The sequence below is a fragment of the Nitrospirillum viridazoti CBAmc genome, assembly GCF_000730165.1.
GTDB classification, from domain to species: domain Bacteria; phylum Pseudomonadota; class Alphaproteobacteria; order Azospirillales; family Azospirillaceae; genus Nitrospirillum; species Nitrospirillum viridazoti.
Genome location: NZ_CP022110.1, coordinates 2,579,134 through 2,620,000, shown reverse-complemented (window position 1 = coordinate 2,620,000; position 40,867 = coordinate 2,579,134). Strand labels below are relative to the sequence as shown.

Below are 40,867 nucleotides of genomic sequence, written 5' to 3'. Positions count from 1 at the left end.
CGCCGGGTGGGGAGGTGGCGGAACCTGGCCACCCTCTCTATGTTCTTCACGCCCACATCGCCAACCGGAGGGTCGTGCATGCATTTGAATTTGCTCGCCTTGGATATTCCCGCGCTTGATACCGTGGACCAGAAGACCCAGGCGTTCCTGGTCAGCCTCAACGCCCTCATCCCCTGGATCGTGACCAACGGTGTCAGCCTGCTGGCGGCCATCCTGATCCTGCTCATCGGCCTGTGGCTGTCGGGCAAGGTCAGCCGCATCGTCACGGCTGTCCTGGGTCGCACCCCCCAGTTCGACGCCATGTTGCGCGGCTTCTTCGCCAGCCTGGCACGCTACGCCGTGCTGACGCTGACCGTGCTGGCGGTGCTGGCCCAGTTCGGCATCCAGACGGCCAGCCTGGTCGCCGTCATTGGCGCCGCCGGCCTCGCCATCGGCCTGGCGCTGCAGGGTACCCTGTCCAGCCTGGCGGCCGGCGTCATGCTGCTGATCTTCCGGCCCTTCAAGATCGGCGATAAGGTGCAGGTCGGTGGCGCCACCGGTACCGTGCGCGACCTGTCGCTGTTCTGGACCGAACTGATTTCCGACGACCAGATCCAGATCATCATCCCCAACAACAGCGTGTGGGGCCAAGCGCTGCGCAATATGAGCGTCCATCCCACCACCGTCCATGCCGGCGAGCTGCGCTTCCGTATTCCGGAAACCAGCGACCTGGATGGCGTGGCCGAGGCGGTGCGCCTTATCGTGGCCGCCGACCCGCGCATCCAGCCCAATCCCACCGTTCTGTTCGACCGCACCGGTGACACCCGCGCGCTGGACGTGGTGGTGGGCTTCTCCACCGCCGACGACATCGTGCCCGCCGTGAAGAGCGACCTTATCCGCGCCGTCCACGCGACGGCGCTGCCCACCGAACCCCAAGCGGGCCCCTCTGCTGCGTGATCTGAAGGAGCCATGGCGGAAAACGACAGCCGTCCGGTGAGCTACCGGGCGGCTGTCGTGCTATGGGGACGCCACATCTCTGGCATGGTCTTCGCGACTCGCATGGCGGCCGAGCGACTGACACCGTTGTCTATCATCTCGCAGGTGCCATATTTTAGTTCGCAGTTGCAGCATGCGCTGCCGCCCGTCGTCATCCGAGGTCCGCCATGTCCCGCTCTATCGCTGCCCACTCCATCCTGTTTTCCGCCGTCGTCGCCGGGGCCGTGGGCCTGGCGACCGTGGCCCGCTCTGAGACCCTGTCCGCCGACACGGCTCTGAAGGCCAAGTTCGACGCCGTCGACGTCAACCTCTACTACCACCCTACCAAGGCCGGGTATCAGGTGGTGGTGACCGCCGGTACCCAGGATCCGGCCAGCACTGTCCGTTTCATGTCCACCCTGGCCCCAGACCAGGAGACCGTCGTGTCCGTGCCGCGCGGCGCCGGCCAGCAGGCCCTGGAGCTGCGCCTGCGCCGCATCGGCGACCAGCTGGAGCTGGTGCGCCCGGTGTCGTGATCCGGCCGATATCCGTCCATTCGCATCCGTCAAAAGCCCGTGGCTCCGGCCACGGGCTTTTTTGTCGTGGTGCGCCAGGCATGGCGCGAGGTGCGTAAGCACCGAGAGCCGGGTTGGTAACCGGCTTGTGACTTGGAGGTGGAAGTCCTCTACGGGCCCTGGTGATGGGAACCGTTAGCCGAACAGCAAGGGCGTCACCGCGAGGTGGGGTCCGAAGGAAGCTGTAAGCAAAGTGCCGGCCTGACGAACAGGAATCGCATGAGGCGTCCGCACCTGGGCGAGGGAGCCATTAAGCCCGAAGCCCGATATCACCCGGAAGGTGCTGGCGTATATGCGGCGGGTATATGGCATGAAGGTCACGCGTCTTACCCTGGGAGGTCTGCCGCCCTGCCCCTGGCGACAGGTGTGCTACCGGCGTCGTGAGGCGCCGGGATGGGGTGGCAGAAGTCAGCAGAAGCCGTAGTAGCCGGCGCACCGGGCTGGTGAAGGGCAGAACATGGAGTGCCGGAAGGAGGCCTGGCTTTCGATGGTGACAGGAGACGCGGCCAGCGGGTCTGGGAAGACCCGCATCCCCCCTGAAGGTAGCGGCCGGCAGCCGCGAGGATACGGGCGGGATGCGTCAAGCGCCACGGCAGGTCGGTCCCTCCAACCGGAGGCGGAGGAGCGTTTGCTGGAGGAAGTTCTCAGCCGTGAGAATATGAGGCGGGCCTACGACCGGGTGATGGCGAACCAGGGCGCCGCGGGCATCGATGGGATGCCGGTCGGGGCGCTGAAGCCGTACCTGGTGGAGCATTGGGCGCGCCTCAAGGAAGAGCTGCTGGCGGGCCGGTACCTGCCGTCGCCGGTGCGCGGGGTTGAGATCCCCAAGCCCGGTGGCGGCGTCCGGCTGTTGGGTATCCCGACAGTCGTGGACCGGCTGATCCAGCAGGCGTTGCATCAGGTGCTGATGCCGCTGTTCGATCCGGACTTCTCCGGGTCCTCCTACGGGTTCCGTCCCGGACGGAGCACCCACCAGGCGGTGCGGGCCGCGCGGTCGCACATGGCGGCCGGGCTGCGCTGGGTGGTGGACCTGGACCTTGAAAAGTTCTTCGACCGTGTGAACCACGATGTGCTGATGGCCCGCGTGGCGCGCAAGGTGAGGGACCGACGGGTGCTGCGGCTGATCCGCCGCTACCTGCGGGCCGGATTGATGCTGGGCGGGGTGACGGCGGCGCGTGGCGAGGGAACGCCCCAGGGAGGGCCCTTGTCGCCGTTGTTGTCGAACATCCTGCTCGACGACCTGGACCGGGAACTGGAGCGCCGGGGCCACGCGTTCTGCCGATATGCTGACGACTGCAACATCTATGTGCGGTCCCGGCGTGCCGGCGAACGGGTCATGGCCTCGATCACCCGGTTCCTATCCGAGCGGCTGCGGCTGACGGTCAACCGCGCCAAGAGCGCGGTGGCCCGCCCCTGGGACCGGGCGTTCCTGGGCTATAGTGTGACGGTCCACAAACAGCCGCGCCTCAAGGTGGCGGCCAAGGGCGTGGACCGGTTGCGCGACAAGCTCAGGGGCCTGTTCCGGGCCGGACGCGGACGTTCCCTGGCCTACACCATCGAGACCCTCGCCCCCATCCTGCGCGGCTGGACGGCCTACTTCCGGCTGGCCGAGGTGAAGGGCACCTTCGAGGACCTTGATGGATGGCTGCGGCGCAAACTGCGCTGTATCCTTTGGCGCCAATGGAAACGCCCGCGCACCCGGGCCACAAACCTGATGCGGCGAGGATTGGATGAGGCCCGCGCATGGGCGTCCGCCTGCAATGGACGCGGCCCCTGGTGGAATGCTGGGGCCAGCCACATGAACGACGCCTACCGGAAATCCTTCTTCGACACTCTCGGCCTGCCATCCCTCATGGCAACCCATCAACGCCTAAACCACGCTTCATGAACCGCCGTATACGGAACCGTACGTACGGTGGTGTGGGAGGGGGGAGGTACGAGCCTCCCTCCTACCCGATGGCAAAGGCCTATGCCCCCAGCATCTCGCGGACCTTGGCGCCCAGGGCCTCCAGCGTGAAGGGCTTGGGCAGGATGTCCATGCCAGGCTGCAGGAAGCCGGCGCGGGCCGTGGCGTTCTCGGCATAGCCGGTGATGAACAGCACCTTCAGCCGGGGACGGAACTGTCGGGCGATTTCCGCCAACTGGCGGCCGTTCATGTTGGGCAGGCCCACGTCGGTCACCAGCAGGTCGATGGCGCGCCGGGATTCCAGGTGGGGGATGGCGCCCCGCGCGTCCGCCGCCTCGATATGGCGGTATCCCAGGTCCTCCAACACGTCGATGACCAGCATGCGTACCGTGCTGTCATCCTCCACCACCAGCACCGTCTCCCCCAGCCCGGGTGGGGCGGCGGGCTCGGGCGCTGGCGCCTCCGTCTCTTCCGGCGGGGCCCGGCGCAAGGTCAGGGTGACGGTGGTGCCCTGACCGACCTCGCTGTCGATATGGACATGACCACCGGACTGGCGGGCATAGCCGTAGATCATCGACAGACCCAGGCCCGTGCCCTGGCCGATGGGCTTGGTGGTGAAGAAGGGATCGAAGGCCTTTTCCCGCACCGAGGGCACCATGCCCGTGCCCGTGTCCGACACCTGGACCACGACATAATCGCCGGCGGTGCGCTTCTCCGCCCCGTCGCTGCTCTCCCCCAGGGTCTGGTTGGCGGTGGTGATGGTCAGATGGCCCCCGCCCGGCATGGCGTCACGGGCGTTCAGCGCCAGGTTCAGCAGCGCGCTTTCGAACTGATTGGCGTCGGTCAGCGCTGGCCACAGGCTGGGGGCCAACCGCGTTTCCAGGGTAATGTCCGATCCCAATGTGCGACGCAACACGTCGGCGAAATTGACGACCAGGGCGTTCACGTCCTGGGGCCGGGTATCCAGCGACTGCCGTCGGGCGAAGGCCAGCAGGCGATGAGTCAGGGCCGCGGCCCGCTGCACCGCCGTCGACGCCGCGTCCAGATAGCGGTCCAGCCCCTGAGGGCGCCCCGCGTCCACCCGCCGGCGGATCAGCTCCACGGCGCCCGAGATGCCCATGAGCATGTTGTTGAAGTCGTGGGCGATGCCCCCCGTCAGCTGACCCAGCGCCTCCATCTTCTGCGCCTGACGCAGCTGTTCCTCGGCGGCATGGCGGGCGGTCACGTCCATGGCCTCCGGCACGATGGCGATGACCTTTCCCGCCCCGTCGAGCACCGGCCGCAATGAGAAGTCGAAGATGTGCCGGCCGGCGGGCAGATTGATGATGACTTCCCGGCGCACGGTGCGTCCCGCCCGCACCAGGGGTAGGGCAGTGCGCACCAGATCGGGCATGCCCGGCGTGGCGGTGAACCACGGTGTCTCCCAGAAGAGCTTGCCCACCACGTCCTCCCGCCGCGCCCGGATGCCGGCCAGCGAGGTGGGGTTGGCGTCCAGCACGATGCCCTCGGGCGACAGCAGGCCCTGATGCTGGTAGCTGGTGTTGAAGACGGAGCGTAGCCGCGCCTCCGACCGCTCCAGGGCCTGGGCTTGCTCCCGCTCCCGCGTCACATCGCGGCCGGCGGCATAGATCAGCCCGCCCTCCGGTGCCGCCACCCAGCCGATCCAACGATAGCTGCCATCGCGATGGCGGCAACGGGCCTCGACATTGTTCAGCGCCTCCCTTGAGGCGTGGGCCAGGGCCTTGGCCTTCAATTCCCGATCATCCGGATGCGTCAGGTCCAGATAGTGCTTGCCGATCAGCTCCTCGGGCTCCCAGCCCAGGATGGTGCGCCAGGCGGGGTTGGCGGCGCGGAAGACGCCCTCGGGGCTGACGACCAGCAGCAGGTCCTGGGCATTGTTCCAGGCGCTGTCCCGCTCCCGCGTGCGCTCCGCCACTTGGCGTTCCAAGGTTTCGTTCATATGGGCCAAGGCCTCGGTGGCGGCCTTCTGGTCCTCGATATCGGTGGTGGTGCCCAGCCAGCGCAGGATGGCGCCGCCCTCGTCCCGGATGGGGACCGCGCGCGCCAGGTGCCAGCGATAGACACCGTCGGCCCGGCGCAGGCGGAACTCCGCCGTGTAGGTCCCGCCCGCCTTCACGGCGGCGGCCCAGCCTCCGGCGGCCCGGGCCAGGTCGTCCGGATGGGTCACCCAGGTCCACGCCTGGCCGTCCAGGGCGCCGGTGGGGGCGCCGGTATAGGCATAGGCGTGCGGGTTGAACCAGTCGAGGTTTCCCTCCGGTGTGGCTGTCCACACCAGCGCGGGCATGGCCTCCGCCAATGTGCGGAACTGGGCCTCGCTGTCGCGCAGGCGCTGCAGGGCCAGCACGCGGTCCGTCGTCTCATCGACGATGCAGACCACGCCCTCCACCTCTCCCGCCTCGTTGCGCGCGGGGGAGTAGGAGATGTCGAAATAGACGGTCTCGATATAGCCCTTGCGCTCGATGCGGAAGGGGCGGTCCTTGGCCACCACCGTTTCGCCATCGCGCGCCTGTCGCAGCAGCGGCTCCAGATCGTCCCACAACTCCGTCCAGTACTCACGGGCGGGGCGGCCCAGGGCGTGGGGGTGCTTGTTGCCAATGGTGGGGGCGTAGGCGGCGTTGTAGAGGGCCACGAACTCCGGCCCCCAGAACATCACGATCTGGGCCTGGGCCGGCAGGATCAGGCTGACGGCCCCCTTCAGGGTGGGCGACCAGCCCGCCACCGGACCCAGCGGCGAGGTGGACCAGTCCATGGCGCGCATCTGCGCACTGATGGCGCAGTCGCCGTCCGGGAACGGTATGCCGCTCCGGCCATCCACGTCGTCCCGCGCCGCCGTTCCCTTCCTCACCACCTGGCCCCGCCCGAAAATCTGGCCCGCGTGAAATCCGGCGCGGACTCTTGCCTCGAAACCTTGCTCAGACAGCAAACTAGGCTGAACAGCCTTGGCTTACAGGGCGGCTCCGTCAATCGCGCCGCTGGTGGCGGGCGAACCCGTCTTTCGTCCTATGACGCCGGAGGCGGGCCTAGCCCTTCGGCTTGGCGGGCATCTGCCGTCTTGAGTGGCAGGGGAATAAATGTGATTAATGAAACGTTACCGCTAACATCGCCCTTCCGGCCTTCAGAAATCGTTTTCATCCGGAAGATTGACCATAAAAATGAACGATAGGGAGTGACTCCATGAATCGCGCGCTCCGGGTTGCGGCCTGTGCCGCCCTGCTCAGCCTGCCGCTGACCGCCCTGCTTGTGCCGCCCACGGCGGCGGCCAGGGCAACCCCGTCGACAGCCGCGTCGACGTACCAGAACTTTCGGGTCGCGATCTACATCGCCGTCACCAGTACCCGCCAGCTGGCCGACAAGGCCACCTTCGACCGCGAGTTCGAGCGGGCGATGCGCCAGACCCATTTCAACAAGGTCTACCTTGAGGTCTATCGCAACCACGTCTTCGCCACCGACGAGGAGGTGACCCGCGTCAAGAAATGGTTCGAGGAAAAGGGCGTGCAGGTGTCGGGCGGCATCACCCTGGCCGCCGGCGGCGAGGGTGGGCAGTTCGGCACCTTCGACTATGAGAAGCCGGCTGACCGCGAGGAATGCGCCAAGGCGGCGGCGCTGGCCGCCAAGCACTTTGACGACGTGATCCTGGACGATTTCTTCTTCTATGCCAGCAAGAGCGACGCCGACATCGCCGCCAAGGGCAACCGCAGCTGGACCCAGTACCGGCTGGAGACCATGCGGCAGGTGGCGCGCGACCTGGTGCTGAAGCCGGCGAAGGCGGCCAATCCCAAGGTCCGCATGATCATCAAGTACCCCAACTGGTACGAACACTTCCAGGGCGCGGGCTATGATCTGGAGCAGGAGTCCCAGGATTTCGACGCCATCTACACCGGCACCGAGACGCGCGACCCGGTGATCACCGACCAGTTGCTGCAGCAATACGAGAGCTATGAGATCTATCGGTACTACAGCAACATCCGCCCCACCGATGCGAAAGGCGGGGTGGGCAACGGCGGCGGCTGGGTGGATACCTATTCCACCCTCTACGTCGACCGCTATGCCGAGCAGCTGTGGGATACGCTGTTCGCCAAGGCGCCGGAGATTACCCTGTTCAACTGGCGCCCCATGTCGGAGGCCGAGGCGGTGAAGCCGGGCGACCGCCAGGCCTGGGCCAACCTGCCCACCAGCTTCCGCTGGCAGGAGATGGTCTCAGGCTACAAGGCGGGCGCCCAGGCCAACGACCCCGGCCCGGGCTGGGGCCGCGCCGCCGGCTATGCACTGGAGACGGTGGACAAGGATCTGGGCAAGCTGGGCAAGCCCATCGGCATCGCCAGCTACAAGCCTTACCAGTCCTCCGGCGAGGATTTCCTGCATAACTATCTGGGCACCATCGGCATTCCGATCGAACTGTCGCCCAAGTTCCCCACCAATGCCGACGTGGCCCTGCTGACGCAGGCGGCGGCGCAAGACCCCAAGATCGTGGATGAGATCAAGGGCAACCTGGTGGCGGGCAAGACGGTGGTCATCACCTCCGGCCTGCTGTCCGCACTCAAGGGGAAAGGCATCGAGGACATCGCGGAGGTGTGGGACACGGGCCGCAAGGTGGCCATCCACGACTTCATCAACGGCTACGGCGCCGGCAACGGCGACAGCCTGAACGACCCGGCGCATGATGGCGTGTCCGATAGCAGGCCCGCCGTGCTGTTCCCCGAGATCCACTACTACACCAACGACAGCTGGCCCATCATTCGCGGCGTGGCCAATGCCAAGGGCTTCCCCATCCTGCTGATGAACCGGTATTCCAAGGGCGTCCTCTATGTCCTGACCATGCCGGACAACCCAGGCGATCTGTACAACCTGCCCCAGGGCCTGGTGACCGAGATCAAGAAGTACCTGCAGCAGGACTTCCCCGTGCGCCTGGACAGCCCGGACCATGTCAGCCTGTTCGCCTATGACAACGACACCTTCGTGGTGGAGTCCTTCCGCGACCAGCCGGTGCCGGTGACCCTGTCGCTGCTGGGCCAGGGCGTGCATCTGCGCAACCTGTCCACCAACGCCGCCATCACCGCCGCGCCGGCGGCGGCGCCCAAGGACGGCAAGTTCCGGCGGGACAACGTGGCCGCCCGCACCGATTTCGGCGTGACGGTGCAGCCGCATTCCTACCAGGTGTTCAAGATCGAGAGGTGAAGCGGCGTACGCTGATGTCCCGCATGTGTTCCTGAGGCCGGCGACCGCCGGCCCCGGAGCGAGTACCGAAGGGCGCAGCGAGGATAGCCCAGGCCGCGGATGCGGCCGCCCGGCGCATGAGGGAACAAATCAACCTGTGATCTGTTCCCTTTCCGTTCATAGGTGATCTGCTAGGATGCCGGGGCCATGACCAGCCCCGGCATCCGCAAGATCATCCACGTCGACATGGACGCGTTCTATGCGTCGGTGGAACAGCGCGACAACCCGCATCTGCGCGGGCGGCCGGTGGCCGTGGGCTACGGCGCCAAGCGCGGCGTGGTGGCGGCGGCCAGCTACGAGGCGCGGGAATATGGCGTGCGCAGCGCCATGCCCTCTACCACCGCCTTGCGCAAGTGCCCGCCGCTGATCTTCGTGCCGCCCCGGTTCGAGGTCTACCGCGCCATCTCCCGCCAGATCCGGGAAATCTTCGCCGACTACACCGACCTGATCGAGCCCCTGTCGCTGGACGAGGCCTATCTGGACGTGACGGAAAACCGCCGGGGCCTGCCCACGGCGACGGCCACCGCCACGGAAATCCGCGCCCGCATCAAGGCGGAAACGGGGCTGAACGCCTCGGCCGGCATTTCCTACAACAAATTCCTGGCCAAGCTGGCCTCGGACTACCGCAAGCCCAACGGCCAGTTCGTGGTCCCGCCCGGCCATGGCGAGGCCTTCGTGGAAAACCTGCCGGTGGCCAAATTCCACGGCGTAGGTCCGGTGACGGCGGAAAAGATGAACAGCCTGGGCATCCACACCGGCGCCGACCTGCGCCGCCAGACCGTCAGCTTCCTGCAAACCCATTTCGGCAAGTCCGGTCCCTGGTACCACGCCATCGCCCATGGCGAGGACCACCGCCCCGTGGTCTCCGACCGGCCACGCAAATCCTCCGGCTCCGAAACCACCTTCCTGGAGGATTTGACGGAGCCGGCGGCGGTGGAGCAGGGCGTGCTGTCCATGGCGGATGAGGTCTGGGCCTGGTGTGAGAAGGCCCAGGCCTTCGGCCGCACCGTGACGGTGAAGATCAAGTACGGCGACTTCCGCCAGGCCACCCGCAGCCGCACCCTGGCGGCACCCGTGGTGTCGCAGGGCCTCCTGCGCGACACGGCCGTGGAACTGGTGCGCACCGTCTATCCCCTGCCCACGGGCGTGCGCCTGCTGGGGGTGACCGTTTCCAGTTTCGAGGCGTCCGGCCCGCCGGCGCAGCTGGAGTTCGGGTTCTGACACCCAGCCCCGCTGCGCCGGTCGCCGGGATCATCCGGCCACGCTTTCCACCGCCTCCATGATGACCTGGGCCACGGCCTCCGGCATCGACAGCAGGGACAGATGGCTGGCCTTCAGCTCGGTGGTGCGGGCGTTCATCACGCCGGCCAGCTTGCGCTGCAACTCGACGCTGACGATCCGGTCGTCGCTGGAAACGATGTACCAGCTGGGCCGGCTGGACCAGGCGGCCTCGGTGATCGTGTCGGTGAAGGTGCGGGCCGCCAGGGGCGGCTGGAGCACCGCCAAAAGCCTGGCCTCTTCCTCCGGCAGGTCCTGGCCCACGTCCTGCACCCAGCCCTCGGCGCTCAGGGTCAGGAAGCCGGCGCCGTCGTCGATGATCTTGGCCAGAGCCGGCGGCGGGGCATGCGCCCCGACCAGGTCGCCGGTGCTCTGGCCCACGCCCGGTGCGAAGGCCGCGACATAGACCAGTGCCTTCACCTTCGGGTCGTTTCCGGCCTCGGTGATGACCGTGCCGCCCCAACTGTGCCCCACCAGCACGACCGGTCCGGAGATGGTGTTCAGCGCCCGCCGGGTCGCCGCCACGTCGTCGGCGAGGGAGGTGGTGGGGTTCTGGACGGCGACGACGCGCAAGCCTTTCTTCATCAGCAGGGGGATGACGCGGCGCCAGCTGGAGCCATCGGCCCAGGCGCCATGGACGAGCACGACGGTCGGGCTGGGGGAGGGCGGGGTGGGTTCCATGGGCTTCAGCTCCTGAGTGAGACGACCCGTCGGGGGACGGTCGTCACATCTTCAGGGGCGGGGGCTGGTGCCGTATTGGAGAATGCGCGAGGCTTTGGAGGTTTGGCGGTCATATTTCGCCCCTGAAGGCCATCCCCATCATTACGCTATGCGTAATAATGAAGTGCCGAGACCGATAATTCTCAGCAAGGGCCGATTGGGCGACCCTGCGTTCGCGGATCGGGAATGACCCCGGTCCTGAACATCGGGAACCGGATCATGAAGCTCTATCACCATCCCCTGTCGGGCCATTCCCACCGGGCGCGCCTGTTCCTCTCGCTGCTAGCCGTGCCGCACGACCTGGTCGAGGTCGACCTGATGGCCGGCGCCCATAAGAAGCCGGAGTTCCTGGCCCTGAACCCCTTCGGCCAGGTGCCGGTGCTGGACGACGACGGCGTCGTCGTGTCGGACTCCAACGCCATCCTGGTCTATCTCGCCCGCAAGCTGGGCCGCGCCGACTGGCTGCCCGAGGATGCGCAGGGCACCGCCGCCGTGCAGCGCTGGCTGTCGGTGGCGGCGGGTGAGGTGGCGTACGGTCCGGCGGCGGCCCGCCTGGTCACCGTCTTCGGGTCCAAGCACAACCCGCAAGAGGTCATCGCCCGGGCGCACGGTTTGCTGAAGAACCTCGAGACCCATCTGGCGGATCGGGACTGGCTGGTGGGCGGGGCGCCGACCATCGCCGACGTGGCGCTCTACAGCTATGTGGCCCGCGCCCCGGAAGGAAACGTCGACCTGGCGGACTATCCCGGCGTCATCGCCTTCCTGCGCCGGATCGAGGCGCTGCCGGGCTTCGTGCCCTTCGTCGAGACGCCGGTGGGCCTCGCGGCCCAGGGCGTGACTGCTGCGTGACCCGGTGGCGCGGGCGCGCCACCGGGTGCGCTCGCTCGGCCCTGCCCGAAGGACCTGGGCCCGAAGGAGATGGAAATGAGCGACACCGCGTTGACCAAGCTGGCGGTCTGGCATGCCGGCGAGAAGACCATCCAGGAGAAGGTCGGTGTGGCCGAGCGGATGGCGAGCGTGGGGCAGCGGGTGATCCGCGACTACATGCCCGACCAGCACCGCGACTTCTATGCCCAGATACCCTTCATCGTGGCGGGCAGTGTCGACCCTGCGGGCGACGCCTGGGCCACCCTGCTGGCGGGGCGGCCGGGCTTCATCACCTCCCCCACGCCCCGGTCGCTGGCGATCGACGCGCGGCCCGATCCCACCGATCCGGCGGCCCAGGGTATCGGGGAAGGTGAGGCCATCGGCCTGCTGGGCATCGAGCTGCACACCCGCCGGCGCAACCGGGTGAACGGCATTCTGCGGTCCGGCGCCGGTCCCTTCCTCTTCCAGGTGGACCAGAGCTTCGGCAACTGCCCGCAGTATATCCAGCTGCGCGATTACCGCTTCGTCCGCGACCCTGCCGAGGTGTTCACCGGCCCGGTGCTGGAAAACGCCGAGCTGGACGCCGAGGCGCGGCGTATGATCGCGGCGGCGGACACCTTCTTCGTGGCGTCGTATGCCGACCGGGACGACCGCCGCCAGGTGGACGTGTCGCATCGCGGCGGTAAGGCCGGCTTCGTCCACGTGGCCGCGGACGGCACGCTGACCATCCCGGACTTCGCCGGCAACCTGTTCTTCGCCACGCTGGGCAACATCCTGGTGAACGGCAAGGCCGGGCTGGTGTTCATCGATTTCGAGACCGGCGACATGCTGCAGCTGACGGGCGACGCCCAGGTCATCCTGGACAGCCCCGAGGTCGCCGCCTTTCAGGGGGCGGAGCGGCTGTGGACCTTCCGCGCCCGGCGGGTGGTGCGGCGCCCGGGCGTCTTCGCCCTGCGCTGGGATTTCCAGGAGGACGGTTGGTCCCCCAATTCCCTGATGACGGGCGACTGGGCGCAAGCCGCCGATCGTCTGCGCGCGGCGGACTTGGCCATGCGCTGGCGGCCGTTCAAGGTGACGCGGATCGTGGATGAAAGCGCCACCATCCGTTCCTTCCACCTGATGCCGGACGACGGCGTCGGCCTGATCCCGCATGAGGCGGGGCAGCACCTGCCCATCCGCCTGACCCTTCCCGGCGCGGACAAGCCGGTCATCCGCACCTACACCCTCTCGGTGGCGCCGTCCGACGCCGTCTATCGCATCAGCGTGAAGCGCGACGGCCTGGTCTCCAGCCATCTGCACGACCATGTCCGCGTGGGTGACGTCATTGAGGCGCGGGCGCCGGCTGGGGGTTTCACCATCGACGCCCGGCAGAAGCGGCCGGCCGTGCTGCTGGGCGCCGGCGTGGGCATCACTCCCATGCTGGCCATGCTGCGCCACGTGGTTTACGAGGGCTTGCGGACCCGCGGCGTCCGCCCCACCACCCTGTTCCATGCCGCCCGGACCAAGGCGGACCGGCCCTTCGAGGCCGAAGTGGCGGAACTGGTGGCGGCGGCCAGGGGCGCGGTGCGGGTTGTACGGGTCCTGAGCGACGCCACCGGCGCGGCGGAGGGGGCCGATTACGAGGCCGCCGGGCGCATCGACATGGCGCTGCTGGGCCGCTTCCTGGCGTTCAACGACTACGACTTCTACCTGTGCGGTCCGGGACCCTTCATGCAGGCGATCTACGATGGCTTGCGCGGCCTGAACGTCGCCGATGAGCGCATCCATGCCGAGGCTTTCGGCCCCTCTTCCCTGGTGCGGACGGCCGACAAGGCCACCACCGCGGCGCCACCGCGCCAGCCGCCCGCCAGCGGTCCCGTGCCGGTGGTCTTCACCACGGCGTTGAAGGAGGCGCGCTGGACGCCCGGCTCCGGCACGCTGCTGGAACTGGCGGAGGCCCGGGGCCTGAGCCCGGAGTTCAGCTGCCGCTCGGGCACCTGCGGCAGTTGCCGGACCAAGGTCCTGGCCGGGGCCGTGACTTACGTGAAGGAACCAACCGCCCCGGTGGCCGAGGGCGAGGCGCTGATCTGCTGCGCCGTCCCGGCCGAGCAGCCCGAGGGCGCGGGCCCGCTGCAACTGGCGCTCTGATCCCGAACCGGAGACGACATCATGTTTTACCTGCTGATGCCGGAGGCCATGGGCATGGCCGCCGAAGCCACCCGGCTGATCCTCTGGCTGTTGCGCCGGCGGCTCGCCCGCCTTCGCTTCCTGCTTCGCGGCCCCGTCGCCATTGGCATCGACGTGCGGGGCACCCTGGCCAAGGGCGAACTGCCGGCGACCTTGCGCGAGCGTATCGCGTTGGCCATCGCCGAAGCCCACGGCTGCGACTTTTGAGGAGGCATGGACCCATGACCGCCGACACACTGGATGGGCGCGCACGCCTGTCGATCGAACTGGCCCTGACCGCCGGCAGTCCCGACCCCCGGCAGGATGCCGCCGCCCGTGCGCTGGGGATGTCGGGCGCGGAAATCGACGCCGCCCGCCAGGGCTGGAGCTTCGACGTGCGCACGTCCCTGGCCCTGGGGTTGGCGCTGGCGGCCGAGGACCTGCGCCAGGATCGCCGAGCCAGGGCGCTCAAGGCCGGCATTCCCGAAGCGGCCTGTCGCGAGATCGAGGCCCTGGCGCGCCAAGCCGACACCGGGGGAGGGCCTCGCCATGTGTGACGCAGACCAAGCGGATGACGGGGAGGAGGAGCCTTCGGCCCGTTGGGACGGCGCACCGCCGGCGCCTGACTATTTTCGCGACATGATCATCCAGGATCCATGTACTTATGCGGAGTTTCTGGCCCGGCTGATGTGAAGGCCGGGCGCGGAGGAGGGTTTCATGGATCGTTGGCAAGCCATGCGCATCTTCGTGAAGGTGGCCGAGACGGAAAGCTTCGCCGAAGCGGCGCGCCATCTGCACCTGAGCGCGCCGGCGGTCACCCGCGCCATCGCGGCGCTGGAGGAAGTCATCGGCGCCCGCCTGTTCGTGCGCACCACACGCTCGGTCAAGCTGACCGAGGCCGGCGGGCGCTACTTCGACGATTGCCGGCGCATCCTGGCCGACATCACGGAGGCGGAGGCCGCCGCCGCCGGGTCTTACGCCACGCCATCGGGAACGCTGACCGTCACGGCGTCCTTGCTGTTCGGGCAGATGTACGTGCTGCCCATCGTGACGGACTATCTGGACACCTATCCCGCCATGACGGCGCGCACCTTCTTCGTCGACCGCCCGGTGAACATCGTGGAGGAGGGGGTGGACGTGGCCGTCCGCATCGGCCGCCTGCCGGATTCAGGCTTCACCGCCATCAAGGTGGGCGCGGTCCGCCGGGTGGTCTGCGGCGCGCCGGCCTATTTTGAGAAGCATGGCGTGCCCTCCAACCCCGCGGAGTTGAAGGATCATCGCATCGCCGTTTCCACCAGCGCTTGGGCTTCCCCCGAATGGCGCTTCGCCGGCGATCAGCGGGTCGTCATCCACCCCACCTTGCACTGCAACACCAATGAGGCGGTGATCGCCACCGCCCAGGCCGGCTGGGGGCTGACGCGGGTGTTGCACTACCAGGTCGGCCCGGCCCTGCTGGAGGGGCGCCTGCAGGTGGTGCTCAGCGAGTATGAGGAGCCGCCGCTGCCCATCCACGTATTGTACGCCGAAGGGCGACAGGCACCGGCCAAGATCAGGGCCTTCGTCGACAGGGCGGTGGCCGCTTTGCGGGGCAATCGTTTATTGAACTGACCCGCTCAAACCCCCGCGCGCCGGCGCAGCTCGTTGCGCTTGGCCGCCACCTCGGCGCGGGCGCGCTGCACGGCTTCCATCTCGGTCGCCTCCAGCAGGCCCTCGATGACGCGGCCCAGATGGTCGCGCATGGCGGCGCGGGCGGCCTGGGGGTCGCGGGCGGCCAGGCTCTGCACGATGCGCTGATGTTCCTCCACGCGGGGTTGGTCGCCCACGGTGCGGGCGCGTTCCAGCATGGCCATGCACAGCGGCGACTTGTAGCGCATGTCCCAAAGCTGCTCGACCACGCCGACCAGGGCGGTGTTGCGGCTGGGGCGCGCGATGGTCAGGTGGAAGCGGCGGTCGGCCTGCTCCCCCACCGCGTTGCGCTCGTTCTCTTCCCCAATCTCGCGCAGCAGGGCGTTCAGTTCCGCCAGCTCCTCATCGGTGATGGTGGTGGCGGCCAGGGCGGCCACCTCGCCCTCCACCAGGCGGCGCGCCTCGGTCAGCTCAAAGGCGCCGATATCCAGTTCCGCCGCCGCCTCGCTGGGGGGCAACTGCTCCGTCACATAGATGCCGGAGCCATGGCGCGCCTCCACCAGCCCCAGGATTTCCAGGGTGATCATGGCCTCGCGCACTGTGGGGCGGCTGACATCGAACGTTTCCGCCAGGTCCCGTTCGGAGGGCAGGCGCTGGCCGGCGGCGTAGACGCCCCGGCGGATGTCGGCGGCTATGGCGTCGGCCACCTGGCGGTACAGGCGCTGGCCGTTGGCGGGTATGGGCAGCATGCGAGTGCTCTGACCAGATGGGAGGTGGACGGCGCCCAGGATAGGGCAGGGGCGCCCTTTCCCGCCAGTCCAATTCGTCTTCTTGACAGGTTCTTTGGCCTGTGGAAGACATAAGTGGTAAGACCAATTTACGGACATCCCCTGGCCATCCTGCCCAGGGGCTGTCCGCTTCAGGGTAAAGGTTCGACCGATGTTGAAGATCAAGGACGCCCGGGTGGTGGTCACCTGCCCCGGCCGCAATTTCGTGACGTTGCGCATCGAGACGGCGGACGGCCTGTACGGCCTGGGCGATGCCACCTTGAACGGCCGCGAGCTGGCGGTGGTCAGCTATCTCGCCGACCACGTCATCCCCTGCCTGATCGGCCGGGACGCCCACCAGATCGAGGACATCTGGCAATACCTGTACAAGGGCGCCTATTGGCGCCGCGGGCCCGTCACCATGTCGGCCATCGCCGCCGTGGACATGGCCTTGTGGGACATCAAGGCCAAGGCGGCCAACATGCCCCTGTACCAGTTGCTGGGCGGCGCCTGCCGCACCGGCGTCATGGTCTACGGCCATGCCAACGGCCAGACCGTGGAAGAAACGGTGGATGAGGCGTTGAAGTACCAGGCCCTGGGATACAAGGCCGTCCGCCTGCAGTCCGGCGTGCCGGGCCTGCCCTCCACCTACGGCGTTTCCGGCGACAAGATGTTCTATGAGCCGGCGGATGGCGCCCTGCCGACCGAGAACGTCTGGTCCACGGCCAAGTATATGCGCACGGTGCCCAAGCTGTTCGAGGCGGCCCGCCTGGCCCTGGGCGACGATGTCCACCTGCTGCACGACGTGCACCACCGCCTGACCCCCATCGAGGCCGGGCACCTGGGCAAGAGCCTGGAGCCCTACCGACCGTTCTGGCTGGAGGACGCGACGCCGGCGGAGAATCAGGAGGCCTTCCGCCTGATCCGCCAGCACACCACCACCCCCCTGGCGGTGGGGGAGGTGTTCAACACCATCTGGGACTGTAAGGATCTGATCCAGAACCAGCTGATCGACTACATCCGCGCCACGGTGGTGCATGCCGGCGGCATCACCCACCTGCGCCGCATCGCCAACCTCGCGGACCTCTACCAGGTCCGCACCGGCTGCCACGGCGCCACCGACCTGTCGCCCGTGACCATGGCGGCGGCCCTGCACTTCGATCTGTCCATCCCCAACTTTGGCGTCCAGGAATACATGCGCCACACGGCGGAGACGGACGCCGTCTTCCCCCACGCCTACAGCTTCAAGGACGGCTACTTGCACCCCGGCGACGCGCCCGGCCTGGGTGTGGACCTGGATGAGGGCTTGGCCGCCAAATACCCCTACAGCCGCGCCTTCCTGCCGGTGAACCGCCTGGAAGACGGCACCATGTACAATTGGTAAGGACGATAGCTCCCTCGGTGTCCTCAAAGGGCGTGGCCATGCGGCCGCGCCCTTTTGCATTGTGGCTGGCCACTTTGCTTAAGGGCGTAGCGTTCGGTCAGGCCAGGTTGCTCTGAAGGGCTTGACAGGCCCCATGTGGTATGACCAGTATCGCCTTACCAATTATAAAGGCCGGCCAGACCGGCCTGACACAGGGAGGGGAAACTCCATGACGCGTAAGATGGCCTTGCTGGCCACCGCCGCGGTGCTGGGCCTATTGAACGGGACCATGCCGGCCGGTGCCCAGACCAATGGCGCCCAAACCAATTCACAGCCGCCCGCCCCCCAGGGCGCCGCCGGCGACGCCCTCGACGTCATTCAGGAAATCGTGGTGACGGCGCAGAAGCGGGCGGAAAACGTCCAGGACATTCCGGTGGCCGTCACCGTGGTCAGCGGCGACGCGCTGGCCAAAGCGGGCGTCAGCGCGTTCGCCGACGTCACCAAGCTGGCGCCGTCCATGACCGTGTCGGCGGGCGATCAGCCGGCCAACAGCGCCATCGTCATTCGCGGCATCGGCACCTTCGCCTACAGCATCGGCGTGGAACCCAGCGTGCTGGTGGTGATCGACGACGTGGCGGTGGGCATGCAGGCCCAGGCCTTCACCGACTTGGCCGACATCGACCGGATTGAGGTATTGCGCGGTCCGCAAAGCACCCTGTTCGGCAAGTCGGCCTCCGCCGGCGTGGTCAGCGTCACCACCAAGGCGCCCACCGACACCTTCACGGCCTATGGCGACATCTCCTTCACCGACGATGACGAGCAGCGCACCAACGTCAGCATCTCCGGCCCGCTCAGCGACACGCTGGGCTTCCGCCTGACGGCGTCGCAGCACCAGTTCGGGGGCAACATCCATAACCTGGCGACCGACGACAAGCTGGACGCCGACCGGTCGTGGAGCCTGCACGGCAAGCTGCGGTGGAAGCCCACCGACCGGTTCGAGGGCGAACTGCTGGCCCACTATAACAAGGACCAGTCCAACTGCTGCGTCGGCACGCTGGCGCGGGTGGATTCCGGCGCCCTGCTGTTCGGCATCCCCGGCGCCACCCCGTCCAAGGTGTTGCCCGGCGTGGTCCCCGGCACCGACAACACCAACGTCAGCCAGGACCAGGCGCCCCGGTCCGACACGCTGGACTATGGCGGGTCGCTGCACATGACGTACGATTTCGACGACATGGCGCTGATCTCCATCACCGGGTGGAACAAGTACCGCTTGAACGACCACACCGACCTGGACGGGACGGCGCAGGACACGCTGGGCATGCTGACGCCCTACACCGGCGCCGGCGGCCAGGTCACGCCGGCCAGCCATGGCGGCATGATCCAGGGCGGCACGTTCGATGCCCGCACCTTCAGCCAGGAGTTCCGCCTCGCCTCCCATGACGCCACACCCTTCGGCTACCTGGCGGGCATCTACGCGTCGGATGAGGATCTGGTGCGCGGCTTCTATCGCGGCCCCTACACCCGGGTGGGGGCGGCCAACTGGCGGGGCGAGGCGCAATACCAGAACTATGCGGCGTTCGGCCAGACCACCTGGACCTTCCTGCCCGACTGGACGCTGATCACCGGCCTGCGCATCAACCGGGAAGAGGGGAGCTACAGTTTCAACGACTATTACAAGCAGGCCTTCTACCCCTTGGCCGGCGCTTCCACGGGGAATGGGGACACCGTCGCCACCGGCAAGGTCGGCCTGCAGTACCAGGTGACGGCCGACATCATGGCCTTCGCGACCTATTCGCGCGGGTACAAGGGCCTGGCGTATGACCTGACCAGCAGCTTCAATGCGGTGGTGGCCGCGAACCAGCCCATCCGGCCGGAAATGTCCAACAACTATGAACTGGGCGTGAAGTCGGAACTGTTCGACCGCCACCTGGTGCTGAACGCCACCGTCTACGACACCGAGTATACGGACTTCCAGGTGCAGTCCATCGTGCCCGGGGTGACCACCAACTTCCTGCTGACCAATGTCGGCGGGGTGCGGACGCGCGGCCTGGAGCTGGACTGGCTCGCCCGCCTGACACCGGAATTCAGCCTCACGGGCGGCTTCGCCTATACCGACGCCCGCGTCACGGATTTCCCCTACGCCCAATGCTACAACGGGCAGGCCTGCAGCCTGTTGCCGGCGCCCCTGAACGTGCAGAACCTGGCGGGCAAGCGCCTGCCCAACGCGCCGGAGGAGAAGTTCAACATCGGCGCCAGCTACCACCTGGCCCTGGGGGGCCTGCCGGTCTACAGCGATATCAACCTGAACTATTCCTGGCAGAGCAAGGTCAACTTCAGCCTGACGCAGGACCCGGGCACGGTGCAGGACGCCTACGGCATCGCCAACCTGTCCATCTCCTTCGTGGAGAAGGACGACAAGCGCTACAGCCTGACGCTGTTCGCCAACAACCTGTTCGACCAGCACTACGCCGCCAACATGGGCAACGTCCGTGGCACCTGGGGCGTGTTCGCCTATACCCAGACCATCCCCCGGGACTACAACCGCTATCTGGGGATGCGCCTGGGCTTCAATTACTAAGTCTCTCCCTCCACCCGCCCGGTCCGCCCGGGTTCGTGCCGCAAGGCGGGGTCCGGGCGGGTGGTCCTTTCATTTGTCACGTGGCGGACCTCATGATTTGGCGGCGGAAACGATCGGATGCCGGTAGCTTGGGGGCCGTTCGGGTCGGGTACGGGTGGCAGCCCTGCCGGCCTTTTCCAAGAAGATGCTAGAAGGAAGGATTCCCATGCTGTCTCGCGCCCCTCGCCAGAAGCGCAAGCCCCTTGGTTCCACGCTGGCGGTGGCCGCCATCGCCTTGGCGGCGGGTGCGGCGCATGCCGCCGAGCGGCGCGATCTGCCGCTCAGCGCCGGCTGGCAGTTCCATCAGGGCGACGTGCCGTCGGGAAAGCAGGGGGGCGCAGAGGCCGCGGCCTTCAACGACAAGGGCTGGACCACCGTTTCCCTGCCCCACACCTGGAACCACCTGGGCGGCACGGCGGAGCGCGGGCCCGACTACAACGCCGCGCGCGGCGCCGGCTGGTACCGCCTGCGCTTCACCCCGCCGGCCGACTACGCCGGGCGGAAGGTGTGGCTGCAGTTCGACGGCGCCAGCATCAATACCGAGGTCTGGTTGAACGGCGTGAAGCTGGGCGTGCACAAGGGGGCCTTCGGCCGCTTCCGCTTCGATGCCACCGCCGCCCTGAAGCAGGGCAAGGTCAACGTGCTGGCGGTCCGCACCGACAATTCCAGCCCGGCCGTGGCGGGATCGCCCACGGCGGAGGTCATCCCCATGTCGGGTGACTTCTTCCTGTTCGGCGGCCTCTACCGCCAGGTGTCGCTGATCGCTACCGACCCGGTGCACATTGACATGCTGGATTGGGGCGGGCCCGGCGTCTATGCCCACACCGCCGCCCTGGACGGTGCCGCGTCCATCGAGGTCAACAGCCGGGTGAAGAATGACGGCGCCAAGGCCCAGCCGGTGGTGGTGAAGACCACCATTGTCGACGCGACCGGCGCCACGGTGGCCAGCGACAGCCATCCCCTGACCGTCGCCCCCGGCGCGCTGGAGGAACCGGCGCAGACCTTGAGCGTGCCGAATCCCCACCTGTGGGACGGCAAGGCCGACCCCTACCTCTATCACGTGGTGACGCGCATCGAGACGACGGACGGCCAGCTGCTGGACCAGGTGACCCAGCCGCTGGGCATCCGCACCTTCCGCTTCGACCCGGACCAGGGCTTCTTCCTGAACGGCAAGCATATCGCCCTGCACGGCGTGTCCCGCCACCAGGACCGACCGGGCAAGGGCTGGGCCATCAGCCCGGCCGACCAGGCCCAGGACATGGACATCATGCTGGACCTGGGCATCAACACCCTGCGCCTGGCCCATTACCAGCACGACCAGGCCATCTACGACCTGGCGGACCGGGACGGCGTGGTCGTGTGGGCGGAAATACCCCTGGTGAACCGCACCGCGCCGGAAACGCCGGACGGGGACAAGGGCATCACCACCCCCGCCTTCGCCGCCAGCGCCGACAGCCAGCTGCATGAGCTGATCAAGCAGAACTACAACCACCCCAGCGTCGTCACCTGGTCCATCGGCAACGAGGTGAACCTGATGGCGGCCGTGGGGCGCGGCGTCAGCAACGCCCGGCCGCTGCTGACCCAGCTGAACAAGGCGGCGTATGAGCTGGACCACACCCGCCCCACCACCATGGCCGACTGCTGCGAGCCCTGGCCCGACGCGCCCAAACCCGGCGTGGACGTGGTGGCGGAGATCACCGACCTGCTGGGCTACAACCGCTACCAGGGCTGGTACTACGACAAGCCGGAGGACCTGGGCCCCGTGCTGGACCGGCTGCACAAGCTGCATCCGCGCCTGCCCCTGTCGGTCAGCGAGTATGGCGGCGGTGGCGGCCTGACCCAGCATACCGACGAGGTGCAGACCGGCGTGGTCTACCCCAAGGGCCATTTCCATCCGGAGGAGCTGGAAAGCCGCCTGCATGAGATCTGGTGGGCGCAGCTGAAGGCGCGGCCCTACCTGTGGGGCACCTTCGTCTGGAACATGTTCGACTTCGCCAGCGACAGCCGGAGGGAGGGCGATATGGTCGATACCAACGACAAGGGCCTGGTGTCCTATGACCGCACGGTGAAGAAGGACGTGTTCTTCTTCTACAAGGCGGATTGGAGCGACCAGCCGGTGCTGCACCTGAACGGCCGCCGCTACGTCGACCGCGCCTATCCCGTGACCGACATCCAGGCCTACAGCAATGCCGCCAGCGTGCGGCTGAGCCTGAACGGCCGCGACCTGGGCGCCGCACCTTGCCCCGACCATGTCTGCCGCTGGCCGGCGGTGCGTCTGGACGCCGGCGACAACCTCCTGACCGCCACCGCCGACATCAAGGGCCAACCGGTGAGCGACAGCATCACCTGGCACTTTGGCGGCAAGGCCGACGAGATCCGCATCCGCGCCGGCGCCTCGGCCGGCCTGACCAGCGCCGCCGGCGCCCGCTACGGCTCCGACGCCTTCGTCACCGGGGGCGAACCGCATGACCGCAACCCCGGCCCCGAAACCGGCAAGCCGGACAAGTTCATCGCCGCGGCCACCGGCACGCCGGATCCCAAGCTGTATGAGACCTACCGCGAGGGCACCTTCACCTACCGCGTGCCGGTGCTGGCCGGCCGCTACCAAGTCACCTTGCGCTTCGCCGAGCCGGCGCTGGCGCCCGGTGCCCGCGTCTTCGACGTGGCCGCCAACGGCCAGGTGGTGGTCAAGCACCTGGACGTGGCGGCGGAGGCGGGCGGCGCCCTGAAGGCGCTGGAGCGCACGGTGACCGTCGAGGTGAAGGGCAAGGATGGCCTGGCCTTGGACTTCCGCCCCGTCACCGGCCAGGCGCTGGTGTCGGCCATTGACGTGGTGGCGGCGCGGTGAGCGTGGCCATGAAGGACGCGGTGGCGGCCCCGGGGGTGATCCCCCGACCCCGGGGCCGCTATCGCTGGCTGGTCTGTTTCCTGCTGTTCTCCGCCGTGGCGCTCAGCTACGTCGACCGGCAGGTGCTGGGGGTGCTGAAGCCCCTGTTGCAGGACCGCTACGGCTGGACGGAAGTCGGCTACGGCACCATCGTCTTCTGGTTCCAGGCGGCCTACGCCAGCGGCTACCTGGTGTTCGGCCGGCTGGTGGACCGTATCGGCGCCCGCACCGGCTATGCCCTGGCGGTGGGCATCTGGACCATCGCTCACATGGCCCATGCCGCCGCCGGTTCCGTCGCCAGCTTCGCCATCGCCCGCATCCCCCTGGCGCTGGGCGAGTCCGGCGCCTTTCCGGCCAGCCTGGCGGCGGTGGCGGAATGGTTCCCGCAGCGGGAACGGGCGCTGGCCATCGGCCTCACCAACGCTGGGGCCAATGTCGGCGCCGTCCTGACGCCCCTCATTGTGCCGGCGGTCACCCTGGCCTGGGGCTGGCGCGCGGCTTTCCTGGTCACGGGCCTGTTCACCGTGGTGTGGCTCGCGGCCTGGCTGACCCTCTACCGCCGCCCGCGCGAAGTGGCGCGCCTGAGCCCGGGGGAACTGGCCTATATCGAGGCCGATCCCGTGCCGCCGCCAGCGCGCCTGCCGTGGCGGCGGGTGCTGGCGATGCGCGAAACCTGGGCCTATGTCCTGGGCCGTTTCGTGATCGATCCGATCTGGTGGACCTTCCTGTTCTGGCTGCCCGACTTCTTCGCCAAGCGCTATGGCCTGGACCTCAAGGGCTTCGGGCCGCCCCTGGTGTTGGTCTACATCCTGGCCGACATGGGTAGTGTGCTGGGCGGCTGGGGTTCGTCCCGTCTGCTGGCGCGGGGCATCGGGCTGAACCGCGCGCGCAAGACCGCCTTCCTCGTCTGTGCGCTGGTGGTGGCGCCGGTGGCGTTGGCCATGGATACGGGCAGTCTGTGGGGGGCGGCCATCCTGATCGGCTTGGCCTGCGCCGGGCACCAGGGCTTTTCCGTCAACCTTTACGCCCTGCCGTCCGACCTGTTCCCCCGCTGGGCCGCCGGGTCGGTCATCGGCCTGGGCGGGGCGGCGGGCGGCATCGGCAGCATGGCCATGGCCCAGGCCGCCGGCTGGATCCTGCAGACCACCGGCAGCTACCGCCCCATCTTCCTGATGGCGGCCAGCGCCTATTTCGTGGCCCTGGCGCTGATCCATTGGATGACGCCGCGCTACGTGCCGGCACGACTCACGCGGTGAGGATTTCCACTGTGGCTGACATCGATACCGAAAAGCCCAAGGTGCGGCGGCGCAAGGCGCTGGCCGGCGACGGCCGGCTGGCGGCCCCGCCGGACGCTCCCCTGGCCATCCCCGCCTGGACCCTGGCCCGCGCGCCCACCATCAATGACGTGGCGCGCCTGGCCAAGGTGTCGAAGAAGACGGTGTCACGGGTCATCAACCAGTCCCCTTACGTGCATGATGCCACCCGCGCGGTGGTGGACGCGGTGGTGGCCCGCATCGGTTATGTGCCCAGCCCCCAGGCGCGCGGCCTGGCCATCAACCGGTCCTTTCTGCTGGGCCTGATCTACGACAATCCCAACGCCCAATACATCGTGAACGTCCAGGGCGGCATCCTTGAGGCCTGCCATCGCGAGGGCTTCGAACTGGTGGTCCATCCCTGCCGCCAGGTGGCGCCCGGCTTCCTGGCGGAGGTGAAGACCTTCGTGCAGCGCCAGAACCTGGATGGCGTGATCCTGGTCCCACCCCTGTCGGAGGACGCAGCCCTGGTCGCCCTGCTGCGGGCCATCGGCTGCCGCTACATGCGCCTGATGTCGGTGCCGTTGGACGAGCCCACGTCCATGGTGCTGCACACCGACCGCACCGGCGCGGCCGAGGTGGGCGCCCACTTGGCCCAGCTGGGCCACACCAGGGTGGCGCTGATCACCGGGCCGCAGCGCTACCGCTCCACCCACGAGCGGCGCGAGGGCTTCCTGGGCGCCCTGGCCGAGCATGGGGTGACCGTGCCCGACCGCTGGATCGTCGAGGGGCTCTACACCTTTGAGACAGGGGAGAAGCGGGGCATGGAGTTGCTGTCCCAGGCCGACCGCCCCACCGCCATCTTCGCCAGCAATGACGAGATGGCGGCCGGCGTCTACAAGGCGGCCTACCGCCTGGGCATCAGCATCCCGCGCGACCTGACCGTGGTGGGCTTCGACGACACGCCCCTGGCGTCCCGCATGTGCCCGGCGCTATCCACCGTGCGCCTGCCCATCCACGACATGGGCCGCCTGGCGGCCGACCGCCTGATCGGCCGCATCAACGACGGGGATGCGGGAAAGGCCCAGCCCATCACGGTGACGCCCCACCTGGTGATCAGGGAGTCGTCGGGCGCGTTTGTTTAGGCGCCCGCAGCCCCCGGCCACGGCAAGAGCAGAGGCTCATGCCACTGTGCTGGAATTCCGGGCCTGGCCTAGAAATCTGCGCCCGGCAGGTCCACCGGCAGGTTGGCGGTATCGGTCAGGGTGACGCGCAGGGCGCCGGACAGCGAGGGGGCGGCCAGGGCCACCTCGGTCTGGCCCTCTGCCCGGGCGGCGGCCAGGGCCACTTGGTTGAAGCGGCGCACGCTGTCGCTGTCGGCGTCCACCCCGGCGCCATCCACCACCGGGCGGACGTATTCCGCGCCCACCAGCACCTGCAGCGCCTGGATCTGGTCGGCCGCCGCCCAGTCATTCAGCGGCGGCACGCCCACCAGATCGTCGAAGGTGGTGGCGCCGGCCGCCAGCCGGTCCAGCAGCGGGTTGAAGATGCCCTCGTGCAAGGCGACGTCGCCGAAGGACCGGGGCACCACCATGGGGCAGTCGGCCCGCCGGCGGGCCAGGCTGTAGCGGGTGGCGCGATGGGCGGCGATCAGGTCGTTGATGTTCAGGGGCGCCAGGTCGCAGGCATAGATGTCTCGGCGGAACTGACGGTTCAGGGCCATGTCGCGCACGCCCTCGCGCAGCAGCGCGTTCGGCATGGCCGCCATCAGGGCGCGCGGCTTCTCCGGCACGGCCAGCAAGGGGACGTTGTCGGCGGCGGTGCCGGACCCGATGAAGCCCGCGCCGTGGTTGGCCATGAAGGTCGCGATCTCCTTGTGATAGAAGACGCGCCAGTACTCGTTCAGGTACTCGTGCACGATATAGCTGGCGTCCAGCGTCTCGATGGCCTGCAACTGCTGCTCGATGGCGGGGTTGGATTCGAAGTACAGGGCGCCCGTGTCGGCCATTTGCCGCAGGAAGGCGCGGACCTTGCCCACCCGCTCCTCCACCGTGCCGGTGGTGACGGCGTAGGCGTCCACCATCAGGGCGCGGATGGGCATCTTGCCGGCCCAGCCCGGCTGGCAGTTATAGCTGGCGTAGACGATGCCGCCGGGCTTCAGCCGGCGGCGGATGACGGCCCCGATCTCCCGCCGCACCGTCTCGCTGACCCAGCTCATGATGCCGTGCATGACAATGAAGTCGCAGTCGGCGATGGGCCCATCCTCCTCCGTCGCCAGGTCCTGGAAACTGGCGGCGCTGAAGCTGGCGTTGGTGATGCCTGCGGCGCGGCGCAGATTCTCGGCACTGGTGATGTGCACGGGGTTGAAGTCCACGCCCATGAACTGGCCTTGGGGGAACAGGCTGGCGAACAGCGTGGGGCTGTAGCCATGGCCGCAGCCCAGATCCAGGTAGCGGAAGGGCCGGTCCAGGCGCGGCGCCTGGTAGCCGCACTGCAGGGCGGTGTAGGCGATCGAGGCCGGGTTCAGTTCCTGGTAATAGCGGCGCAGGTAGGCGATGCCCGTCACATAGCGGTGAACGTCGTCCTGCACGGTCCCCTCGGGCGTGCCGCCGCCGGGGATGGCCTTGTTGCCGCTCATCGACCCTGGTCCTTCGCACTTATGTCGGTCCTTGGCGCAGACCTTGGCCCCAGGCGGCCCCGCTGTCGAGAGTAAAAGGGGGGTGGCGATTCAGAATGCGGTTGAAACATGGCCGATGGGCGGATTCGCCGCATCACATCAAAGGGTAACAGAGCGCTTATAAGCTGCGACCTTCAAGGTTGAATTACTGCGCGCTCGATAGCATTTACGGTGAATTTTATGAATCTCGCCCTCCGCCCCAAGTTGTTGGCCGCGTTCGGTGGCCTGTTACTGCTGACCATCGCCATCAGCCTGCTGTCCTTGTGGCGGATTGGCACGATCAACAGCGCCGCCACGGAAATCCGTGATGTCTGGCTGCCCTCGGTGGACGCCGTGGGCGACATGAAGGCCTTCACCGCCCGCCAGCGCATCTCCGCCGGCCGGGTCGTGGCGGCGGGCGACGACAAGGCGCGGGACGAGGCCATCAAGCTGTATGGCAAGCAGACGGCCGACCTGAACGCGGCTGTGGCGCGGTTCGAGGCCGTGGGCCAGACGGGCGAGATGGCGGCCCTGTACGCCAAGTACCTGGCCCTGCGCGGCCCGTACGAGGCCAGCATGGCCTCCGTGTTCGAAACCGCCAGGCAGAACCACGAGCAGGCGGAAAAGGCCATGAACGGCGAGATCGTGGCCGTCTTCCGCAAGGTGCAGGAATCGCTGGAGGCGCTCAGCGCCTATGATCGCGCCGGTGCCGCCAAGGCCAACGATGTGGTGCAGTCCGCGTACACCCACGCGCTGTGGAGCATATCCATCTTCGCCTTGGTGGCGGTGCTGGTATCGGTGGGCGCCGTGCTTTGGCTGGACCGCGACGTGGTGCAACACCTGGCGCGCCTGGCCGGCGTGATGCGCCGCCTGGCGCAGAAGGATTATGGCTTCACCCTGGACGCCACCGGCCGGCGGGACGAGGTGGGCGACATGGCGCGCGCCGTCGACGTGTTCCGCACCAGCATGCGCCAGGTGGATGAGCTGGCCGCCACCCAGGCGGCGGAGGCGGCGGCCAAGACCGAGCGGGCCAACCGGGTGGACGCGCTGGTCCAGACCTTCGACACCGATGTGGCGCACACCCTGCAATCGGTCACCCAGGCCTCCAGCGGCCTGCACGAGACGGCGGAGAACCTGACCCGCATCGCCGACACCGGCGCCCGCGACGCGGTAGCGGTGGCCGGCGCCTCCGAACAGGCGGCCGCCAACGTCCAGACCGTGGCCGTGGCGGCGGAGGAACTAGGCGCCAGCATCGGGGAGATCGGCCGCCAGGTTTCCGTTTCCGCTACCATCGCCGCCAAGGCGGTGGCGGAGGCGACGCGCACCAACGTCGCCGTGACCAGCCTGACGGAAGCCGCCCAGCAGATCGGCGCCGTCGTGGCGCTGATCAGCGACATCGCGGGGCAGACCAACCTGCTGGCGCTGAATGCCACCATCGAGGCGGCGCGCGCGGGTGAGGCGGGCAAGGGTTTCGCCGTCGTGGCCAGCGAGGTGAAGGCCCTGGCCAACCAGACGGAACGGGCCACCAACGACATCCGCCAGCAGATCGAATCCATGCAGGCCGCGACCGGGGAGGCGGCGGGCGCCATCGCCGCCATCGGCCAGACCATCGCCGAGATCGACCACATCACCACCACCATCGCCGCGGCGGTGGAGGAACAGGGCGCCGCCACGCAGGAGATCGCCCGCAATGTGGCCGAGGCCGCGCGCGGCACCAGCGAGGTCAGCGCCGGCATGAACGGCGTGCGCCAGGTGGCGGGCGAGACCGGCACCGTGGCGGGGGAGGTGCTGATGGCCGCTGACGACCTGTCATCCCAGGCCGATGGCCTGCGCACCCGCGTCTCCACCTTCCTGGCGGCCTTGCGCGCGGCCTGATTGGTGCGGGCTGACTGAAAAGGGTCTCTTGCGGGATGGCCGATGCGGGTGGAATCGTTGCGCCCACAGATAAAAGTCCCGTGCCCTCTTCGGATGGTGCGGGGTTGTTGGCAGAAGGAACATCAATGAAAGCCTGGCTTTCCACCCTGGCCCTCACCGCGGCGCTGGCCCTGGCGGGCGTTGCCGCCGCCGCCGACGGTACTCCCCCCAGCTATCCCAACCAGATGGAGGGCGACGTCGTCGTCCGCGACTTCGCCCTGACCAATGGCGAGCATCTGGCCGACGCCAAGTTCCATTACACCACCCTGGGCACGCCGCAGCGCGACGCGTCGGGCGCCATCACCAACGGGGTGCTGCTGCTGCACGGCACCACCGGCACCGGCCGCAACTTCCTGAACGCCAGCCTGGGCGGGGAACTGTTCGGGCCGGGCCAACCCCTGGACGCCGCCAAGTACTTCATCATCCTGGCCGACGGCATCGGCCACGGCGGCTCCTCCAAGCCGTCGGACGGGCTGAAGGGCCACTTCCCCCACTACGGCTATGTCGACGCGGTGGAAGGCCAGTACCGCATCGTGACCCAGGGCCTGGGCATCAAGCGCCTGAAGCTGGTCGCCGGCACCTCCATGGGCGGCATGCAGACCTGGATCTGGGGGGAACGCCATCCGGACATGATGGACGCGCTGATGCCCATCGCCTCTCAGCCTGTGGCCATTTCCGGCCGCAACATGCTGTGGCGCCAACTGATCATCGAGGCCATCCGCAACGATCCGGACTGGAAGGGCGGCGACTACACGGCCCAGCCGACCGGCTACACCCGCGCGCTGCCCATTTTCCAGATCATGGTCAACAACGCCTCGGTCCTGCAGCAGCAGGCCCCCAGCCGGACGGCGGCCACCACCCTCTATGACCAGTGGGTGGCCGACTACGCCAAGACCGTGGACGCCAACGATTATCTCTACTGGTTCGAGTCCTCGTACGACTACGACCCAGGCCCGGATCTGGAAAAGATCAAGGCCAAGCTGGTGGCGGTGAACTTCGCCGACGACCTGCTGAACCCGGCCGAGCTGGGCGTGATGGAGGCGGCCATGAAGCGCATTCCGCAGGGCCGCTACGTCCTGATCCCCGCCTCGGACCAGACGCGCGGCCACCAGACCCTGACCCAGGCCAAGGTGTGGAAGGGCGCGCTGGAGGAGTTGCTGAAGTAGGGCGACGGGGCCGGCGTCTTACACCTTGCCGGCGTAGCGGTCGGTGGCGCGCATCAGCTGGTCCAGGATGCCGGGCTCGGCATGGGCGTGGCCGGCGCCCTCGATCAGGTGAAAGTCCGCCTCCGGCCAGGCCTTGTGCAGGGCATAGGCGTAGCGGGCGGGGCAGGGCATATCGTAGCGGCCGTGGACGATGGTGGCCGGGATGTGGCGGATGCGGCCCACGTCCCGCACCAGTTGGCCCTCGTCCAGCCAGGCGCCGTGCACGAAGTAATGGTTCTCGATGCGGGCGAAGGCCAGGGCGAAGTGGCCGTCCTTGAAGGGGGCCGAATACTCGGGATTGGGCAGCAGGGTGACCGTCTCCCCCTCCCAAATGGTCCAGGCCTTGGCTGCCTCCAGCTTGGCGGCCTCGTCTTTGCCCGTCAGGCGGCGGTGATAGGCCGCCATCATGTCGTGGCGCTCCGCCTCCGGGATCGGGGCCTGGAAGCGTTCCCACTTGTCGGGGAACAGCTCCGACGCGCCGAACTGGTAATACCAGAGCAGCTCCCCCTTGGTCAGGGTATAGATGCCGCGCAGCACCAGCTCGCTCACCCGCTCTGGATGCGCCTCGGCGTAAGCCAGCGCCAGGGTGGAGCCCCAGGAGCCGCCGAACACCTGCCACTTGTCCACACCCACCAGGTCGCGCAGGCGCTCGATATCCGCCACCAGATGCCAGGTGGTGTTGGCTTCCAGGCTGGCGTGGGGCGTGGACTTGCCGCAGCCGCGCTGGTCGAACAGCAGGATGTCGTAAAGGGCCGGGTCGAACAGGCGGCGCTGGCCGGGGCTGGTGCCGCCGCCGGGGCCGCCGTGCAGGAAGACCACGGGCTTGGCCCCCCGGGTGCCGCAACGCTCGTAATAAATCACATGCCCGTCGCCGACATCCAACGTGCCGGTCTCATAGGGCTCGATGGCCGGGTAGAGGGTGCGCAGCGCGGTCGCCGGGGTGGGCATGGGGGCCGTGTCCTTACTTGGGCGTGTCGCCTTCGGTGGCGGTGGCCGCCGGGGCCGAGTCGGATTCCGCCGGGATCCAGCCGGTCTTGGGGGCGGCGTCCGGCGTGGTCGCCTGCGGGGTGGACTGGGGCACCGGCGCCGGGTCGGCCTTGGGCGTTTCCACCGGCGTTTCCACCGGCGTGTCCGCCTTGGGCTGGGCGGGAGCCCGGGGCTGCGTGGCCGGGGCCATGTCCTGCGGGGCGGTGGCGGGCGCCGCCGCTGGTGCGGGGGGCGTGCTCTGCGGCTGGGCCTGAGGCGGCGTGGCCGGAGCCGCGGGTTCGGCCTGCGGCACCTTGGCGGCTGGCGCGGCCTCCGTCGGGGTCACGGGCGCGGCGGGTGCCGGGGCGGCTTCCGGCACAGGCGCTGGAGTCGCGGGAACCTCCGGGGCCGGCGCGGGTGTGGGTGTCACCGGGGCGGGGGCCGCGTGCTTGGCCGGTTTCTCCGGCTTCGCCTCGGCCTTGGGTTCCGGCTTCGGTTCCGGATCGATGTTGACGGTATAGTCGGGAACGATGCGCGCCTGGTTGCCGGTGATGACCAGCACCTTCTGCCCCAGCGGGATGGGCGTGGGCTCGCGCTGGGTGACCGACAGCAGGTCGCCGTTGGGCTTGCGCACGATGTATTCCCAGCCGGTGGTGTCGCCCGTCATGTGTTCCGCGCTGGTGCCGACGATGGTGCCCACCACGGTGCCACCCACGGCACCCAAGGCGCCGTTGGGGCCGATCTGCGAGCCCAGGATGCCGCCGGCGGCCCCGCCCGCCACGGCGCCCACGGTGCCGCTGGCGCTGATCGACACCTGGCGGAAGCCGATGATGACGCCCGGCTCGGCTTTGTTGGCCTGCTGCACGGCGGTGGCGTTGTAGGTGTTGGGCGAATAGTCGGCCGCGCAGCCCGCCAGGACGACGGGGGCGAGAAGGGCGACAGCGGCCGTCAGGCCGAACCGGATGGATCGCGACACGGGGGAACCGTTCCCTGGAAACGACCGGGGCGCGGATTACCCCGGATAGGCTGTATGGACAGCCCCGTGTCATAGGAGATCCGTCCCCGGGTGTCACTTGGCAATTTCATGGCGGCAATGTGGTCAACTTGCCATCATGGCGCGGCGCTCCTGCCCCGGGCCCGCCCCTGGGCCCAACCGGACCTTCCCGCCATGAAGCAAATCCGCCTCAACGCCTTCGACATGAATTGCGTCGGCCACATCCACCAGGGCCTGTGGCGCCACCCGCGCGACCGTTCGACGCAATACACCGATCTCGCCTACTGGATGGACCTGGCGCGCACGCTTGAGCGGGGCTTGTTCGACGGGCTGTTCCTGGCCGACGTGCTGGGCATCTACGACGTCTACCAGGGTGGGCCCGACGCGGCGGTGCGGGAGGCGGTGCAGGTGCCGGTGGGCGATCCCCTGCTGCTGATCCCGGCCATGGCGGCGGCAACCACCCACCTGGGTTTCGGCGTCACCGCCAACCTGAGTTACGAGCCGCCCTACACCTTCGCCCGGCGCATGAGCACGCTGGACCACCTGACGGGCGGGCGCATCGGCTGGAACATCGTCACGGGATACCTCGACAGCGCCGCCCGCGCCCTGGGTCTTGACGGGCAGGCGGCGCATGATGACCGCTATGCCGTGGCCGAGGAATATATGGACGTGGTCTATCGCCTGTGGGAGGGCAGCTGGGCCGACGACGCCGTGCGGCGCGACCGCGCGGGCGGCGTCTACGCCGATCCGGCCCGGGTCCGCGCCGTCCGCCACCACGGCCCCCACTTCCGGATGGAGGGGGCCCACCTGTGCGAGCCGTCGCCCCAGCGTACGCCCGTGCTGTATCAGGCGGGGTCGTCCGAGCGGGGGCGCAAATTCGCCGCCGCGCACGCCGAATGCGTCTTCGTCAACGGCGGGCCCAAGACCCACGTCGCCCGCCTGGTTGCCGACCTGCGCGACTTGGCCCGCAGCCTGGGCCGCGATCCTTCGGATCTGAAGGTGTTCGTCGGCGCCACCGTCGTGGTGGATGAGACCGACGCCCTGGCCCAGGCCAAGCGCGCGGACTATGAGTGCTACGCCAGTGTCGAGGGCGCCTTGGCCCATGCTTCCGCCTCCCTGGGCATCGACTTCGCCGCTAGGGGGTGGGATGAGCCCATCCACCCCGGCCAGAGCCAGGCCGTGACATCGAACATCGAGAACCAGGCCGCCCGCCGGCCGGACAAGGTGCTGACCCGGCGCGGCCTGGTGGAGGGGTTGACGCTGGGCGGGCGCCAGGTGCCCATCGTCGGCGGCCCGGCCACGGTGGCGGATGAGCTAACGGCCTGGGTGGAACAGGCGGACGTGGACGGTTTCATCCTGGCGCGCACGGTGACGCCGGAGTGCTTCGGCGACTTCGTCGATCTGGTGGTGCCGGAGTTGCAGCGGCGCGGCGCCTACAAGACGGAATATTCGCCCGGCACGTTGCGGGAGAAGCTGTCCGGCCATGGCGCCCGTCTACCGGCCGGCCATCCGGCCGCCAGCCGGCGCTGGGTTTAAGGGGCTTAGGGGGAGGGTAGCCTAAAATGGCGCAGCCGATCCAATTTCGCATCGACCAAGACGATATTCTGTTTCCTTTCGTTCCCTATACCGAGGTCTTGGATGCGCTTAGCCAAGCCTTGCATGTGGGGCCCGGTCCGGAGAGGAACCTGATTTGGGTTCTCCGCTTTGAATTCCCTGTTCAAGGAGAGGTCGTTCCCTTCTTCGCAGACGAAGACGGCAGCTTGCACATAGCTTTGCGGCAGAATTCCCTTGCTGTGCAGCAAGCCGTCATCAAAGCCTTGAAGGACAGTCCAAAATTTCAATACGTGCAGTCTTGGCTTAATTCCGATTCTCGTTAAGCGCGTCGGCCAAGTACAAGCCGGCGGCGCGGGTCATCTCCGCCACCGCGTCCGGCATTCCGCCCGCATCATCGGCCAGCGCGGCGGCGCCCTTCATCATCTGCAGCACGGTGACGGCCAGGGTTGCCGCCCGTTCCGGCGCCAGGGCGGGGGCTTTGGCGCGCAGCACGGCGGCCACGGCGGTGCGCAGGCTGGCGCGCAGTTGGCCTTGCTGCGCCACCATGTCCGGCCGGGCATCGATCAGGGCGAAGGCGGCGCGGCGCTCCACCTTCAGGCTGGGCAGGACGGCCATCAGGGTGGCGCCCAGCTTGATCGGCGACAGGGCAGGGGCCTGGGCCTCGACTTCCGCCAGCAGGGCCATCAGCGCCTCCGCGTATTGCGCCAGCAGGGCGTCGGCCAGCACCGCCTTGGTGGGGAAGAACTGGTAGAGCGAGCCGATGGGCGCCCCCGCCTTGGCCGCGATCTCCGTCATCGTGGCGGCGTCATAGCCCTTCTCCGCGAACACGGCGCCGGCGGCGGCCAGCAGGGCCGCCACGCGGGCGCGGCCCCGTTCGCGGGTCGGTTTCTTGGGGCCGGCGGGGGGCGTGCCTTCCGGGGATGCGGCAATAGGCGCGGGGGTGTCGGCTGTTGACTTTTGTGAGGGCATTCTCATAAATCTTTTCATGAGGACGCCCTCATATTCCCATTCCCGGCGCCCGCCGTCCATCCCCGCTTCTGGAGGTTGCCATGAGCTTCAACCTGGATCCCAAGACCACCGCCCTGGTGCTGATCGACCTGCAGCACGGCATCGTCAACCTGCCCCTGGCGCCGCACACGGGGGCCGAGGTGCTGGCCCGGTCCAAGGTGCTGGCCGACCGTTTCCGCGCGGCCGGCGCGCCGGTGGTGCTGGTGCGCGTCGCCTTCGCGCCCGATTTCAGCGATGCCCCGCGCCAGCCCACGGACCAGGCCATGGCCGCGCCGCCGGGCGGCTTCCCGGCCGACTGGGCCACGCTGGATGAGGATTTGGTGAAGGCGGGTGACATCATCGTCACCAAGCGGCAGTGGGGCGCCTTCTACGGCACGGATCTGGATTTGCAACTGCGCCGCCGGGGCGTCACCACCATCGTGCTGGCGGGCATCGCCACGAATATTGGCGTGGAATCCACGGCGCGCGGCGCTTGGGAACACGGCTATGCCCTGGTGTTCCCGACCGATGCCATGAGCACCTTCACTGCCGAGATGCAGGACTTCGCGCTGAACACCATCTTCCCGCGTCTGGGTCGCCGGACCACCAGCGACGCCATCACGCTGGGCTAAAGTCAGGCGGCGAAGAGGAAGGTGAAGAGGAGGGGGCAGGTCTCATGGACCAGGGTCCGGATCTCTCCCTCCGTCACGCGATCCCGCGCCATCATCAGGCGCACGATGGGTTCGGCCAGCAACTCGTCCAGCGTCGCTTCCTCGATCTCCGGCATCGGCATGGTGCGTCCTCTTCCGTCTCGGTGGAAATTGTATGGCCACAGTAATGATATTGAGAATGATTCGCAAATAGCCTTTTCGCGGCCACCCCTCCGGCATACGCGGGAGGGGGCAGGATCACCCTGGCACGAAAGGGCTTTGCGCCGCCGCAGGCCAGCGGTTGCGGGGGCTGTTTTTACGAATCCGCCGGAATCTTTACCAGTCCGCCAAAGGGCGTCGCCCCTTGCGCCTAAGCCCTAGGCTGCGCCAGGCGGCGGCTACGCCCGGCCTATGAGACGCCTTGACCATCGTCCCGGCGTCTGAGGAGAGCGACCTAAGCCGCCTCTTGCCCTTCCAGGAATACCACCAGTTCCTCCAGCGCATGGGTCAGGTGGGTGCGCAGCATCTCCACCGCCTCATCGCCCTTGCCGTCGCGGCACAGGGCTACCAGCTGCTCGTGCTCATCCATGGAGCGATCGTGGATGGCGGGGGTCATGGACAGGTGCAGCCGGACATAACGGTCCAGGCTGTCGTGGATTCGCTTCACCATGTCCAGCATCACCGGGCGCTGGGCCGGCTCGTACAACGCCTCATGCAGTTGCCAGTTCAACGCCCCCCAGCGGCTGGCCTCGGCGGCATGCATCTCCTTCAGCACGGCTTCGGCCTTCTTGATCTGCTTCGCGCTCAGCTGCGGGATGGCGCGGCGCAGCAGATCGATTTCCAGCAGCAGCCGCACCTCGAAATATTCCCGCACCTGGGCGGGCGACAGCTGGGCCACGACCGAGCCCTTGTAGGGGATGGTGGCCACCAAGCCTTCCGCCTCCAGCTGCTGCAGCGCTTCGCGTACGGGGATGCGGCTGACCCCCAGCTTCTGTGCGATTTCATCCTGCCGCAGCTGGGCACCCAGCGCGTATTCCCCGGACAGGATCATCTGCCGCAAGGCGTCAACCACCTGGGCCGACAGGGATTTCCGTTCGATCTTAGCGCGTGCGATCATTTGGTGGCTTCTTGACGGGGTGCGGATTGGAAAAGACGGCCCTGTGATTTGCCTCTGAACATCCTGATATCGGATGTAAAAGCAATTGATTTTCTAAAATACGCTAGACGGTTCGGAGGTGCCGCGCCATGGGCAGTTGGTGCATGGCCCGGTCTAGTTCCCGTTCAGCCTCAAGCGATAGCATTCCCCGCCGTCCGTCCGGATGCCAGAATGGGTGCCGGTGGCGCTATGCTTGACAGTTTGGATATCGTATCCGATACGCTATCACCCCACCAGGGCACCCCACGGGCATGATACCCTGGCGCATCCATTCGACGACAACGGGGACGGGCAGGGCATGGCGGTGATGGCGGGGGCGGACAGCCCGGTAAGCGGCCCAGCGGTGGCGCCTGAAGACCACGATGGCGGCCATCCTCCCGGCCTCTACCTGCTGTTCGCGGTCGAGTTCTGGGAGCGGTTCTCCTACTACGGCCTGCAGTCCATCCTGATCTTCTTCCTGCTGTGGCACCTGTCCATGGACAAGGTGTCGGCCTATGCCGAGCTGGGGGCCTTCGGCGTCCTGGTCTATATGTGCCCGGTGGTCGGCGGCTTCATGGCTGACCGCTGGGTGGGGGCCCGCCACGCCGTGCGGGCCGGTGCCGTGCTGCTGATGCTGGGCCACGGCCTCATGGCCTGGCAGCCAGTGCAGACGGTGGAACGGCTGGTGACGCCCGAGGTCACCTACGACCTGAAACGGCCCATCCTCTATCCCGCGGAGGGGGAGGACGGCGCCCGCCAGGTGGTGGTGAACGGCACGGCCCAAGTCATCACCAGCCTGGCCAGCGTCCAGGGTGCCGACCCGGATGCCCGCACACTGACCTACGTCGGCCCCGACGGCGCCGCCGTCACCCTGCGGGGACGCCTGGAAAAGACACCGGACGCCGGCGGGCTGAAGCTGTTCTACCTGTCGCTGGCCCTCATCGCCGCCGGCGTGGGCATGCTGAAGCCCAACATCTCCGCCCTGGTCGGCCGCCTGTACGGCCAGCGCCACGCCGCGCGCGACCGTGGCTTCCTGATCTTCTACCTGGGCATCAACGCCGGCGGCCTGATGGGCAGCATCGTCTGCGGCTGGCTGGGCGCCGCGCTGGGCTGGGAATGGGGCTTTGGCGCGGCCGGCATCGGCATGGCCGTGGCGTTGGCCACCTTCTCCCTGGGCCGCCGCCTGCTGCCGCCCGAACTCCCCGCGGCCGAGGGCGGCCCCCGTGCCGCCAGCGGTGGGCCGGGTGGCCTGCTGGCCCTGGCCGGCGGCTTGGCGGTGGCGCTGGGGGCCTGGCTGATCGTCGATCATCCGACGGTGGTGGGCCATGTGCTGGACCTCGCCGCCGTGGCCGGCCTGGCCGCCGTCTTCTGGTTCGCCCGCCGCTGCGACGCGCGCCAGCGCCGCCACCTGGCGCTGCTGCTGCTGCTCATGCTGGTGTCGGTGCTGTACTGGACCCTGTTCTACCAGGGGCCGGCGTCCTTGAACGTCTTCGCCGCCGAGTGGACGGACCGCCACATCGGCCCGGTGCTGGTGCCGGCCCCGGTGCTGCAGTTCCCGGACAAGGCCTTCGTCATCCTGCTGGCCCTGCCGCTGGCGGCCCTGTGGCGCTGGCTGGACGGCCATCGCCGCGACCCCGGCCCGGTGACCAAGTTCGGCTTGGGTGTGCTGTTCGTCGGCCTGGGCTTCCTGGCGCTGGCCTTCGGCATCGAGGTGACGCCGGCGGGCCTGCGCGTGGGCGTGGCCTGGCTGCTGTCGCTCTATCTGCTGCAGGAGGTGGGGGAGCTGTGCCTGTCCCCCATCGGCCTGTCCTCCATCACCCGCCTGTCGCCGCCGGCCATCACCAGCCTGCTGGTGGGCCTGTGGTTCCTGTCCACGGCCTATGGCCAGCGCCTGAGCGCGCTGGTGGCCCAGGCCACGGTGGTGGACGGCAGCCTGCCGGCGGCGGTGCAGCTGGCCTCATACCAGGCGGTGTACCTCAAGGCCGGCTTGTGGTCCTGCGCCGCGGCCGTGCTGCTGCTGTTGCTGGTGGTGCCGCTGCGCCGCCTGAATGATTAGTGTGTGATCCCAGAGAAGCGGGTTTGAGACCATGACCAAGGGTATTGGGGGGCTGTCGGCCCCGGCGGTGCTGTCGACCTTGAAGTCCCGGCGGGCGGCGGTGCAGCCCATCACGGCGGATGAATACCGCGCCCGCATCGAGGCGGTGCGGGCCTACCTGGCGGCGCGCAAGGTGGATGCCCTGCTGCTGCCGGCGTCCAGCAACCTCCTCTACTTCACCGGCCTGGACTGGCACCCCAGCGAGCGGCTGACGGCGGCCGTGATCCTGAAGGACGGCGACCCCGTCTATGTCTGCCCGGCGTTCGAGGAGCCCAAGCTGCGCGGCCATATCACCGTGGGTGATGAAGTGCGCACCTGGCAGGAGGATGAAAGCGCCTACGCCCTGGTGGCGGACCTGGTGCGCGGCCAGTCCGGCGGCAGCGCCACGGTGGCGGTGGACGCCCTGGGCTATGCCGGCGTGTTCTTCGACCTTGCAACGGCGCTGCCCCAGGCCACCCTGGTGGATGCCCGCCCCCTGACGGAGGCCTGCCGCCGGGTGAAGTCGGCGCATGAGATCGCCCTGCTGTCCCATGCCAAGGCCCTGACGCTGGAGGTCCACCGCCTGGCCGCCGGCATCCTGCGCCCCGGCATCACCCCGGCGGAGGTGGTGGCCTTCATCGGCCAGGCCCACCGCGCACTGGGGGCTGACGGCGGCAACACCTTCTGCGCCGTGCAGTTCGGCGAGGCCACGGCCTATCCCCACGGCGCCCCCGGCGACTGGTTCCTGAAAGAGGGCGACCCCGTCCTGATCGACACCGGCTGCGCCATCGAGGGCTACAAGTCCGACATCACCCGCTGCTATACCTTCGGCCACGCCACCCCCGAATACCGCCGGGTGTGGGAGGATGAGCGCGACGCCCAGATGGCGGCCTTCAACGCCGCCCGGATCGGCGTTCCGTGCGAGGCGGTGGACCAGGCCGCCCGCAGCTTCCTGGAGTCCCGCGGCTATGGCCCCGGCTATCAGGTGCCCGGCTGCCCCCACCGCACCGGCCACGGCGTGGGCCTGGACCTGCACGAGCCCGCCTACATCGTCGGCGGCAACAAGCAGCCGCTGGAGGCCGGCCTGTGCTTCAGCGTGGAGCCCATGCTGTGCCTCTACGGCAAGTTCGGCGTGCGCTTCGAGGACCACGTCTACATGACCGAAGACGGCCCCCGCTGGTTCACCGTTCCGCCGACGGATGTGGACAACCCCTTCGGGCTGCATGGCTGACGGTCGCCTCAGGTGCCGGTGGGGCATCCGCCCCTTGGCTTGTCCTCAGTTTCCAGTCCGCTGACGCTCCCCGGAAACTTCCGGCGGCTGCGGTCGCAGCCTACGGCATGAGCCTCCCCGGCTCATGCCGCTGGGCTGGAGACTGGAATTGAGCGACACATAAAAGAAGGGCCGGTCCTTGCGGGCCGGCCCTTGAGGATGTGCCTTGGGAGGAAACGCCAGATCTAAGTCAGGCTCGGGACTTAGACCTGGAAGCCACGCCAGAACGGATCCTGGGTGGGGTCGACGTAAATGGTGTTGAGCCCGGTCTGCACCGCCCAGCCCTTGATGGACGGGCGGATGCTGGCGTAATCGCCCAGCGTGCCGGCGCTTTCCACGCGGCCTTCGAACAGGCTGCCGATGATGCTCTCATGCACGAAGCTCTGGCCGACGGCCAGCTTGCCCTGGGCGGCCAAATGGGCCATGCGGGCGGAGGTGCCGGTGCCGCAGGGCGACCGGTCGATGGCGCGGTCGCCGTAGAACACGGCGTTGCGACCGTGGGCGTCCTTGTGCTTGGGCTTGTCCACCCACATCACATGGCTCAGGCCCCGGATGGTGCTGTCCAGCGGATGGACGGGGGTGATCTTCTCCCGCACCAGCTGCCGCACCAGGCCGCTGTAGTGAATGATCTTCTGAGAGCCCAAGTCATCGATGCCCTTGTAGGCGCCTTGCGGCTCGATGATGCCGTAGAAATTGCCGCCGTAGCTGATGTCCAGGGTGAGGGGGCCCAGCTCCGGCACCTCGATGGTGACGCCCTTGGTGAACAGGAAGCTGTCGATGTTGAACAGCCGCACCCAGTTCACCTTGCCGGCCGTCCTCTCATACTCGACGCCAATCTGGCCGGCGGGCACGTCCAGCACCAGCTTGCCCGGCGTGCGCGGGCGGATCAGGCCGTGCTCCAGCGCGAAGGTCACCATGCCGATGGTGCCGTGGCCGCACATGGGCAGGCAGCCCGAGGTCTCGATGAACAGGATGGAGGCGTCGGCCTCCGGGCTGCAGGGCGGGTAGACGAAGCCGCCCGACATCATGTCGTGGCCGCGCGGCTCAAAGCACAGCGCCGTGCGGATCCAGTCGAAGCGCGACAGGAAGTCCTGGCGCTTCTCGCTCATGGTGGCGCCCACCAGGGGCGGATGGCCGCCCATGACCAGCCGTACCGGGTTGCCGCAGGTGTGCCCGTCGATGCAGGCGAAGGTCTGGCGGCCCGTGGGCAGAACGGGATCGCCGGTCGGAACGCTGGGGGCGGTGGTCATGGCATCAGGCCTTGAGGCA

32 protein-coding genes are annotated in these 40,867 nt (G+C 68.2%); 22 read left to right on the top strand and 10 right to left on the bottom strand.

Features of this window, described 5'->3' with window-relative positions; genetic code table 11:
- The first annotated feature begins 78 nt into the window (after nucleotides 1–78).
- The 3 genes from Y958_RS31970 to ltrA all read left to right on the top strand — a co-directional run bounded on the left by Y958_RS31970 (nucleotide 79) and on the right by ltrA (nucleotide 3,417).
- Entirely contained in the window at nucleotides 79–936 is an 858-nt protein-coding gene (locus Y958_RS31970) for a mechanosensitive ion channel family protein (protein WP_211098494.1), read from the top strand.
- Nucleotides 937–1,142: 206 nt separating this feature from the next.
- Nucleotides 1,143–1,490: a hypothetical protein gene (locus Y958_RS12050; protein ID WP_088872174.1), complete on the top strand. Its 348-nt coding sequence runs from the start codon at nucleotides 1,143–1,145 to the stop codon at nucleotides 1,488–1,490.
- 667 nt (nucleotides 1,491–2,157) lie between these two features.
- Nucleotides 2,158–3,417 (top strand): group II intron reverse transcriptase/maturase, encoded by a 1,260-nt coding sequence (gene ltrA / locus Y958_RS12040; protein ID WP_244909283.1) that lies wholly within the window; start codon nucleotides 2,158–2,160, stop codon nucleotides 3,415–3,417.
- Nucleotides 3,418–3,496: 79 nt separating this feature from the next.
- On the opposite strand, the gene Y958_RS12035 is transcribed toward ltrA, so the two are convergent.
- Nucleotides 3,497–6,301: a hybrid sensor histidine kinase/response regulator gene (locus tag Y958_RS12035; protein ID WP_145727954.1), complete on the bottom strand. Its 2,805-nt coding sequence runs from the start codon at nucleotides 6,299–6,301 to the stop codon at nucleotides 3,497–3,499.
- A gap of 329 nt (nucleotides 6,302–6,630) precedes the next feature.
- Between Y958_RS12035 and Y958_RS12030 the strand changes: the two genes are divergently transcribed.
- The gene (locus tag Y958_RS12030) at nucleotides 6,631–8,631 is read left to right on the top strand and encodes a hypothetical protein (protein WP_088872171.1); all 2,001 of its coding nucleotides are present in this window, start codon (nucleotides 6,631–6,633) and stop codon (nucleotides 8,629–8,631) included.
- 186 nt (nucleotides 8,632–8,817) lie between these two features.
- Nucleotides 8,818–9,891: a DNA polymerase IV gene (gene dinB, locus Y958_RS12025; RefSeq protein ID WP_040842443.1), complete on the top strand. Its 1,074-nt coding sequence runs from the start codon at nucleotides 8,818–8,820 to the stop codon at nucleotides 9,889–9,891.
- Between the two features lie 30 nt (nucleotides 9,892–9,921).
- On the opposite strand, the gene Y958_RS12020 is transcribed toward dinB, so the two are convergent.
- Nucleotides 9,922–10,629 (bottom strand): alpha/beta fold hydrolase, encoded by a 708-nt coding sequence (locus Y958_RS12020; RefSeq protein WP_088872170.1) that lies wholly within the window; start codon nucleotides 10,627–10,629, stop codon nucleotides 9,922–9,924.
- A 258-nt stretch (nucleotides 10,630–10,887) separates the two neighbouring features.
- On the opposite strand from Y958_RS12020, the gene Y958_RS12015 reads away from it, so the two are divergent.
- From Y958_RS12015 to Y958_RS11995, 5 genes are all read left to right on the top strand, one after another.
- Complete coding sequence (locus tag Y958_RS12015; protein ID WP_088872626.1) at nucleotides 10,888–11,517, top strand: glutathione S-transferase family protein; 630 nt, start codon at nucleotides 10,888–10,890, stop codon at nucleotides 11,515–11,517.
- Between the two features lie 75 nt (nucleotides 11,518–11,592).
- A complete protein-coding gene (locus Y958_RS12010) occupies nucleotides 11,593–13,662 on the top strand; it encodes a 2Fe-2S iron-sulfur cluster-binding protein (protein WP_088872169.1) in 2,070 nt (689 codons plus the stop codon).
- 21 nt (nucleotides 13,663–13,683) lie between these two features.
- Nucleotides 13,684–13,908 carry a hypothetical protein gene (locus Y958_RS12005; protein ID WP_088872168.1) on the top strand — a complete coding sequence of 75 codons (225 nt, stop codon included), beginning with the start codon at nucleotides 13,684–13,686 and terminating at the stop codon, nucleotides 13,906–13,908.
- A 14-nt stretch (nucleotides 13,909–13,922) separates the two neighbouring features.
- Nucleotides 13,923–14,237: a hypothetical protein gene (locus Y958_RS12000; RefSeq protein ID WP_211098493.1), complete on the top strand. Its 315-nt coding sequence runs from the start codon at nucleotides 13,923–13,925 to the stop codon at nucleotides 14,235–14,237.
- 160 nt (nucleotides 14,238–14,397) lie between these two features.
- On the top strand, nucleotides 14,398–15,288 hold the full coding sequence (locus Y958_RS11995) for a LysR family transcriptional regulator (protein WP_088872167.1): 891 nt from the start codon (nucleotides 14,398–14,400) through the stop codon (nucleotides 15,286–15,288).
- Between the two features lie 5 nt (nucleotides 15,289–15,293).
- Here the strand turns inward: Y958_RS11995 and Y958_RS11990 are convergent, their stop codons facing one another.
- Nucleotides 15,294–16,055, bottom strand: a complete 762-nt coding sequence (locus tag Y958_RS11990; RefSeq protein ID WP_088872166.1) for a FadR/GntR family transcriptional regulator — start codon at nucleotides 16,053–16,055, stop codon at nucleotides 15,294–15,296.
- 190 nt (nucleotides 16,056–16,245) lie between these two features.
- Between Y958_RS11990 and manD the strand changes: the two genes are divergently transcribed.
- The 5 genes from manD to Y958_RS11965 all read left to right on the top strand — a co-directional run bounded on the left by manD (nucleotide 16,246) and on the right by Y958_RS11965 (nucleotide 25,338).
- Nucleotides 16,246–17,457, top strand: coding sequence for a D-mannonate dehydratase ManD (gene manD, locus Y958_RS11985; RefSeq protein WP_088872165.1), 1,212 nt, complete (start codon nucleotides 16,246–16,248; stop codon nucleotides 17,455–17,457).
- A 208-nt stretch (nucleotides 17,458–17,665) separates the two neighbouring features.
- Complete coding sequence (locus Y958_RS11980; protein WP_186291174.1) at nucleotides 17,666–20,014, top strand: TonB-dependent receptor; 2,349 nt, start codon at nucleotides 17,666–17,668, stop codon at nucleotides 20,012–20,014.
- Nucleotides 20,015–20,219: 205 nt separating this feature from the next.
- Nucleotides 20,220–22,901, top strand: a complete 2,682-nt coding sequence (locus Y958_RS11975; protein WP_244909282.1) for a glycoside hydrolase family 2 TIM barrel-domain containing protein — start codon at nucleotides 20,220–20,222, stop codon at nucleotides 22,899–22,901.
- Nucleotides 22,898–24,196 carry an MFS transporter gene (locus tag Y958_RS11970; protein ID WP_244909281.1) on the top strand — a complete coding sequence of 433 codons (1,299 nt, stop codon included), beginning with the start codon at nucleotides 22,898–22,900 and terminating at the stop codon, nucleotides 24,194–24,196. The genes Y958_RS11975 and Y958_RS11970 overlap by 4 nt, the downstream gene beginning before the upstream one ends.
- A gap of 11 nt (nucleotides 24,197–24,207) precedes the next feature.
- A complete protein-coding gene (locus Y958_RS11965) occupies nucleotides 24,208–25,338 on the top strand; it encodes a LacI family DNA-binding transcriptional regulator (protein ID WP_244909280.1) in 1,131 nt (376 codons plus the stop codon).
- Between the two features lie 68 nt (nucleotides 25,339–25,406).
- Here Y958_RS11965 and Y958_RS11960 read toward each other — a convergent pair whose 3' ends face one another.
- Entirely contained in the window at nucleotides 25,407–26,831 is a 1,425-nt protein-coding gene (locus Y958_RS11960; RefSeq protein ID WP_088872163.1) for a class I SAM-dependent methyltransferase, read from the bottom strand.
- 219 nt (nucleotides 26,832–27,050) lie between these two features.
- Here Y958_RS11960 and Y958_RS11955 point away from each other — a divergent pair, with 219 nt between their 5' ends.
- Nucleotides 27,051–28,724, top strand: a complete 1,674-nt coding sequence (locus Y958_RS11955) for a methyl-accepting chemotaxis protein (RefSeq protein ID WP_088872162.1) — start codon at nucleotides 27,051–27,053, stop codon at nucleotides 28,722–28,724.
- A 125-nt stretch (nucleotides 28,725–28,849) separates the two neighbouring features.
- Nucleotides 28,850–29,929 carry an alpha/beta fold hydrolase gene (locus Y958_RS11950; RefSeq protein ID WP_088872161.1) on the top strand — a complete coding sequence of 360 codons (1,080 nt, stop codon included), beginning with the start codon at nucleotides 28,850–28,852 and terminating at the stop codon, nucleotides 29,927–29,929.
- An 18-nt stretch (nucleotides 29,930–29,947) separates the two neighbouring features.
- On the opposite strand, the gene pip is transcribed toward Y958_RS11950, so the two are convergent.
- Nucleotides 29,948–30,916, bottom strand: coding sequence for a prolyl aminopeptidase (gene pip / locus Y958_RS11945; RefSeq protein WP_088872160.1), 969 nt, complete (start codon nucleotides 30,914–30,916; stop codon nucleotides 29,948–29,950).
- Nucleotides 30,917–30,929: 13 nt separating this feature from the next.
- Nucleotides 30,930–31,910 (bottom strand): outer membrane lipoprotein, encoded by a 981-nt coding sequence (locus Y958_RS31965; protein WP_186291173.1) that lies wholly within the window; start codon nucleotides 31,908–31,910, stop codon nucleotides 30,930–30,932.
- Nucleotides 31,911–32,102: 192 nt separating this feature from the next.
- On the opposite strand from Y958_RS31965, the gene Y958_RS11935 reads away from it, so the two are divergent.
- Nucleotides 32,103–33,464 carry an LLM class flavin-dependent oxidoreductase gene (locus Y958_RS11935; RefSeq protein ID WP_211098492.1) on the top strand — a complete coding sequence of 454 codons (1,362 nt, stop codon included), beginning with the start codon at nucleotides 32,103–32,105 and terminating at the stop codon, nucleotides 33,462–33,464.
- Nucleotides 33,465–33,490: 26 nt separating this feature from the next.
- Nucleotides 33,491–33,805, top strand: coding sequence for a hypothetical protein (locus Y958_RS31390; RefSeq protein WP_145727952.1), 315 nt, complete (start codon nucleotides 33,491–33,493; stop codon nucleotides 33,803–33,805).
- On the opposite strand, the gene Y958_RS11925 is transcribed toward Y958_RS31390, so the two are convergent.
- On the bottom strand, nucleotides 33,786–34,451 hold the full coding sequence (locus Y958_RS11925; RefSeq protein WP_186291172.1) for a TetR/AcrR family transcriptional regulator: 666 nt from the start codon (nucleotides 34,449–34,451) through the stop codon (nucleotides 33,786–33,788). The two genes, Y958_RS31390 and Y958_RS11925, sit on opposite strands and share 20 nt — an antisense overlap.
- Before the next feature lie 80 nt (nucleotides 34,452–34,531).
- Between Y958_RS11925 and Y958_RS11920 the strand changes: the two genes are divergently transcribed.
- The gene (locus Y958_RS11920) at nucleotides 34,532–35,101 is read left to right on the top strand and encodes a hydrolase (RefSeq protein ID WP_088872156.1); all 570 of its coding nucleotides are present in this window, start codon (nucleotides 34,532–34,534) and stop codon (nucleotides 35,099–35,101) included.
- Between the two features lie 2 nt (nucleotides 35,102–35,103).
- Here Y958_RS11920 and Y958_RS31960 read toward each other — a convergent pair whose 3' ends face one another.
- Both Y958_RS31960 and Y958_RS11915 read right to left on the bottom strand, forming a co-directional pair.
- Nucleotides 35,104–35,262, bottom strand: a complete 159-nt coding sequence (locus tag Y958_RS31960; protein WP_186291171.1) for a hypothetical protein — start codon at nucleotides 35,260–35,262, stop codon at nucleotides 35,104–35,106.
- Nucleotides 35,263–35,573: 311 nt separating this feature from the next.
- Nucleotides 35,574–36,236 (bottom strand): GntR family transcriptional regulator, encoded by a 663-nt coding sequence (locus Y958_RS11915; RefSeq protein ID WP_088872155.1) that lies wholly within the window; start codon nucleotides 36,234–36,236, stop codon nucleotides 35,574–35,576.
- A 337-nt stretch (nucleotides 36,237–36,573) separates the two neighbouring features.
- Here Y958_RS11915 and Y958_RS11910 point away from each other — a divergent pair, with 337 nt between their 5' ends.
- Nucleotides 36,574–38,310, top strand: coding sequence for a peptide MFS transporter (locus Y958_RS11910; protein WP_186291170.1), 1,737 nt, complete (start codon nucleotides 36,574–36,576; stop codon nucleotides 38,308–38,310).
- A gap of 31 nt (nucleotides 38,311–38,341) precedes the next feature.
- On the top strand, nucleotides 38,342–39,559 hold the full coding sequence (locus Y958_RS11905) for a M24 family metallopeptidase (protein ID WP_088872153.1): 1,218 nt from the start codon (nucleotides 38,342–38,344) through the stop codon (nucleotides 39,557–39,559).
- Nucleotides 39,560–39,801: 242 nt separating this feature from the next.
- Here the strand turns inward: Y958_RS11905 and Y958_RS11900 are convergent, their stop codons facing one another.
- Nucleotides 39,802–40,848 (bottom strand): 4-hydroxyproline epimerase, encoded by a 1,047-nt coding sequence (locus tag Y958_RS11900; RefSeq protein ID WP_088872152.1) that lies wholly within the window; start codon nucleotides 40,846–40,848, stop codon nucleotides 39,802–39,804.
- Between the last annotated feature and the right edge of the window lie 19 nt (nucleotides 40,849–40,867).

Bases quoted from the DNA above. Each gene is read 5' to 3' on its own strand.
- Y958_RS31970 (WP_211098494.1), top strand. From the start codon at position 79: ATGCATTTGAATTTGCTCGCCTTGGATATTCCCGCGCTTGATACCGTG.
- Y958_RS12050 (WP_088872174.1), top strand. From the start codon at position 1,143: ATGTCCCGCTCTATCGCTGCCCACTCCATCCTGTTTTCCGCCGTCGTC.
- Y958_RS12030 (WP_088872171.1), top strand. From the start codon at position 6,631: ATGAATCGCGCGCTCCGGGTTGCGGCCTGTGCCGCCCTGCTCAGCCTG.
- dinB (WP_040842443.1), top strand. From the start codon at position 8,818: ATGACCAGCCCCGGCATCCGCAAGATCATCCACGTCGACATGGACGCG.
- Y958_RS12020 (WP_088872170.1), bottom strand. From the start codon at position 10,629: ATGGAACCCACCCCGCCCTCCCCCAGCCCGACCGTCGTGCTCGTCCAT.
- Y958_RS12015 (WP_088872626.1), top strand. From the start codon at position 10,888: ATGAAGCTCTATCACCATCCCCTGTCGGGCCATTCCCACCGGGCGCGC.
- Y958_RS12010 (WP_088872169.1), top strand. From the start codon at position 11,593: ATGAGCGACACCGCGTTGACCAAGCTGGCGGTCTGGCATGCCGGCGAG.
- Y958_RS12005 (WP_088872168.1), top strand. From the start codon at position 13,684: ATGTTTTACCTGCTGATGCCGGAGGCCATGGGCATGGCCGCCGAAGCC.
- Y958_RS12000 (WP_211098493.1), top strand. From the start codon at position 13,923: ATGACCGCCGACACACTGGATGGGCGCGCACGCCTGTCGATCGAACTG.
- Y958_RS11995 (WP_088872167.1), top strand. From the start codon at position 14,398: ATGGATCGTTGGCAAGCCATGCGCATCTTCGTGAAGGTGGCCGAGACG.
- Y958_RS11990 (WP_088872166.1), bottom strand. From the start codon at position 16,055: ATGCTGCCCATACCCGCCAACGGCCAGCGCCTGTACCGCCAGGTGGCC.
- manD (WP_088872165.1), top strand. From the start codon at position 16,246: ATGTTGAAGATCAAGGACGCCCGGGTGGTGGTCACCTGCCCCGGCCGC.
- Y958_RS11980 (WP_186291174.1), top strand. From the start codon at position 17,666: ATGACGCGTAAGATGGCCTTGCTGGCCACCGCCGCGGTGCTGGGCCTA.
- Y958_RS11975 (WP_244909282.1), top strand. From the start codon at position 20,220: ATGCTGTCTCGCGCCCCTCGCCAGAAGCGCAAGCCCCTTGGTTCCACG.
- Y958_RS11960 (WP_088872163.1), bottom strand. From the start codon at position 26,831: ATGAGCGGCAACAAGGCCATCCCCGGCGGCGGCACGCCCGAGGGGACC.
- Y958_RS11955 (WP_088872162.1), top strand. From the start codon at position 27,051: ATGAATCTCGCCCTCCGCCCCAAGTTGTTGGCCGCGTTCGGTGGCCTG.
- Y958_RS11950 (WP_088872161.1), top strand. From the start codon at position 28,850: ATGAAAGCCTGGCTTTCCACCCTGGCCCTCACCGCGGCGCTGGCCCTG.
- pip (WP_088872160.1), bottom strand. From the start codon at position 30,916: ATGCCCACCCCGGCGACCGCGCTGCGCACCCTCTACCCGGCCATCGAG.
- Y958_RS11935 (WP_211098492.1), top strand. From the start codon at position 32,103: ATGAAGCAAATCCGCCTCAACGCCTTCGACATGAATTGCGTCGGCCAC.
- Y958_RS31390 (WP_145727952.1), top strand. From the start codon at position 33,491: ATGGCGCAGCCGATCCAATTTCGCATCGACCAAGACGATATTCTGTTT.
- Y958_RS11925 (WP_186291172.1), bottom strand. From the start codon at position 34,451: ATGCCCTCACAAAAGTCAACAGCCGACACCCCCGCGCCTATTGCCGCA.
- Y958_RS11920 (WP_088872156.1), top strand. From the start codon at position 34,532: ATGAGCTTCAACCTGGATCCCAAGACCACCGCCCTGGTGCTGATCGAC.
- Y958_RS31960 (WP_186291171.1), bottom strand. From the start codon at position 35,262: ATGCCGATGCCGGAGATCGAGGAAGCGACGCTGGACGAGTTGCTGGCC.
- Y958_RS11915 (WP_088872155.1), bottom strand. From the start codon at position 36,236: ATGATCGCACGCGCTAAGATCGAACGGAAATCCCTGTCGGCCCAGGTG.
- Y958_RS11910 (WP_186291170.1), top strand. From the start codon at position 36,574: ATGGCGGTGATGGCGGGGGCGGACAGCCCGGTAAGCGGCCCAGCGGTG.
- Y958_RS11905 (WP_088872153.1), top strand. From the start codon at position 38,342: ATGACCAAGGGTATTGGGGGGCTGTCGGCCCCGGCGGTGCTGTCGACC.
- Y958_RS11900 (WP_088872152.1), bottom strand. From the start codon at position 40,848: ATGACCACCGCCCCCAGCGTTCCGACCGGCGATCCCGTTCTGCCCACG.